The organism is Clostridium sp. 7_2_43FAA, from assembly GCF_000158375.2.
GTDB classification, from domain to species: domain Bacteria; phylum Bacillota; class Clostridia; order Clostridiales; family Clostridiaceae; genus Clostridium; species Clostridium tertium.
The window spans coordinates 1,524,628-1,582,298 of sequence record NZ_JH815222.1 but is presented as its reverse complement, the minus strand read 5'-3'; the positions used below and the strand labels follow the sequence as shown (position 1 = coordinate 1,582,298).

48 protein-coding genes and 1 other annotated feature are annotated in these 57,671 nt (G+C 26.3%); of the genes, 36 read left to right on the top strand and 12 right to left on the bottom strand.

Annotation, left to right across the window (positions count from 1 at the left end; genetic code table 11):
• Positions 1-410 precede the first annotated feature (410 nt).
• Complete coding sequence (locus tag CSBG_RS08965; protein WP_008678858.1) at positions 411-2,750, top strand: glycoside hydrolase family 31 protein; 2,340 nt, start codon at positions 411-413, stop codon at positions 2,748-2,750.
• 86 nt (positions 2,751-2,836) lie between these two features.
• Here CSBG_RS08965 and CSBG_RS08960 read toward each other — a convergent pair whose 3' ends face one another.
• On the bottom strand, positions 2,837-3,493 hold the full coding sequence (locus CSBG_RS08960) for an NAD(P)H-dependent oxidoreductase (protein ID WP_008678856.1): 657 nt from the start codon (positions 3,491-3,493) through the stop codon (positions 2,837-2,839).
• 173 nt (positions 3,494-3,666) lie between these two features.
• On the opposite strand from CSBG_RS08960, the gene CSBG_RS08955 reads away from it, so the two are divergent.
• The 11 genes from CSBG_RS08955 to CSBG_RS08905 all read left to right on the top strand — a co-directional run bounded on the left by CSBG_RS08955 (position 3,667) and on the right by CSBG_RS08905 (position 13,276).
• Entirely contained in the window at positions 3,667-3,984 is a 318-nt protein-coding gene (locus tag CSBG_RS08955) for a helix-turn-helix domain-containing protein (RefSeq protein ID WP_035285246.1), read from the top strand.
• A 166-nt stretch (positions 3,985-4,150) separates the two neighbouring features.
• Positions 4,151-4,696, top strand: a complete 546-nt coding sequence (locus tag CSBG_RS08950; RefSeq protein WP_008678852.1) for a glutathione peroxidase — start codon at positions 4,151-4,153, stop codon at positions 4,694-4,696.
• Positions 4,697-4,714: 18 nt separating this feature from the next.
• Positions 4,715-5,188 carry a glutathione peroxidase gene (locus tag CSBG_RS08945; RefSeq protein WP_008678851.1) on the top strand — a complete coding sequence of 158 codons (474 nt, stop codon included), beginning with the start codon at positions 4,715-4,717 and terminating at the stop codon, positions 5,186-5,188.
• Between the two features lie 105 nt (positions 5,189-5,293).
• The gene (locus CSBG_RS08940; protein ID WP_008678850.1) at positions 5,294-5,725 is read left to right on the top strand and encodes a MarR family transcriptional regulator; all 432 of its coding nucleotides are present in this window, start codon (positions 5,294-5,296) and stop codon (positions 5,723-5,725) included.
• A 127-nt stretch (positions 5,726-5,852) separates the two neighbouring features.
• Positions 5,853-6,581 (top strand): pseudouridine synthase, encoded by a 729-nt coding sequence (locus CSBG_RS08935; RefSeq protein ID WP_008678849.1) that lies wholly within the window; start codon positions 5,853-5,855, stop codon positions 6,579-6,581.
• A gap of 8 nt (positions 6,582-6,589) precedes the next feature.
• On the top strand, positions 6,590-7,132 hold the full coding sequence (locus CSBG_RS08930; protein ID WP_008678848.1) for a class I SAM-dependent methyltransferase: 543 nt from the start codon (positions 6,590-6,592) through the stop codon (positions 7,130-7,132).
• 149 nt (positions 7,133-7,281) lie between these two features.
• Positions 7,282-8,178: a MurR/RpiR family transcriptional regulator gene (locus CSBG_RS08925; RefSeq protein ID WP_008678847.1), complete on the top strand. Its 897-nt coding sequence runs from the start codon at positions 7,282-7,284 to the stop codon at positions 8,176-8,178.
• Between the two features lie 125 nt (positions 8,179-8,303).
• A complete protein-coding gene (locus tag CSBG_RS08920) occupies positions 8,304-9,527 on the top strand; it encodes an NAD(P)/FAD-dependent oxidoreductase (protein ID WP_008678846.1) in 1,224 nt (407 codons plus the stop codon).
• Between the two features lie 78 nt (positions 9,528-9,605).
• A complete protein-coding gene (gene cmk, locus CSBG_RS08915) occupies positions 9,606-10,259 on the top strand; it encodes a (d)CMP kinase (protein ID WP_008678845.1) in 654 nt (217 codons plus the stop codon).
• A 78-nt stretch (positions 10,260-10,337) separates the two neighbouring features.
• Positions 10,338-12,245 carry a bifunctional 4-hydroxy-3-methylbut-2-enyl diphosphate reductase/30S ribosomal protein S1 gene (locus tag CSBG_RS08910; RefSeq protein ID WP_008678844.1) on the top strand — a complete coding sequence of 636 codons (1,908 nt, stop codon included), beginning with the start codon at positions 10,338-10,340 and terminating at the stop codon, positions 12,243-12,245.
• A 119-nt stretch (positions 12,246-12,364) separates the two neighbouring features.
• Entirely contained in the window at positions 12,365-13,276 is a 912-nt protein-coding gene (locus tag CSBG_RS08905) for a GNAT family N-acetyltransferase (protein ID WP_008678843.1), read from the top strand.
• Between the two features lie 92 nt (positions 13,277-13,368).
• Here CSBG_RS08905 and CSBG_RS08900 read toward each other — a convergent pair whose 3' ends face one another.
• On the bottom strand, positions 13,369-14,088 hold the full coding sequence (locus tag CSBG_RS08900) for a ferritin-like domain-containing protein (protein ID WP_008678842.1): 720 nt from the start codon (positions 14,086-14,088) through the stop codon (positions 13,369-13,371).
• A 227-nt stretch (positions 14,089-14,315) separates the two neighbouring features.
• Here CSBG_RS08900 and miaB point away from each other — a divergent pair, with 227 nt between their 5' ends.
• The 10 genes from miaB to pyrE all read left to right on the top strand — a co-directional run bounded on the left by miaB (position 14,316) and on the right by pyrE (position 28,536).
• Entirely contained in the window at positions 14,316-15,650 is a 1,335-nt protein-coding gene (gene miaB, locus CSBG_RS08895) for a tRNA (N6-isopentenyl adenosine(37)-C2)-methylthiotransferase MiaB (protein WP_008678840.1), read from the top strand.
• 122 nt (positions 15,651-15,772) lie between these two features.
• On the top strand, positions 15,773-16,618 hold the full coding sequence (locus CSBG_RS08890; RefSeq protein ID WP_008678839.1) for a TerC/Alx family metal homeostasis membrane protein: 846 nt from the start codon (positions 15,773-15,775) through the stop codon (positions 16,616-16,618).
• A gap of 82 nt (positions 16,619-16,700) precedes the next feature.
• Positions 16,701-16,956, top strand: a binding site (T-box leader).
• Positions 16,957-16,998: 42 nt separating this feature from the next.
• Entirely contained in the window at positions 16,999-17,481 is a 483-nt protein-coding gene (locus CSBG_RS08885; RefSeq protein ID WP_008678837.1) for an Lrp/AsnC family transcriptional regulator, read from the top strand.
• Complete coding sequence (locus tag CSBG_RS08880) at positions 17,478-18,644, top strand: aminotransferase class I/II-fold pyridoxal phosphate-dependent enzyme (protein WP_008678835.1); 1,167 nt, start codon at positions 17,478-17,480, stop codon at positions 18,642-18,644. Before CSBG_RS08885 ends, CSBG_RS08880 begins: the two co-directional genes overlap by 4 nt.
• A gap of 206 nt (positions 18,645-18,850) precedes the next feature.
• Positions 18,851-20,182, top strand: a complete 1,332-nt coding sequence (glnA, locus tag CSBG_RS08875) for a type I glutamate--ammonia ligase (protein WP_008678833.1) — start codon at positions 18,851-18,853, stop codon at positions 20,180-20,182.
• Between the two features lie 25 nt (positions 20,183-20,207).
• A complete protein-coding gene (locus CSBG_RS08870; protein ID WP_008678831.1) occupies positions 20,208-20,759 on the top strand; it encodes an ANTAR domain-containing protein in 552 nt (183 codons plus the stop codon).
• Between the two features lie 118 nt (positions 20,760-20,877).
• Positions 20,878-25,422, top strand: a complete 4,545-nt coding sequence (gene gltB / locus CSBG_RS08865) for a glutamate synthase large subunit (RefSeq protein ID WP_035285243.1) — start codon at positions 20,878-20,880, stop codon at positions 25,420-25,422.
• On the top strand, positions 25,422-26,897 hold the full coding sequence (locus CSBG_RS08860) for a glutamate synthase subunit beta (RefSeq protein WP_035285240.1): 1,476 nt from the start codon (positions 25,422-25,424) through the stop codon (positions 26,895-26,897). The genes gltB and CSBG_RS08860 overlap by 1 nt, the downstream gene beginning before the upstream one ends.
• Before the next feature lie 335 nt (positions 26,898-27,232).
• Positions 27,233-27,667, top strand: coding sequence for a hypothetical protein (locus CSBG_RS08855; protein ID WP_008678830.1), 435 nt, complete (start codon positions 27,233-27,235; stop codon positions 27,665-27,667).
• 185 nt (positions 27,668-27,852) lie between these two features.
• Positions 27,853-28,536 carry an orotate phosphoribosyltransferase gene (pyrE, locus tag CSBG_RS08850; protein ID WP_008678828.1) on the top strand — a complete coding sequence of 228 codons (684 nt, stop codon included), beginning with the start codon at positions 27,853-27,855 and terminating at the stop codon, positions 28,534-28,536.
• A gap of 83 nt (positions 28,537-28,619) precedes the next feature.
• Here the strand turns inward: pyrE and CSBG_RS08845 are convergent, their stop codons facing one another.
• Positions 28,620-29,600, bottom strand: a complete 981-nt coding sequence (locus tag CSBG_RS08845) for an alpha/beta hydrolase (protein WP_008678826.1) — start codon at positions 29,598-29,600, stop codon at positions 28,620-28,622.
• 165 nt (positions 29,601-29,765) lie between these two features.
• On the opposite strand from CSBG_RS08845, the gene CSBG_RS08840 reads away from it, so the two are divergent.
• From CSBG_RS08840 to CSBG_RS08795, 10 genes are all read left to right on the top strand, one after another.
• Positions 29,766-31,841 carry a hypothetical protein gene (locus CSBG_RS08840; protein ID WP_008678825.1) on the top strand — a complete coding sequence of 692 codons (2,076 nt, stop codon included), beginning with the start codon at positions 29,766-29,768 and terminating at the stop codon, positions 31,839-31,841.
• Positions 31,842-32,123: 282 nt separating this feature from the next.
• Entirely contained in the window at positions 32,124-32,624 is a 501-nt protein-coding gene (locus CSBG_RS08835) for a QueT transporter family protein (RefSeq protein WP_008678824.1), read from the top strand.
• A 92-nt stretch (positions 32,625-32,716) separates the two neighbouring features.
• Positions 32,717-34,624 (top strand): ribosomal protection-like ABC-F family protein, encoded by a 1,908-nt coding sequence (abc-f, locus tag CSBG_RS08830; protein WP_008678823.1) that lies wholly within the window; start codon positions 32,717-32,719, stop codon positions 34,622-34,624.
• Positions 34,625-34,720: 96 nt separating this feature from the next.
• A complete protein-coding gene (locus CSBG_RS08825; RefSeq protein ID WP_008678822.1) occupies positions 34,721-35,191 on the top strand; it encodes a DUF4358 domain-containing protein in 471 nt (156 codons plus the stop codon).
• Positions 35,192-35,252: 61 nt separating this feature from the next.
• Positions 35,253-36,623: an MBOAT family O-acyltransferase gene (locus CSBG_RS08820; protein WP_008678821.1), complete on the top strand. Its 1,371-nt coding sequence runs from the start codon at positions 35,253-35,255 to the stop codon at positions 36,621-36,623.
• A gap of 12 nt (positions 36,624-36,635) precedes the next feature.
• Positions 36,636-37,760 (top strand): DHHW family protein, encoded by a 1,125-nt coding sequence (locus CSBG_RS08815; protein ID WP_008678820.1) that lies wholly within the window; start codon positions 36,636-36,638, stop codon positions 37,758-37,760.
• An 87-nt stretch (positions 37,761-37,847) separates the two neighbouring features.
• Positions 37,848-38,456 (top strand): GPR1/FUN34/YaaH family transporter, encoded by a 609-nt coding sequence (locus tag CSBG_RS08810; protein ID WP_008678819.1) that lies wholly within the window; start codon positions 37,848-37,850, stop codon positions 38,454-38,456.
• A gap of 138 nt (positions 38,457-38,594) precedes the next feature.
• Positions 38,595-38,780, top strand: a complete 186-nt coding sequence (locus CSBG_RS08805; protein ID WP_008678818.1) for a hypothetical protein — start codon at positions 38,595-38,597, stop codon at positions 38,778-38,780.
• A 277-nt stretch (positions 38,781-39,057) separates the two neighbouring features.
• Complete coding sequence (locus CSBG_RS08800; RefSeq protein WP_008678817.1) at positions 39,058-40,506, top strand: DUF2828 family protein; 1,449 nt, start codon at positions 39,058-39,060, stop codon at positions 40,504-40,506.
• A gap of 836 nt (positions 40,507-41,342) precedes the next feature.
• Positions 41,343-42,338 carry a tyrosine recombinase XerC gene (locus tag CSBG_RS08795; protein ID WP_051005315.1) on the top strand — a complete coding sequence of 332 codons (996 nt, stop codon included), beginning with the start codon at positions 41,343-41,345 and terminating at the stop codon, positions 42,336-42,338.
• Between the two features lie 97 nt (positions 42,339-42,435).
• Here the strand turns inward: CSBG_RS08795 and CSBG_RS08790 are convergent, their stop codons facing one another.
• Complete coding sequence (locus CSBG_RS08790; protein ID WP_008678814.1) at positions 42,436-42,819, bottom strand: hypothetical protein; 384 nt, start codon at positions 42,817-42,819, stop codon at positions 42,436-42,438.
• Positions 42,820-43,138: 319 nt separating this feature from the next.
• Here CSBG_RS08790 and lexA point away from each other — a divergent pair, with 319 nt between their 5' ends.
• Both lexA and CSBG_RS08780 read left to right on the top strand, forming a co-directional pair.
• On the top strand, positions 43,139-43,744 hold the full coding sequence (gene lexA / locus CSBG_RS08785) for a transcriptional repressor LexA (protein WP_008678813.1): 606 nt from the start codon (positions 43,139-43,141) through the stop codon (positions 43,742-43,744).
• 66 nt (positions 43,745-43,810) lie between these two features.
• A complete protein-coding gene (locus CSBG_RS08780; RefSeq protein WP_008678811.1) occupies positions 43,811-44,575 on the top strand; it encodes a metalloprotease family protein in 765 nt (254 codons plus the stop codon).
• A 59-nt stretch (positions 44,576-44,634) separates the two neighbouring features.
• Here the strand turns inward: CSBG_RS08780 and CSBG_RS08775 are convergent, their stop codons facing one another.
• The 8 genes from CSBG_RS08775 to CSBG_RS08740 all read right to left on the bottom strand — a co-directional run bounded on the left by CSBG_RS08775 (position 44,635) and on the right by CSBG_RS08740 (position 55,538).
• Entirely contained in the window at positions 44,635-45,915 is a 1,281-nt protein-coding gene (locus CSBG_RS08775; RefSeq protein ID WP_035285784.1) for a methionine gamma-lyase family protein, read from the bottom strand.
• Positions 45,916-46,253: 338 nt separating this feature from the next.
• Positions 46,254-46,490, bottom strand: a complete 237-nt coding sequence (hfq, locus tag CSBG_RS08770; RefSeq protein ID WP_008678807.1) for an RNA chaperone Hfq — start codon at positions 46,488-46,490, stop codon at positions 46,254-46,256.
• 39 nt (positions 46,491-46,529) lie between these two features.
• Complete coding sequence (gene miaA, locus CSBG_RS08765) at positions 46,530-47,456, bottom strand: tRNA (adenosine(37)-N6)-dimethylallyltransferase MiaA (protein ID WP_008678805.1); 927 nt, start codon at positions 47,454-47,456, stop codon at positions 46,530-46,532.
• 11 nt (positions 47,457-47,467) lie between these two features.
• Positions 47,468-49,522, bottom strand: a complete 2,055-nt coding sequence (mutL, locus tag CSBG_RS08760; RefSeq protein WP_008678803.1) for a DNA mismatch repair endonuclease MutL — start codon at positions 49,520-49,522, stop codon at positions 47,468-47,470.
• Positions 49,523-49,553: 31 nt separating this feature from the next.
• Positions 49,554-52,355: a DNA mismatch repair protein MutS gene (mutS, locus tag CSBG_RS08755; RefSeq protein WP_008678801.1), complete on the bottom strand. Its 2,802-nt coding sequence runs from the start codon at positions 52,353-52,355 to the stop codon at positions 49,554-49,556.
• A gap of 191 nt (positions 52,356-52,546) precedes the next feature.
• Positions 52,547-53,122 carry a VcbS gene (locus CSBG_RS08750; RefSeq protein WP_008678800.1) on the bottom strand — a complete coding sequence of 192 codons (576 nt, stop codon included), beginning with the start codon at positions 53,120-53,122 and terminating at the stop codon, positions 52,547-52,549.
• A gap of 221 nt (positions 53,123-53,343) precedes the next feature.
• Positions 53,344-54,501, bottom strand: coding sequence for a flagellin lysine-N-methylase (fliB, locus tag CSBG_RS08745; protein ID WP_008678798.1), 1,158 nt, complete (start codon positions 54,499-54,501; stop codon positions 53,344-53,346).
• A 299-nt stretch (positions 54,502-54,800) separates the two neighbouring features.
• Entirely contained in the window at positions 54,801-55,538 is a 738-nt protein-coding gene (locus tag CSBG_RS08740; RefSeq protein WP_008678796.1) for a 3-oxoacyl-ACP reductase family protein, read from the bottom strand.
• A 190-nt stretch (positions 55,539-55,728) separates the two neighbouring features.
• Here CSBG_RS08740 and CSBG_RS08735 point away from each other — a divergent pair, with 190 nt between their 5' ends.
• Both CSBG_RS08735 and tnpA read left to right on the top strand, forming a co-directional pair.
• Positions 55,729-56,988 carry a helix-turn-helix domain-containing protein gene (locus CSBG_RS08735; protein ID WP_008678795.1) on the top strand — a complete coding sequence of 420 codons (1,260 nt, stop codon included), beginning with the start codon at positions 55,729-55,731 and terminating at the stop codon, positions 56,986-56,988.
• Positions 56,989-57,441: 453 nt separating this feature from the next.
• Positions 57,442-57,671 (top strand): IS200/IS605 family transposase (tnpA, locus tag CSBG_RS17950; protein ID WP_008678793.1); only part of this gene is annotated, 230 nt, incomplete at its 3' end.

Below are 57,671 nucleotides of genomic sequence, written 5' to 3'. Positions count from 1 at the left end.
TTTTTAAACTTAAATAGAAATTTTTCTATATTATTTATATATTCGCAAAAATGAAAGTTCTAATTTGGTAATCTCTTTTATCTACTAATATCAAAATTTATTTTGATACAGCCCCTTTTTTATTTAATAAAAAGAAAAATATAAAATTAAATATCTATATAATGTATAAAGGGATAATTATATAAAAAAAGCAATTTTGTTATATTTATTGATGTTATTATACAAGAAATAGTTAGAGATTTATTTTATAATATGCTTGTAGTCAAAATAATAATATGTGAATTCAATTTATCTATTTTATGTTAATTAAAACAATTAACGTTTAAAATAGGACATATTTAATTATGCAGATTATAGTTGAAACATATATACTATGGAAAATATAATTATTAAGAATAGAGGGTGATTTAATGTTAGGTAGACTATTAGGCTATGAAGTAAATAATAAAGAAATTAGATTAAAGTATGAAAGAAATGAAGCTACTATAACAATTATTAATGATGGGGTTGTTAATTTTTTTGTTCCATTTCACAGAAAAGAGAGAAACTCTAAGGCAGTTGAAAATTTGAATATAGAAAGTTCTAGTTTTTCACTAGAAAAAACTGAATATACTTTAAATATATTAACAGAAAAATTAAAAATTGTTGTTAATGATAATTTTAAGATAGATATTTACGATAAAAATGAAAAGGTTTTATGTAGGGATTATAGGGATACAAGAAATCCATTTAAAAGAAGAGGAAATAATCTTGATCTTGCAGCTGAAGAAGGACATAGTTTAAATGGACATCAAGATTTTAAGGTTTATGTAGCAAAGACAATGGAAGATGATATGTATTTTTATGGTCTAGGAGAAAGAACAGGATCTTTAAATAAGAAGGGTTATCATTATAAAAATTGGAATACTGATGATCCAAGTCCTCATGGAGAAACATTTGAGCAATTATATAAATCAATACCATTTTTAATATCATTAAAAGATGAAGAAGCATTTGGAATATTCTTCGACAATCATTTTGAAAGTCATTTTGATATGGGAAAAGAAAATTCAGAATACTATTATTTTGGAGCTGTAGAAGGTAACTTAGATTATTACTTCATATATGGACCAGAAGTAAAAAATGTAGTAAATGAATATACAAAGCTTACAGGAAAAACTCCTCTTCCTCAATTGTGGACATTAGGATATCAACAATGTAGATGGTCATATGCACCTAAAGAAAGAGCTTTAGAGATAGCAAAAGCTTTTAGAGATAAGGGAATTCCTTGTGACACATTATATTTAGATATAGATTATATGGATGGTTTTAGAGTATTTACTTGGGATAATAAAAAATTTGAAAATCCAAATGAGTTTACTGATGAGCTTAAGAATATGGGATTTAAAGTTGTTACAATTATAGATCCTGGTGTAAAAATAGATAAAGAATATAATATATATGATGAAGGAATGAAAAATGACTATTTTGCAAAAGACAAAGACGGAATAGTATATAAAAATAAAGTTTGGCCAGGAGATTCAGTTTATCCTAACTTTATGAGTTCGGAAGTTAGAAAATGGTGGGCAAAAAATCAAAAGATTATGATGGATGCAGGTGTTTCAGGAATATGGAATGATATGAATGAACCAGCTAGTTTTAATGGACCATTACCAGATGATGTAGTTTTTAATGAAGATGGGTTAGAGGTTACTCATAAAGAAATACATAATATATATGGGCATATGATGAGTAAATCTACTTATGAAGGAATAAAGGAAACCACAAATAAGAGGCCATTTGTAGTTACAAGAGCATGCTATGCAGGCACTCAAAAATATTCAACTATTTGGACTGGAGACAATCAAAGTACATGGGAACATTTGAGAATGTCTATTCCTATGTTAATGAATTTAGGTTTAAGCGGAATGAGTTTTTGTGGAACAGATGTTGGGGGATTTGGACATGATTGTACTGGTGAGTTATTAAGTAGATGGGTACAAGTAGGAACATTTACACCATTATTTAGGAATCATTCAGCAATGGGAACTAGAGATCAGGAACCATGGGCATTTGATAAAGAAACAGAGGAAATTAATAAAAAATATATAAATCTTCGTTATAAGTTAATACCTTATCTATATGATTTAATGTGGAAGTGTGAAAATACTGGATCACCAATTATTAGACCTCTTCTATTTGAATATCAAAGTGATAAGAATACTTATGAAGTAAATGACGAATTCCTTTGTGGAGATAGTATTTTAGTATCTCCAGTAGTTGAACAAGGTATGAGACAAAAACTTGTTTACTTACCAAAAGGAAGTACATGGATAGATTTTTGGACTGGCGAAAGCTATAATGGAGGACAATATATAATAAAAGAATCCCCTTTGAATACTTGCCCTATATTTGTAAAAGCAGATTCCATTATTCCAATGAGCATAGAACAAAATTATATTGGTGAAAAAGAGAGTGATGAACTAATTTTAAACCTATATTTAAGCGAAGAAGAAAATGAGTTTAAATATATTCATTATAATGATGATGGTGAAAGTTTCGAGTATAGAAATGGAATATATAATGAATATGAAATAATTGTATCTAATAAAGAAAGCATTGATATAAAATTTATAATAAATAAGAATAATTATATTAAAAAATATTCTAAAGTTAAGTTTATAATAAATAATTTAAAAACAAATAAGAAAATAACATTAAACGGTAAAGAAATTAGCTTAAATAATAATTCTATAGAAATGAATATGTAAAAAATAAAAGCTAGTAGAATTAGAAATATCTACTAGCTTTTATTTAAGTATTTAGTTTTTTATTTATATATAAAATTAAAAGTATATTATTTAACAAATTCAACTACATCTTCAAAAGATCTTCTAGTTTTAGGGGCAGGATTTTCATTTCTATATCCTAATGCTAGCATACATGATATGTTAAAGTGATTAGTATCTAGAAGATTTCTATCACTTAATATTTTTATAACAGCTTTAGCATCATATCCACCTATAGTGCATGAATCAATTCCAATTAAAGCTGAAGTAGTTAGCATTGTACCAAGTGCAATGTATACTTGTTCTCTTGAATAATGGTTTATTTCTTTTTCATTATTTTTAAATCTATTATCATTTACATCTTTTATCATCTTTAACATTATATCTGCAACTTCTTTTGGTAAATGTTTATCTTCATTGAATAATTTATTTAAATATTCAGAATCTGCTTTTAAATCATTTGCTGCTCTATTTAAAAGTATTACTAAATGGCTACAAGAAGGAATTTGTTTTTTGCCACCTAAAGCAACGGCAGCTAATTCATTTTTTAAGTCTTCATTAGATATAACCAAGAATTTCCAAGGTTCAATACCAATTGAGCTTGGAGATAATCTACCACTTTCAAGTATTAAATTTAAGTCTTCATCATTGATTTTTTTATTTTTATCAAATTCTTTACAAGCATATCTATTATTTAAAGCATTTAAAATTTCAGTATTGTTCATATTAAACTCTCCTTTATTAATTAATATTTATAAACTTTACAATTTAAATTATAATATATAAAGTAGTATAATGAATAAGGTATCTCAAAACAAGTAGGCAAGTTTTCTTTAGTTAGTTACAAAAAAGTAAGTAATGGAGGCTAAATTATGAGTAATTATATTGAAAAAAAGAAATAAACGAAGAAGATGTTAAATATGCTTTAGATATATTATCAGGAAAGTGGAAACTAAAAATAATGATAGAAATTTGGAAAAATGAAAGCATACGTTTTAATCAATTAGAAAAAAATGTAGATGGTATATCTAGTTTAATGCTAACAAGATGCCTTCGTGAACTTGTTGAATATAAAATAATAGAAAGAAAACAATTTAATGAAATACCTCCACATGTAGAGTATTCTTTAACAAAGCTTGGAAAATCTATTTGTCCAATAATACATTCATTAGAAGAGTGGGGAAATAAGGTTAAAAGTGAAATTAATAAAAAATAATGTATATCATTGATGAATATACATTATTTTTTATTTTATACAATTTAAAATGTTTTTTTGTGAATTTAAGTTGACTTATAATATAAAAAGAGATAATATAAGTACAAGAATATTAATTGTATAAAATTAAATTTTAAACAATGCAAAATAAATGGAGGAATATTAAATGAATTTTTATGATTTTAATGCTAAAGATATTGATGGAAAAGAAATAAATATGAGTAACTATAAAGAAAAGGTAATTTTAGTAGTTAATACTGCAAGTAAGTGTGGTTTTACTCCTCAATATGCAGATTTAGAGAAATTGCACAAAGAATTTAATGAAAGTGGATTAGAAATATTGGGATTCCCTTGTAATCAATTTTTAGAACAAGAACCTGGAAATAACAAGGAAGTTAAAAGCTTTTGTGAAATAAATTATGGAGTAACATTTAAATTATTTGAAAAGATAGACGTAAGAGGCCTTACTGCACATCCAATATTTAAATTTTTATGTGAAAAAGAAAAGTTTAAAGGATTTGATTTAACTAAACCAAATGGAAAACTATTAAATAGTATATTAAATGAAAAATTCCCAGAATACTTAATTGATGATTCAATAAAGTGGAATTTTACAAAGTTTCTTATTGATAGAGAAGGGAATGTTGCAGGAAGATTCGAACCAACAGTAGATCCTCTTGATATGGTTGAAAATATAAAGAAATTACTATAATTAAAAGGAGATAATTTCATGAGCTTTTATGAATATTCTGCAAAAAATATAGATGGAAAAGAAATAAATATGAGCGATTATAAAGGAAACGTAATTTTAGTTGTTAACACAGCAAGTAAATGCGGCTTTACCCCTCAATTAAAAGATCTTGAAGAACTCTATAAAGAATATAAAGATTCAGGTGTAGAAATATTAGGTTTTCCATGTAATCAATTTTTAAATCAAGAGCCAGGAGAGAATAAAGAAGTTAAGAACTTTTGTCAAATAAATTATGGAGTTACATTTAATATGTTTGAAAAAATAGATGTTAATGGAAGTAATACTCATCCTATATATAAATATTTAAAAGAACAAGAAAAAGGATTATTAACGAAAGATATTAAGTGGAACTTTACTAAATTTTTAATTGACAAAGAAGGGAATGTTATAAAAAGATATTCTCCAACAACCTCTCCTTTAAAAATAAAAACAGACATAGAAAAACTATTATAAATATAAATTACGTTTATAATAGATATTGACATAAGAGCTTTAAAAATGTAAAATCAATTTAATTTAATAAAATTAAATTTGATATTTATATTGTAGGTGAATAATATGAATGAATATAATAATCTAAAGTTAGATAATCAAATATGCTTTTCTCTTTATGCCGTATCACGAGAAATAATAAAACTGTATAAGCCAATATTAGATAAAATCAATCTTACTTATACTCAATATATAGTAATGCTTGTATTGTGGGAAGAAAGAAAAGCAACTGTAAAACATCTTGGAAATAGATTACATTTAGATTCTGGAACTTTAACACCATTACTAAAAAAGTTAGAAGGAATGGAGCTTATAACTAGATATAGAGACAAAAATGATGATAGAGTTGTTATAGCTGAATTGACTAAAAAGGGCTCTGATCTTCAAGAAAAAGCAAAAGATGTTCCAAGTAAGATGATGTGTAATATTAATATCTCAAAGGAAAAAGCTATTGATTTAAAAAGAAATTTAGATGAATTACTTAAGAATTTAGAATAACTTTAAATGGAGTGTATTTAATTTTTAAATTAAATATGCTCTATTTTTATATAAACAAATTTATTGCATAAAACCTTATACTAGAGTACTATATTAGGTGTTTATTAAAAAAACGGAGTGATTAATAATGGAAGAAAGATTACAAAAATATATGGCTAGATGTGGTGTAGCATCTAGAAGAAAATGTGAAGAAATCATATTAAGTAGTAAAGTAAAAATAAATGATAAGGTTGTAAATGAGTTAGGGGTAAAGATAGATCCTTATAAAGATAAAGTATTTTATAATGGGAAAAGAATACTCCCTGAAGAAAATAAGCTATACATAATGTTAAATAAGCCAGAAGGATATATAACTTCTGTAAAAGATGAAAAAGGTAGAAAAACTATATTAGATTTAGTAAAAGTTAATGAACGAATATATCCTATAGGAAGATTAGATTATGATAGTTCAGGATTAATTTTATTAACTAATGATGGTGATATATATAATAAAATAATACATCCAAGAGTTGAAGTTGAAAAGAAATATATAGCATTATGTAAAGGTGTATTTTCTGATGAAGAAATTAAAAAATTTGAAAATGGAATTGATATAGGTGGGTACATAACTGCTAATGCAAAAATAAAGCTTATTGATAAAGAGAAGGATAAAAAGACTAATACAGTTAATTCCTTAGTTGAAATTATAATTCATGAAGGGAAAAATAGACAAATAAGAAAAATGTGTTCTGCACTTGGTCATGAAGTTATAACATTAAAAAGAGTAGCTGTAGGAGATATAAAATTAGGTTATTTGAAAAGAGGAGAATGGAGAAATTTAACTGAAGATGAGTTAAATTATATTAATTCATTATAGGGGGAAATATGTACAGATATGTAGGAAATATAAGTGATCTATCGCATTATATAGTAAAGGATTTTGTGTTAAATAAAAAGATAGCTATAGATGCAACATTGGGCAATGGACACGATACTGATTTTTTATCTAGTATATTTGAAAAAGTTTATTCTTTTGATATACAAAATCAAGCTTGTGATAATTACAAACTAAAAGAAATTAAAAATGTAGAAATAATAAACGATTCTCATCATTTATTAAAGAAATACATTGATGAAAATGTTGATTGTATAATGTATAACTTAGGTTTTTTACCTGGAGGAGATAAGGAAATTACTACATTACATAATACATCTTTAGAAAGTATAAAAGAAGGGCTTAAGATTTTAAATAGTGGTGGATTAATGACAATATGTATTTATAGAGGCCATTATGAAGGTAAAATTGAAGAATCTTGCATTTTGGAGTATTTAAAAAATTTACCTAAAAATAAGTTTGGAGTCATGGTTCAATCATATCTAAACCGTGAAGATATCTCACCTTTACTTGTAGTTATAGAGAAAAAATAAAATTGACAACTTTACAATTTATTACAAGTTTTTATAAGAAATATATAATAAAATGAAATGATTATTGATGAATTATTCAAAAAGTGATAATATATAAATATAGGTTTATAAGTAAAAGTTGTTAAGTTTAACGAAAAGAAGGGATACGGATGGATAATAATCTGAATGAAAACTCAAAAGATTTAATGCGATTAATACAAGCAAGATTTTCAAGATTAAGTAAAGGACAAAAATTAATTGCAGAATATATCTTAAAAAATTATGATAAGGCTGCTTTTATGACTGCAGCAAAATTAGGGGTCTCTGTTGGGGTTTCAGAGTCAACAGTAGTTAGATTTGCTAATGAATTAGGTTTTTCTGGCTATCCTAAGCTTCAAAAAGCATTACAAGAATTAATAAAAAATAAACTGACAACAGTTCAAAGATTGGAACTATCCAATGATTATGTTAGTGAGGGATATGCTCTTAAAGGTGTACTTAAGGCGGATATGGAAAATATAAGAGCAACTCTTGAAAAGATAAATTATAATACATTTGAAGAAGTTGTTAATAAGATATTTGAAGCTAAAAGAATATATATTATAGGACTTAGAAGTTCAACTGCTTTGGCTGAGTTTTTAGGTTTCTACTTAAATATTATTTTGCAAAATGTTAAGACAGTGGGCTATGGAATTTCTGATATATTTGAACAAATGATTAATGTGGAAGAAGGAGACTTGGTAATAGGTATAGGGTTTCCAAGATATGCGTCTAGAACTATAGATGCACTTGCATTTGCACAAGATAGAGGAGCTGATGTTGTAGCAATTACAGATAGTCTTTTATCTCCATTAGCTTCTAAATCAGATTATGCATTAATAGCTCAAAGTAATATGGCATCATTTGTTGATTCACTTGTAGCACCTTTATCTGTAATTAATGCATTAATAATCGCTGTAGGTATGAGAGAAAAACAAAGTATTACAGATACATTTAACAATCTTGAATTAATTTGGAAAGATTATAATGTATATTCTTATAACAATAAAAATGTTGGAGACGATTAATAATAAGAGTGTTAAGTTATGTTTATTAAGCATTTCTTAGCACTTTTTAATTGCTTGTTATATTGAATTAAAGATATTAAAATGATATATTTATTATGACAAAATAATGCATCAGGAGGATTATAATGAAAAAAGTAATAGTTATAGGAGCTGGACCAGCAGGAATGATGGCAGCTATAACAGCATCTAAAAATAATAATGATGTTATATTATTAGAAGCTAATGAAAAGTTAGGTAAAAAGTTATTTATTACAGGTAAGGGAAGATGTAATGTTACAAATATTAAGGATATATCAGAGTTTTTTGATTATATACCAGGTAATCCTCATTTTTTATATAGTGCATTATATACATATACAAATGAAGATACAATTAATTTTTTTGAATCCCAAGGAATAAAGTTAAAGGCTGAACGTGGAGGTCGCGTATTTCCTTTTTCAGATAAATCTTCTGATATAATAAAAGGTTTATCAAATGAACTTTCAAAAAATAATGTTGAAGTAAAATTAAATAGTAAAGTTACTGATATAAATTTAAAAGAAGGTAAAATAGAATCTGTAAAAGTAAATGATGAATATCTTTTAAAGGCTGATTATTTTATTATTGCTACAGGGGGGGTTTCTTACCCATTAACAGGTTCTAAAGGAGATGGTTTAAAGTTTTCTAAAAAGTTAGGACACAATATAACAGAATTAAATCCATCATTAGTTCCTATTGAGATAAAAAACAATTGGGTTAAGGATTTATCGGGATTAACTCTTAAAAATATAGAAATATCAATTTTTGATGAAAAAGTTAAGAAACCTTTATATAAAGATCAAGGAGAAATGCTATTTACAAGTTACGGTGTATCTGGACCTCTTATACTTAAGGGTTCAAGATACATAACTAATAATGGCAATTATAACATAAACTTAGATTTAAAGCCTGCTTTATCAAATGAAGAACTAGATAAGAGGATTCAAAAGGATTTCAAAAAATTTATTAATAAAGATTTTAAAAATTCACTAGATGAATTACTTCCTAAAAAACTTATACCAATTATTATTGAGCTTTCTGAAATATCGGAAAATAAGAAGGTAAATGAAATAACAAAAGAAGAAAGAAAAAATCTTGTGAATTTAATAAAGGGAATCAAATTGAAAGTAATGAAGCTCAGACCTATAGAAGAAGCAATAGTAACATCAGGTGGAGTAGATACTTTAGAAATTGATCCTTCTACTATGAAATCTAAAATAATATCAAATTTATCTTTTGCTGGGGAAGTTATAGATGTCGATGCCTTTACTGGAGGGTATAATGTTCAAATTGCATTATCTACAGGCTTTTTAGCAGGAAGTAATACATAAAATTACTTGTTAAAAATAGATAATAATAATATAATTTATATGAAAATGTTTTTCAAATACGAAAGGTGGAATATTATTTTGAGAATATCAGTTGCTATAGATGGACCAGCAGGGGCAGGGAAAAGCACAATTGCTAAATTAGTTGCCAAGGAATTTAATTTAATGTACATAAATACAGGAGCAATGTACAGAGCTGTAGCTTTAGTTGCAAGAGAAAATAATATAGAAGATACAGATATTGAAGGATTATGTAATTTAATAGATACGCTTGAAATGAGATTTGAAAATGATGATTTAATTTTAAATGACATTAATGTTCAAGAACAAATAACAATGCCAGAAATAAGTGCAATAGTATCTAAATATGCTTCAATTCAAGAAGTAAGATCTAAATTAGTTAAATTACAAAGAGATATGTCAAATAAATTTGATGTTATAATGGATGGAAGAGATATTGGTACAGTAGTACTAAAAGATTCTAAATTTAAATTTTTCTTAACTGCAACTCCAGAAGCCAGAGCAGAAAGAAGATATAAGGAGTTAAAAGATAGAGGATTAACCGTTGATTACTCTAATATACTTGAAGATATAATAAAAAGAGATTATATAGATAGTAATAGGGAAGTTGATCCTTTAAAGAAAGCAGATGATGCCATTGAAATTGATACAACAGGATTATCAATTTCAGAAGTAACAGAAAAAATATGTTTAAATATAAAAAATAATATTTAATAAGAATATTATAGTCTAAACATTTAAAAATATAATATACTTAAAATATAATATGTAATTAAACTTAGGAGAATTAATATGAATAAAGTTGTATTAGCTGAAAGTGCAGGATTCTGCTTCGGTGTACAAAGAGCCGTAGAAGAAGCACTTAAGGTAAAAAAACAATATGATAAGAAGATATATACATTAGGACCTTTAATACATAATAATGATGTAGTTAGATATTTAGAGAAAAATGATATATATTCAATTGATTTTAGCGAAATTGATAAGCTAGAAAAAGGAGATGTAATAGTAATTAGATCTCATGGAGTTACAAAAAAAGTTGTAAATACTTTAGAAGAAAAAGGTCTTGTAGTAGTAAATGCAACATGTCCATATGTAACTAATATCCATAAGAAAGTTAATAAATATTCAGATTTAGGATATAATATTGTTATATTAGGGGATGACAAGCATCCAGAAGTTATTGGAATAAATGGATGGTGTAATGATAGTGCTATAATAACAAAAGATGGTACTTTCGAAGAAGAACTTCCTAAAAAGATTTGTGTTGTATCACAGACTACAGAAAAAGAAGAAACTTGGAAAAAGACATTAAATAATTTATCTTCTAATTCTAAGGAATTATTAGCATTTAACACAATTTGTTCTGCTACAGAAGTAAGACAAAAAAGTGCTAATGAATTATCTCAAAATGTTGATACTATGATTGTAATTGGAGGAAGAAATAGTTCTAATACGACTAAACTTTATCAAATAGCAAAAGCTAATTGTCCAAATACAATTCATGTTGAAAATGCTAAAGAACTTACTAAAGAGTTCATAGAAGAAAATAAAGGGAAAGTTGTTGGAGTTACTGCTGGAGCATCTACTCCTGACTGGATAATAAAAGAAGTAATTGATATTATGGAGGGAAAGATTAATATGGAAGATCAATTGAAGCTAATGGAAGAAATGGATAGAAGATTTAGAATTGGAGACGAAATAAAAGGTGGAATTCTATCAATTGGAAGAGAAGAACTAGTTATTTCTCTTGTTGGATATAAATCAGATGGAGTTATTCCATTTAAAGAACTTACTTCAGAAGAAAACTTAGAATCATATCTTTCTTCATTAAAAATTGGAGATGAAATAACTGCAAAAGTTATAAAGCTTAAAAATGAAGATGGAAATGTAGTACTTTCAAGATTAGAATATGAAAAGAAATCTGTATTGAATGAGCTTGAAAGTATATTTAATAATAAAGAAGTATTTTCAGTTAAAATAAAGGATGCCAAGGAAAAAGGAATAATAGGGTATTATAAGGGTGTTAGAATATTTATACCAGCTTCTCAAGTTGATATAAGATTTTCAAATGATAGAAGCAATTTAATAGGAGAAAATTTAGAAGTAAGACTAATCGACTTCTCATTAGATAACCCTTCAAAGATAGTTGCATCAAGAAGAATTATATTAGAAGAAGAGAAAAAAGTTAAAGAAGATGCTGCTTGGGAAAATATAAACGTTGGTGATGTTGTAAAGGCTGAAGTTAAGAGATTTACAAATTTTGGAGCATTTGCTGATATAAACGGAGTAGATGGATTAATACATTTATCTCAAATATCATGGAGTCACGTAAAATCAGCAGAAAGCGTTCTTAAAAAAGGACAAATTATTGATGTTAAGATAATAGAAGCAGATAGAGAAAATAATAGACTTTCTTTAAGTATAAAGGCTTTAACTCCAGAACCATGGAGCAATATAGAAGAAAAATATCCAGAAGGATCTGCAGTTTTAGGAAAAGTAGTAAGAATTAGTGATTTTGGTGCTTTTGTTGAGTTAGAACCAGGTGTAGATGGATTAGTTCATATTTCTAAAATAACTCATGATAGAATCAATAATCCTGGAGATGTTTTAAAGATTGGTGATGAAGTAAAAGCAATAATCCTTTCAGTAGATGCAGAAAATAAAAAAATAGCATTAAGTATAAAGGATGCTGAGTAAGTAATATATTTATTAAGACACACATATAAATTATATGTGTGTCTTTTATTATTATCTTGACCAGAATATTATGGAAGAAGTATACTAATTTATATAGAGAATAAAAGGGGTTTGCAGTAATGTTAGAGAAATTGACATTAAACAATATGGAATCTTTTAAAGGACTTTATTCTAAGAGCATGAAACATGAAAATTATGATAAAGATTTCTTTAAATGCTATAATAATCAAAATTTCTTAATAAAATTTTTATATAGAAAATTTATGAGAATTATAAAATTAAATAATACTGATATTGGATATATATGGTACGAAGCACCAATGGATAATTATATTAGGGTTTGGGCATTATATATAGATTCAAATTATATAAATCTAATAAATAAATCTACATTATCTTATTTTGACAATAGTACCCTTTCTTATGAAGCAATAGACAATGTAGAAAACTCTATAATTTTAGAAAGGTTAGGGTTCAAAAAAATTAAGTATACTTCATTAATGGAAATGAATATAGAGGATTACAGTAATACTGATAGAATTTATGAAGTCTATAATGAGATGGTTACGAAATTACATTGGAGTAAGAACATTAATTCTAAAACTTTATTTTCTACTAGAAAATTAGTAGTAGGAAAGGATGAAGAACTAAGGTGTAATATTCAAAATGATATATTTGGTGAATGGAATAGAAGACCTTTAACTGTTGAGGATATATATAATGACATGACACAAGATTACTTTCTAAAAGATTTATGTATATTTGGAATGATTAACAACTCATATATTGGATATGGTCAAATAATATTTAATAGAGAAATGTTTACAATAGTAAATTTCGGAATAGTTAATGACTTTAGAGGTATTGGTTTAGGGAAATTATTATTACATGAAATAATTTTATATGCTAAAAAGTCAGGAATAAAAAACTTAGCTATTAGGGTAGACTGTACTAACATAAATGCTATTAATTTATATAAGTGGATTGGATTTAAAGAAAAATATAAGATAGTAATTTGGGAAAGAGAATGATATCACTAAAGAAAAACTGGATCATTATATAAGCTAATAATCAAGTTTTTCTTTTTGTCTTAAAGATTCATAATATAATATTAATAAATTAATTAATAAAATCTTGACATTTTACTCTTAGCTAATAGTTTAGACTCTCCTGTTTTTTCCCACTTTTCAACTTGATTAATAGCTTCTTCAGGCGCTTTTCCCAAACCAACAAGTACACCTGATAAAATAAATTCTTGATATAAATGTTCAGGATTTATACCTTCTTTTGATTCCATTAAAGCACGATCAACTAATGGAGTAATATATTTAACCCAATCGTCTGGAGTAAATTTAGATGTATCCTCTTGAAGAGAATCCCTATTTTTTGATGACTTATTAGTATTATTTAATGTAAATAAATAGTTATACTTTGAAGCATGTTTTAATTCATCCATAATAATATCAAATAACATATCTTTATATGCTCCAATTGGAAGTGCTCTTCTAATTGCTTTATATTTATCTACAGCTTTTAACTCACCAAATAAAGCTGTTCTTATCCCATCCATAAAAGATGATGGTTTTTTTAAGTTTTCTTCATTCATCGTATTAATCTCATTACCAGTAAAGTCTTTATAAATTTTTCTAAAAAGTTGATTATGCTTACGTTCATCATTTCTAATTGACTCAATTATTTCTTTCTCATCTTTTGTAGGGGCTAAACTAATTAAATAGTCATAAAACAACTCATCTTCTCTTTCTCCTTGAACAGCTTTTCTTATCTCATCAAGAGCTAAAGATAATTGCGGATGAGGTTTTTGGTTATTTTGTAATTCATCCATAAATATTAATAATCCTCCTACGATTAAATATGCTTTATATATTATATTAATATGAGATTAAATGGATATACTTAATGCTCATTATTTTTAAAATTATTACTAAATAAAATGAATTAAAATATAGTGAATAAATATTTAATAATAATAAATGTTTAGCTATTTAAAAATAATTAAATATTTATTATAATGTTATTGGGGAAAATATATTTCTAAAAAGGAGAATACTTATGAAGGAAGAAATTAAAGAATTAAAATATTACATAGAAACTTGGGGATGCCAAATGAATGAAGAGGATTCGGAAAAGTTATCAGGTATGCTTAAAAGTGTAGGATATACTAAAACTGAATCAATAGAAGAAGCTGGCATTATAATATATAATACTTGTTGTGTAAGAGAAAATGCAGAAAATAAGGTTTTTGGTAATTTGGGAGAGTTAAAGCACTTAAAAAAGAAAAATCCTGATTTAATAATTGCAGTATGTGGCTGTATGATGCAACAAGAAGGAATGGCAGATAAAATACTTAAAAAGTTCCCTCATGTTAATATAATATTTGGAACACATAATGCATATAAGTTCCCAGAATATTTAAATAGAGTTAAAACAGAAGGGGTTCAAGTTAAAGAAATATTCAATAAAGAATCTGAAATAGTAGAAGGTCTTCCAATAGATAGAGAAAGTGATGTTAAAGCTTTTGTTACTATAATGTATGGATGTAATAACTTCTGTACTTACTGTGTAGTTCCATATGTTAGAGGAAGAGAAAGAAGTAGAAAATCAGAAGATATTATAAATGAAATAAAAGATTTAGTATCAAAGGGATACAAGGAAATAACTCTTTTAGGTCAAAATGTTAACTCTTATGGAAAAGGCTTAGAGGAAGATATTGATTTTGCTAAGCTATTAAGAAAAATAAATGAAGTTGATGGGTTAGAAAGAGTTAGATTTATGACATCTCATCCAAAGGATTTAAACAAAGATGTTATTTTAGCTATAAAAGAATGTGATAAGTTATGTGAACAAATTCACTTACCAGTACAAAGTGGATCTGATAGGATTCTTAAAAAGATGAATAGACATTATACTAAGGAATATTATTTAGAGTTAGTTGATATGATAAAAAGAGAAATTCCTGATGTATCATTAACAACTGATATTATAGTTGGTTTCCCAGGAGAAACAGAAGAGGACTTCTTAGATACATTAGATTTAGTTGAAAGAGTTGGATATGATTCAGCATTTACATTTATATATTCAAGAAGAAATAATACTCCTGCTGATATGATGTTAAATCAAGTTCCAGATGCTGATAAGCATCATAGATTTGATAGGCTTATTAAAGTTGTTAATGAAGGCGTTATAAAGAGCAATAAGGTTTATGAAGGAAAAACTGTAGAGGTATTAGTTGAAGGTCCTAGCAAAAATGATGCAACTAAGTTAACTGGAAGAACAAGAAATGGAAAATTAGTTAACTTCTCAGGTGAAAATGTTAAAGCTGGGGATTTAGTAAATGTTAAGATAGTGAGAGCACAACCATTTTCTCTTGTTGGGGAAGTAAAATAATTAGAGCAAGATCATTAAAGAAGTTATATATTTATGTATAACTTCTTTTTTACTTTATTGAAATAAATTTAAATTTATTTTCATATAATACCAAGAATAATGATTTAGAAAGTGGAGATTATATGAGGGTAAAAAAATCTTTTTTCAATTTAATATTTTGGATAGGTCTGGCTATCTTATTTAATATATACATATATTTTTCAATGGGAAGTAAACCAGCTATGGAATTTTTAGGTGGCTATATAATAGAAATGTCTCTTAGCTTAGATAATTTATTTCTATTTTTAATGGTATTTTCAAGCTTTAATATATCATTAGAATACCAAGAAAGAGTATTAAAGTATGGAATAATTGGCGCTATGATATTAAGGCTTATTTTCATATTACTGGGTATAGGAATTATAAATAAGTTTCATTTTATAGTATATATATTTGGAATAATTCTAATGTTTAGCGGTCTTAAAATGATGTTTCATGACGACAATAATATAGATTTTAATAAAAATCCATTTATAAGAATATTCAAGAAAATAATGCCTGTACATGATAAATTAGTAGGTCATAATTTTTTCACAAGAATAAATAGAAAACTTTATGCAACTCCTTTATTTATAATTTTGATAATTATAGAAAGTTCAGATGTATTATTTGCACTAGATTCGATACCAGCTATCTTTTCAATAACTCAAGATCCACTTATAGTGTATACATCCAATATTTTTGCTATAATATGCTTGAGAAGTATGTATTACATACTTAATAGATTAAATAGTATGTTTAAATTTATGAGATATGGAGTAGCACTTATATTAATGTTTACGGGTATAAAATTGCTAGTATTATACTTTAATATAGAGATATCAGTGTCAATATCAATTTTAATAATACTAATAATCTTATTATGTAGTGTCCTATTTTCACTTATATTTTCTAATGATAATGAAAATGAAAATTTAAGAATTAGATAATTAATAAAAATAATTGCTTTTTAATGCTAAAATCTATTGAATTTTTTTAATTTTATTATTATAATAATAAAAAACGCATATAAGAAAGATAGTGATAAGGAAGAGTAATTTGACTAAGCATTAAAGAGAGCTAAAGAATGGTGAAATTTAGTATGATATGTTAAGTGAAGCAGCCTTTGAATCTCGTATTGAAAAATAAGAATATAAATTCTTAATTAGGTATTGACGTTGTTCTCACGTTATAGAGAATTGAATATTTTATGTATTCAAGTTGAGTGAGTAAATTAAATTTTACTTATTAGGGTGGTACCGCGGAAGCTATATCCTTCGTCCCTTGTTTTGGGATGAAGGATTTATTTTTTTATATGGAGGTAGTTAAAATGGATGAAATTTTAGAGGTATTAGAAAAAAATAGTAGGTATAGTGATGAAGAAATTGCTTTAATGACTGGGAAAACGGTTGAAGAAGTTAGAGAAGCTATAATGGATTATGAAGAAAAAAACATAATTGCAGGGTACACAACTCTTATTAATTGGGAAAATACAGGTAAAGAAACAGTAACAGCTTTAATAGAAGTAAAAATTACTCCACAAAGAGGTGCTGGATTTGATAAAGTTGCAGAAAGAATATATAAATTTAAACAAGTTAAAGCTTGTTACTTAATGTCTTCAGGTGGCTTTGATTTGACTGTAATTGTAGAAGGTAAAACAATGAAGGAAGTTGCTTTATTTGTTTCAGAAAAACTTGCTGTTCAAGAATATGTAACAGGTACTGCAACTCACTTTGTATTAAAGAAATATAAAGATCACGGAACAATATTTAAAGAAAGAAAAACAGAAGATAGGGAGGCTATTTTTATATGATTTTAGAAGATATGATATTAGATAATGTTAGGAATATGCCACCATCAGGTATAAGAAAATATTTCGATTTAATTAATGAAATGGATGATGTTATATCCCTAGGTGTTGGAGAACCTGATTTTGTTACTCCTTGGAATGTTATAGAAGCAGGTATTTATTCATTAGAAAAAGGACAAACTCATTACTCATCTAATGCTGGATTTGTTGAATTAAGAGAAGAAATATCAAAATATTTGAATAGAAGATTTAATTTAAGTTATAATCCAAGTGATGAAATATTAGTAACTGTTGGTGGAAGTGAAGGAATAGATTTAGCCTTAAGAGCTCTTGTAGGGCCAGGAGATGAAGTTATAATACCAGAACCTAGCTTTGTTGCCTATAAAGGATGTGCAACATTTTGTGGAGCTACTCCTAAAATAATAAACTTAAGAGCAGAAGATGAATTCAAGCTTACTGCTAAGCTTTTAAAAGAAGCCATAACTCCTAAAACAAAAGTTGTAATAATTCCATTTCCCAACAATCCAACTGGCGCAATTATGACAAAAGAAGAGTTAAAAGAAATCGTTGATGTTTTAAAGGATAAAGATATAATAATTCTATCTGATGAAATTTATGCTGAATTATCTTATGATAAAGAGCATTATTCAATTGCTAGTTTTAGTGAAGTAAAAGATAAAACTTTAGTTATAAATGGATTTTCAAAAGCATATGCAATGACAGGATGGAGATTAGGATATGTTTGTGGACATAAAGTATTAATTGAGGCTTTAAAAAAGATACATCAATATGCAATAATGTGTTCTCCAACAACTGCACAATATGCAGCAATTGAAGCTTTAAAAAATGGTGATGATAGTGTAAGAGAAATGGCTAGAGAGTATAATAGAAGAAGAAGAATTCTTGTAGAAGGATTTAGAGAAATGGGACTAGAATGTTTTGAACCACTTGGTGCTTTATATGTATTCCCTTGTATTAAGTCAACGGGAATGAGTTCAGATGAATTTTGTGAAAAGTTATTGATGGAAGAAAAGGTTCTTGCTGTACCAGGTAATGCCTTTGGAGAATGTGGGGAAGGTTTTATAAGAGCATGTTATGCCTCTTCAACTGAAGATTTAATAGAGGCAGTTAAAAGAATAAAAAGATTTATTACAAAAATTTCTTAATATATTTTACCATAACGTTAAAGAAGTTATATATATATTGAGGTATTATTATAAAAAATGAAAAAATTCAGATAATTTTTTAAAAAATAGTTGCAAAAATAAAAAAATCATAATATAATGGTAAAAAATAACTTTGAGCAATGGCGTTCAATAGAAGTCTTTCTATTGTGCGCTTTTTTTATAAAGATTTTGAGGGGGAATACTTTATGCCAAAATATTCAAAAGCAGATATTAAAAAATTAGTAGAAGAAAATGGGGTTAAATTTATAAGATTGCAATTTACTGATATATTTGGATTTTTAAAAAATGTTGCAATTACCGATAGGCAATTAGATAAAGCTTTAAATAATGAAATTATGTTTGATGGCTCTTCTATATTAGGATTTGTTAGAATAGAAGAATCAGATATGTATTTAAGACCAAACTTAGATAGTTTTGTAATTTTCCCATGGAGACCACAACAAGGTAAGGTTGCAAGATTAATATGCGATGTTTATAGACCTGATGGAACACCATTTGAAGGAGATCCAAGAAATATATTAAAGAAAGTTCTAAAAGAAGCAGCTAATTTAGGATATTCAATGAATGTTGGACCAGAATGCGAGTTTTTCTTACTAGACATTGATGAATATGGTAATCCTAAATTAAAAACTCAAGATAATGCTGGATACTTTGATTTGAGTCCTTTAGATGCTGGTGAAAATGTCAGAAGAGATATTAGTTTAGTTTTAGAAAATATGGGATTTGAAATAGAAGCATCCCATCATGAAGTTGCAGCTGGTCAAAATGAAATAGATTTTAAATATGAGAATGCTTTAACAACTGCCGATAATATTATGACATTTAAATTGGTAGTTAAAACAATTGCTCAAAGACATGGTGTACATGCTACATTTATGCCAAAACCGTTCTTTGGAATAAATGGATCAGGAATGCATGTTAATATGTCATTAAATAAAGATGGGAAAAATGCTTTTGTTGATGAAAATGATGAATTAGGATTAAGTAAAATAGCATATAATTTTATCGCAGGATTAATAAAAAATATTAAAGGAATATCCGCAATAACTAATCCATTAGTAAATTCATATAAAAGATTAGTTCCAGGGTATGAGGCTCCAGTATATATAGCATGGTCAGCTAAAAATAGAAGTCCTTTAATAAGGGTTCCTGCTGCAAGAGGAAATGGTACTAGAATAGAACTTAGATGTCCTGATCCAAGTGCAAATCCTTACTTAGTGTTAGCATGTCTTTTATCAGCTGGACTTGATGGGATAAAAAATAATTTAGTTCCACCTGAAAGAGTAGAGAAAAATATATTTAAAATGACTTTAGAAGAAAGGGATTTAGATGGGATTGATAGTTTACCAGGTAGTTTAGAAGAAGCAATTAAATATATGGAAGAAAGTGAATTAGTAAAAGAAACTTTAGGAAATCATACATTTAATAATTATATAAAAGCTAAAAAAAATGAATGGGACGATTATAGAAGTAAAGTTCATAAATGGGAGCTAGATAACTATTTAAAACAATATTAAATTTACTTGTAAGGGAGCAATGTAAATGGCAATAGATGTAATAGTTGCATTAAATAATGAAGAAATAGGACAAAAGATAAAAACTATTTTAATTGAAAGGGGTTATAATGTTTTAGCATTATGTACTTACGGAAATGAGCTAATACGTGCTATAAGGCAACTTTCACCATCTATAGTTATTAGCGGTTATAAATTTAAAGATATGACATTAATAGATATATATAATAATGTCGGTGAAGTATGTAGTTTTCTTGCAGTAGTAAATGAACCGTATAAATCTTTTGTTCAGGAAGAAACTGATATATTTTGTATATCTAGCCCTATAAATAATTCAATATTATTAACTTCATTAGATATGATTTATCAAAGTGAACGAAAAGTTAAGAAGCTAAAAGAAAAAGTAACTGTGTTAGAAACAAAAATAAATGAAAGAAAAGTTATAGAAAAAGCAAAAGGTATACTTATGCAACAAAAAGGTATGAATGAAAATGAAGCCTTTAGATATATTCAAAAAAATAGCATGAATCTCGGACTAAAAATGATTGATTTTTCAAATAAAATTTTATTAGGAGAATAAACAAAGACTTAGGATTTTGTTAAGCAAACTTTAACCACCTCTTTATTAAGATAGGAGCTGCCATAAGTCAGCTCCATAAAATTATATTTTATTATGAAAATGTGAAAGGAGGACATAAATGCATAGTGAAATAGGATTATATAGAAGCTCTTTTGAGCATGATGCATGTGGAATAGGTGCAGTTGTAAATATTGATGGTAAAAAGACTCATAAGGCAGTAGAGGATGCTTTAAATATTTTAATTAACTTAGAACATAGGGGCGGAACCGGAGCTGATGGTAAAACTGGAGATGGATCAGGAATATTATTTCAAATTCCCCACAGATTTTTCAAAGAGGAAGTCCAGAAACTTGGAGTTATACTACCAGATGAAGAGGAATATGCAATTGGAATGTTCTTTTTACCAGTTAATGAATTTGATAAGATAAATTGTATAAATATATTTGAAAAACTTTGTAATGAAGAAGATCTTAAAATATTAACATGGAGAGAAGTTCCCGTAAATCCAGCTGAACTTGGTGATTTTGCAATTTTATCAATGCCATCTTTTAAACAAGTTATAATTGAGAGACCTTCACATATAAATGATGTTAAAGAATTTGAAAGAAGATTATATATATTAAGAAGAAGATTTGAAAAAGAATTAGTAACTGAAAATGCTTATATTTCATCTCTTTCATGTAAAACAATTGTTTATAAGGGATTACTTTTAGCTGGACAACTTAAAAACTTTTATAAAGATTTATCTAATGCAAAAGTTGAATCTTCAATTGTAATGGTACATTCAAGATATAGTACAAATACTGTTCCTAGTTGGAAAAGAGCTCATCCTAATAGATATATAATTCATAACGGTGAAATTAATACCCTTAGAGGAAATATCAATAACTTAATTGCTAGGGAAGGAAATTTAAAATCAAAAATATTTGGAGAAAATTTAAGTAAAGTACTGCCTATTATAAATACAGAAGGATCAGATTCAGCTATTTTAGATAACACTTTAGAATTTCTAATTATGAATGGAAGAAGTATTGAAGAAGCAATAATGATGTTAATTCCAGAGCCATGGGATAAAAATCAAGTTATTTCAAAAGAGGAAAGAGCATTTTTTGAATATAATGCAACTTTAATGGAACCATGGGATGGACCAGCAACCATAGTATTTACTGATGGATATGTAATGGGCGCAACTTTAGATAGAAATGGATTAAGACCTGCAAGATATTACATAACTAAAAATAATAGTTTAGTACTATCTTCAGAGGTTGGAGCCCTTGATATAAAAAATGAAGAAATAGTTTCCAAAGGAAGATTAACACCAGGAAAGATACTTTTAGTAGATACAAAGAATAAAAAACTATTAAATGATTCTGAAGTTAAAGAAATGTACTATTCAAGATTACCTTATTCAAAGTGGATAGAAAATAATATAATTACCCTAGATAAAATCAAGTTCAATGAAGAAAATACTTCTATAGAAATTTCAAAATCAGAAAGACATACTTTAATGAAAGCTTTTGATTATAGCTATGACGACTTAAAAAACACTATTTTACCTATGAGTGAAAATGGAGAAGAGCCAATAAGCTCAATGGGAGTAGATACACCACTTGCAGTTTTATCAAACTCACCGCAATTATTATTTAACTATTTTAAACAGTTATTTGCTCAAGTTACAAACCCACCACTAGATGCTATAAGAGAAGAAGTTATTACTTCTACTACAGTTTATATAGGATCACAAGGAAATATACTTGAAGATTCAAAAGATAACTGTAAACAAATCAAATTACCATCTCCAATTTTATCAAATGAAGATTTATTAAAAATAAAGTATTTAAGAATTGAAGATTTTAAAGCTAAGACAATCAGCATTTTATACGGTAAAGAAAATGGAAAGTATGATTTAGAAAAAGCTTTATATAATTTATCTCTATCAGTAGAAAAAGCTTGTTATGAAGATTATAATATGTTAGTTTTAAGTGATACAGGATTAAATAATAAGCTAATACCAATCCCTTCATTACTAGCTCTTTCCTCAGTTCATAATTATCTTATTAAGAAAGGCTTAAGAAGCAAAATAGACATTATAATTGAAAGTGCTGAACCTAGAGAAGTACATCATTTCGCAACTCTTATATCATTTGGAGCTTCTGCAATAAACCCTTATTTAGCTTATGAATCTATAAGACAATTAAGATATGATAATTTATTAAAAGAAGATCATGAGATATCAGTAAAAAAATATAATAAAGCTGTATTGAAGGGATTAGTTAAGATTATATCTAAAATGGGCATTTCAACTATTCAATCATATAGAGGAGCACAAATCTTTGAGGCTGTGGGAATAAACAATGAAGTTGTAAACAAGTACTTTACTAATACAGTTAGTAGAATTGGAGGAATATCACTAAAAGAAATTCAAGAGGAAGTTCTAATTAGGCATCAAAATGCATTTAGGAAAAGTAATGTAAACTTTGAATATATTTTAGATTCAAAAGGAAGAGATAAATTACGTTCTGGAAAAGAAGAGCACTTGTATAATCCACTTACTATTCATAAATTACAACAATCTACAAGGACAGGTAACTATGAAATATTTAAAGAATATTCAAGTCTTGTAAATAATAATGAAAGTTTTTTTACATTAAGAAATTTAATGGATTTTAAATTTTTAAGTAATCCTATATCAATAGACGAAGTAGAGACTGTAGAATCAATTGTTAAAAGATTTAAAACGGGAGCTATGTCATATGGATCTATTTCAAAGGAAGCTCATGAAGCTTTAGCTATAGCAATGAATAGGATAGGTGGAAAGTCTAACACTGGTGAAGGCGGAGAAGATAGTGATAGATTTACACAAGATGCAAATGGTGATTCAAGAAAATCTTCAATAAAGCAAATTGCATCAGGTAGATTTGGGGTTACTTCAGAGTATTTAGTTAATGCAAATGAATTACAAATAAAGATGGCTCAAGGAGCAAAACCAGGTGAAGGTGGACAACTACCAGGTAATAAAGTATATCCTTGGATAGCTAAAACTAGAGGAGCTACTACAGGTGTTGGTCTTATATCACCTCCGCCACATCATGATATATATTCAATTGAAGATTTAGCTCAACTTATATATGATTTAAAGCAAGCTAATGACAAAGCAGATATATCAGTAAAACTTGTTGCTGAGGCTGGCGTTGGTACAGTAGCAACAGGAGTTGCAAAAGCTGGCGCAAATGTAATATTAATTTCTGGTCATGATGGAGGAACTGGTGCTTCACCTAAGACTTCAATTCAAAATGCAGGATTACCATGGGAGTTAGGACTTGCAGAAACTCATCAAACATTAATTTTAAATGGATTAAGAGATAGAGTTAGGTTAGAAACTGATGGCAAGCTTATGACTGGAAGAGATGTAGCTATAGCTGCATTATTAGGTGCTGAAGAATTTGGTTTTGCTACTGCTCCATTAATTTCATTAGGCTGTGTTATGATGAGAGTTTGTAATTTAGATAGTTGTCCTGTAGGAATTGCTACTCAAAATAAAGAACTTAGAAATAGATTTAAAGGTAAACCTGAATATGTAATTAATTTTATGTATTTTATTGCAGAAGAATTAAGAGAATACATGGCTAAATTAGGTTTTAGAACAGTTGAAGAAATGATCGGAAGATTTGATAGATTAAAGCAAAAAGAAAATGTTAAAGGATATAAAAGAAGTAAAGTAAATTTATCTTCAATATTTGTTCAAGATAAAAGATTTCTAACTTTAAAAAATAAATTCAACAAAAATAATAAAGTTGAGTTATCTAAGACTTTAGATAGAAGTTTATTAATTCCTATGGTAGAAAAGTATTTTAATGGAGAAAATACTTTAAAACTTTATATAGATATAATGAATACAGATAGAACGCTTGGAACATTACTTGGATCAGAAATTACAAGAAAATATGGATATAATACTTTAAATGATGATTCTATTACACTAAACTGTACTGGATCAGGGGGACAAAGCATAGGTGCATTTTTACCTAAAGGAATAACAATTGAAGTTAATGGAGATTGTAATGATTATTTAGGTAAAGGATTATCTGGTGGAAAGATAATTGTAAGGAATCCTAAGGATTGTCATATAAAGCCTGAAGAAAATGTAATTATAGGGAATGTTGCTTTATATGGAGCTACATCTGGAAAGGCATTTATAAATGGAGTTGCAGGAGAACGGTTTTGTGTTAGAAATTCAGGGGCTATAGCAGTTGTAGAAGGTGTTGGAGCTCATTGTTGCGAATATATGACTGGTGGAACTGTTGTTTTACTTGGTGAATGTGGAATTAACTTTGCAGCTGGAATGAGTGGTGGAATTGCTTATATATATAATAAAAACGACAACTTTAATATCAATTTTAACAGAGAAATGGTTGAAATAGAAAAATTAGATGATTCAGATATAGATAAAGTAAAATCTTTAATAGAAGAACATGTTGAAGCTACTGATTCTAATCTGGGCAAGCAATTATTATTAAATTGGAGTATTGAAAGTAAAAAGTTCTTAAAAGTAGTTCCAAATGAGTACAAAAAGATTATTACCTTAATAGATAAAAAGAAAGCAGAAGGATTAAATCATGAAGATGCTTTATTAGCAGCTTTTTACGAAAGGAGTGCAATATAATGGGAAAGCCAACTGGATTTTTAGAGTTTGAAAGAAAAGTGGGTATTAATGATTCTATAAATGAAAGAATAACTCATTATAAAGAATTCCATAACTTACTTCCAGAAAGTGAGCAAATAAAGCAAGGTGCTAGATGTATGGATTGTGGAATACCTTTTTGTCAATCAGGACTTCTTATAAATGGAATGGCATCAGGATGTCCTTTAAATAATTTAATACCAGAATTTAATGATTTAATATATAAAGAAAACTGGGATTTAGCATTACAAAGGTTATTAAAAACAAATCCATTTCCTGAGTTTACAGGAAGAGTATGCCCAGCTCCATGTGAATCAGCTTGTACAGTTTCTATAAATTCACCTGCTGTAAGTATAAAGGAAAATGAAAGATATATAATTGATAAAGCATTTAAAGATGGAAAGATAAAAGCAGATCCTCCTAAATATAAAAATAATAAAAAAGTTGCTGTAATTGGATCAGGGCCTTCAGGACTTGCATGTAGTTACCTTTTAAATAAATTAGGATACTTTGTAGATGTATATGAAAGAGAAGATAGAAGTGGTGGATTATTAATGTATGGTATACCTAATATGAAGCTAGACAAAGAAGTTGTAAATAGAAGAGTTGATATCTTGAAAAATGAAGGGATTAATTTTTTAACTAATACAGATATATGTAAAGATAATCAATTAAAAGAAAATGTATTGAAAGATTACGATGCTATTGTTTTAGCAACAGGCGCTACAAAGCCTAGAGACTTAAATGTACCAGGAAGAAAATTGAAAGGTATAGAATTTGCTGTTGATTATTTAAAAGAAAATACTAGAAGTTTATTAAATAAAAAAAATAGTGATAATTTTATTTCTTGTAAAAATAAAAATGTTTTAATAATTGGTGGTGGTGATACAGGAACAGATTGTGTAGCTACTGCTATAAGACAAGGATGTAAATCTGTAATACAATTAGAAATAACAAACCCTCTTCCAAAGGAAAGGCTTATTGATAATCCATGGCCAGAATGGAGTAAAACACTTAAAGTTGATTATGGTCAAAAAGAATGTATAGAGCTTTTTGGATATGATCCTAGAAGATATTGCACTAGCATTAAAGAGTTCATAGGAGACGAAAAAGATAGTGTAAAATCCGCTATCACCATAAAAGTTGAATGGATAGAAGATAGAGATGGAAGAACTACTTTCAAAGAAATACCTAATAGTGAAGAATTAATTGATGTAGATATTGTATTACTTGCAATGGGTTTTTTAGGAACAGAAGAGTATATAAGCAATAGCTTTAATCTAGATTTAGATAATAGAGGAAATATTAAAGCAGATTATAAAGAATTTAAAACTAATAAGGATAAGGTGTTTACTTGTGGTGATGCTAGAAGAGGTCAATCTTTAGTTGTTTGGGCAATAAAAGAAGGTCTAGAAGCTGCCATTGCTGTTAATAGATATTTAGATTTACAAGAATAAATATTATAAGTAGAAGACGTTTATATGATAAATTCATTAATTAAAACAGAAATTCAAATAAAAGCTATTAAATATTTTTTAAAAAATTTAGAGAATCTTCATTCAATTTATGTATACCAGTGGGATTGAGAAAAAATAATTTTCAAATTAGACAGGAATAAAGAATAATTAAAGAAAATTATAAAATATATATAATGTAAAAAAAACAGAAAAATATGTAAATAAAAATTTTTGCCAAAAAGGAAATAGACTTATTATAGAAAAAATTTCTTCATTTAAAATTTAAAATTATTCACATACTAATACTGTGGATATATTTAAAGGAGGTACAAAAGATGATTAAAAAATTTGCTGCATTTTTTATCTTAACAGCTTCTATAATGAATTTTTCAAATTCATTATACGTACAAGCTGATGATGTAAAGAATAAATCAAATGCATATAGGGTATTTAGTAACGCTATAGTTGATTTAGGTAAAGAAAAGTTTGATAGCTTTTGGACTCCAGAAAACGAAGGATATCTTAATGCATCACAAAAGGAAAAGTTGAACCAATTAAGAGAAAAAGTAAATAATGGAGATATGTTAACTGCTTCAGAAAGAAATGAATTAAAAAATATGAAAGCAGAAGTAATAAAAATAAAATTAGGTGATGCAAAATTTCAAGAGTTACAAAAACTTATTGAAAAAAGAGAAGGATCTACTGATCTTACGCTACCAGAAAGACAAAGATTATATGAATTAAATAAAGAAGCCAAAGGCGTAAAATAATTGATATTCACAAAGAGGAAAAGCATTAAATTTATATTTAGTGCTTTTCTTATTTTTAATAACTGCCCATATATCCATTTTCATAAAAAAATATTAGAATTTTGTATAAAAAAATGATAAAATTATACAAACGTATAATTTTAAAAATTAAATGTTTAATATCTGTATTGGAAGGAATGTTTAGTATGGAAAAATATAAAGAAGAGTTTATTGAATTTATGGTTGAAAGCAATGTATTAAAATTTGGAGATTTTGTAACTAAAAGTGGAAGAAAGACACCTTTCTTTATTAACACAGGAAATTATACTACTGGAGAACAATTAAAAAAATTAGGTGAATTTTATGCTAAAGCTATACATAAACATTTTGGAGACGATTTTGATGTTTTATTTGGACCAGCATATAAGGGAATCCCACTTACAGTAACTACATCAATTTCATTAAGTGAATTATATAATATAAATGTTGAATATTGCTCAAATAGAAAAGAAGTTAAAGATCACGGCGAGGGTGGAATACTACTAGGAGGTTCTTTAAATGATGGAAAAAGAGTCGTTATAGTTGAAGATGTTATGACTGCAGGTACATCTATATATGAGACTACCCCTATTTTAAAAGCTCAAGGAAAAGTAGATATAAAGGGACTTATTATATCTGTAGATAGAATGGAAAAAGGAAAATCAGATAAATCTGCGCAAGAAGAAATTAAAGAAGTTTTTGGAATAACTACATATCCTATAGTTACAATGAAAGAAGTTGTAAATTATTTATATAATAGAGAATTGGATGGTAAGATATATATAGACGATAATATGAAAAATGCAATCGAAGATTATTATAATAAATATGGAGTTACTTATAATAGTTAATAAGATATTAAAAGATTTATAAATTATGTAAGTTTTTTAATAAATAATATAAGTAAGAAAGGCTAGCGTATTATGCTAGCCTTTTATAATGAGGTATTTTTTATAAGGAATTTAAAAACTTCAAAAATTAAAGCTGCTATTTCTTTATTATCAAAGCCATAAAAATTATGCCCCCCAGAATTTAGGCTAAGTAATTTTGAATTAACATCTTCTTCTTTTAGCTTATTATATAAATCAACAGAATTTTTATATGGAACTAACTCATCGTTTTTACTATGTATTATTAAAGTGCTTGGAGAAGAGTCATCAACATAATTAATGGGGCTATATATATCACCTAAAAATGATTTTCCCTTTAACTTTTCTATTTCATCTTTAAATTCGTCATCAGCTACAGAAAAATCTAATGTAGATAATTCAGTAGGACCAAATATATCAATTACATAATTAACTTTTGATGGATAATTAGCTAATTTTTTATCTCCAATGAATTCATCTTCACTTGAATAAGCAGATAATAAAGATAAATGAGCTCCAGATGATATTCCGAGAAGTCCAATATTATTTGTATCAAAATTATATTCATCTTTATTTTTATATACCCATCTTATAGCATCTTTCACATCACTTACTGGGTTTGAAATAGGAGTATCTTCTTTTAACAATTCATAAGATACACTTATTATATTAAAACCTCTTTTGTTGAATGCATTTACTATAGGATCTAATCCTATTGGAATACCATTATCACCGTATATCCAACTCCCCCCATGAACATATATTACAACTGGTGAAGGTTTATCAGTTATATTTGATTTATATATATCTAAAAATACATCATCAGATAAACTTTCTTTATATCTTAATCTACTTACATCCATTGAGGTAGAGCAATAATAATTTGTTAATTCACTTAATGTTGCTACACTTTTATTAGAATCTTTTAAATCTTTAACAATATCAAATGTTATTAAAATTGCGCCTTTGAAGTAAAATGCAATAAGTAAAGATGTTATAATAAATGATACTACAAATAATACTATGAATTTAGATATTTTCTTCAAAAGATCAACTCCTTATTTTTAAGCTATTAGTATTATAGACAATAAATGAAAATAATAATTTAAATTTGATTATAAATTATTATTTTTATGAATATATTGTATTAGTATTATTAACTTAAATTTAAACAGGAGGGAGTTGCTTAATACTAGCAGCGAATTTTATAAATGGTAAGTAAATTAGTTAAAGAAGAAGAGGTTTTAAGTACATTAAGCTTTGATTATATAATTGAAAGTATTATAAGATATTTGAAGGATAATAAAGATTTAATAATTAATAATTGTAGCGAAGAATATTTAATAAATATATTTGAATGTATCTTATACAAGCTCTTATTTAATGAAAATCAAGTATTAATATTATGTGATGATTATATTAATAAGGTTATAGATACATCGGTTATAAAGAACTTAGATAAAAGAGCTATTTACTTAAAAGGTTCAATAGATTTTGAAAGTAATTTAAAAGAACGATTATTAAGTTTGCCAGAAGCTACTGGGAAAACTATTATAAGCAAAGTCGAAGTGTTATCTAGGAGTATTGATAAAAAGACTACTCAATTAATAGATTTAATTAAGTTCTTCACATTAAGTAATAATAAATCATTATCTTTAATAGAAAAATATAAAGTAACTCAAAGAAAATTAAATAAGTACGATTCTTTATATGAATATTATAGTATATATAGAATAAGAAAGCCTTTTGAGAAATACAGTTACTTTGAAGTTGATAATTGTGTCAATGAAATTATTAAATCTGATTTAATAAAGAAATATATAAAATATAGAAGATTTATTGATAATAATAAATTTAAAATTCTTAAAGAACCTGTTAATTATGAAATGTTAAATTTAGCAATTTATAAAATTGATGAGTTAAATAAAGATACAAATTTTAAGGTACCATTAAACTATTCTCAATATACAGAGGATTTTATAGAAACTTTATCTATAAATCAAAAAATGCCAAATGAAGATTTGAAGAGCTTAGTTAATTTAGTTAACTTAAAATATAATTATAATTTATTAACTCATCAAAAGAAAAATAGATTATTAAGTATATTTACAAAGAGAAAAGATAATGCAAAGTATGAAAATAATTTAAATAAGTACTCTAGTATAGAAGATGATATCACAAAAGAATATGAAGATAATTTAAGAAATATAAATTCATATATTGATAAATTAAACTTTCTAAAGAATGTATTAAATGATGAAGAATACAAAAGCTTCTTGGCTGCTCTTATTAGAGGCAAAGATTTAAAAGATGATTTATTAAAATATAGAAAGATATTTTATATATCTTATGAAATGAGAGATGTATTAAATTTATTAAAGCATCTAAGTGAAATTGAAATTGAAATATTAAACTATGCCTATAATAATATCGAGGATAAAAAGTATATGGAGGATATTATTATAAGTATTCCTAAATTAAAACTATATTTAGAAATTGAAGAAGATGAAATTAGATTTTCTGATACTATAGATAAGTATAAGGACTTTGGTAAACTATTGAATGAGTTAAATGAAGATATAAGGATAAGAAATAGTTTAATATCTGAATCGATAAATTATATATGGGATAATAAGTTAAGGGAAAAACTTAAAATAGGGAAAAATAATATTGATAAAGTTGATTTTTCTGATAAAGAAATAACTAAAGCTTTATTTCCATGTATAATTTCCAAGCTAGATAATTTACAATTAAAGAATATAAATGATAATAATATAAAATTTGATAAAGTTATCTATTTAGGGAAGATTACTAATCTGGATGATAAAACGCTAGAAACTCTAAAAGACTTAAGTAAGAGTATTATAATATTGTGTAAGGATAAAGTAGATACTCCTCTGAATCTTAAAAGATATGAGAATATAGATATACTGAATATAGATAAATCAATAACTTATGATAATTCAAGTGAAAATATAATTATAAATGAAATACAGAAATATTTAGAAGGATTAGGTTATATAAGTGAAAAAAATGTATGCATAGATAATTTTAATATCGAATTATTAATAAAGGATAATAATCTAAATACAATTGCAGCATTAGAAATAGACTCTGAAACTATAAATATTAATTCATCATATAAATTAAAAGACATCTATTTAAATAAAGTACTAAAGGATAAAAATATTAAATTATATAGAGTCTGGAGTCGAGATTGGTGGATAAACAAATCAAAAGAATTATGCAAATTAGAGGAATTTTTGCAAACTTTGAAAACAAAATAAGATATTGACTTTATAAAATTTATACAATATAATATTATAGAAAATTAAATAAGACAGTTCGGAAGCCTCCTGTCTATAAACAAAACTACGGTTATTAATTGCAATTTATATTAAGTGTGATTTTATTCGTAGAGGGTTCATTTATGTGAGCTCTCTATTTTATTTTTTCATCTACTATAATTTGTAGTTTTATTTCGTATTTTTATATTTTGAGGTGTCTGTTTTAGTAGGCACTTTTTTTTATTTTTTTAAGTTATAAATAATATTTTGGAGGAGATTGCATTGAAAGAAAATTTAACAAGAAAATTAGTCAAAGCAGCATTAGTTGCAGCAATTTACGCAGCACTAACAATGGTATTAGCACCTATAAGCTATGGTCCAGTACAATTTAGGTTATCAGAAGTATTAGTGTTATTAGCATTTGTAGATCCTTTTTACATAGTTGGGTTAACTGTAGGATGTCTATTAGCTAATATACTTGGTGGATTAGGTCCAATGGATATAGTATTTGGAACTTTAGCAACATTCTTAAGTGTGTCTGCAATATCACTTACAGCTAAATATATAAAGTCAAAAACCGTAAGTTTAATAATAAGTTCAATATGGCCAACTATTTTTAATGGTGTGATAATTGGATGGATGCTAAATTATGTTATTGGAGCACCACTAATATTAACTATGTTGCAAGTTGGAATTGGTGAGTTTGTAGTTGTTACAGTGATAGGTGTTCCGGTATTCAAATTTATAGAAAATAAATATAAGGGCAGAATAGCTCTACAATAAAAAGTAAGCTTAGATACTTTATAGTTGTCTAAGCTTATTTTTTTATTTACAATAGTTATATAAAAATAGATAAATAGTTTAAGGAGATATATATGAATTTAATTACATTAGAAAATATAACTAAGACTTATAGCGAAAAAGTCTTATTAAACAACGTAACATTAAACATAAATGACGGAGATAAAATTGGTTTAATAGGTTTAAATGGAGCAGGGAAGTCAACTTTACTTAAGATTTTAACTGGAAGAGATGAATTCTTTGATGGTAAAGTAGTAAAAGGAAAGAATATAAGAATAGAATACTTAGCACAAGATACAAAATATGATGATAATTCTACTATATTAGAACAAATATTTAAAGGGGATACTCCTGAAATGAAGCTTTTAATGGAGTATGAAGAATTACTAGAAAAAGTTAATAATGATATATCCCTTAATGATAAGTTAATAGCACTTCAAAGTAAAATAGATACTATGAATTTATGGGATTTAGAAAGTGATGCTAAAACTATTTTGACTAAGCTTGGAATAAGTGATTTTAACAAAAAAATGTCAGAGCTATCAGGAGGTCAAAAGAAAAGAGTTTTCTTAGCTTCTTCATTAATAACTCCATGTGAATTATTAGTTCTAGATGAGCCTACAAACCATCTTGATTCAGAGTCAATAGAATGGTTAGAAGAGTACTTAAACTCAAGAAAAGGCGCCTTAATTATGATTACTCATGATAGATACTTCTTAGATAGGGTAACAAATAAGATAATAGAACTAGATAGAGGAAATCTTTATTTATACGAAGGAAATTACAGTGATTTCCTTGAGAAAAAAGCTGAAAGACTACAAGTAGAAGCATCTAAAGAAGAAAAGAGACAAAAGCTTATATTAAAAGAGTTAAAATGGGTAAGAAGAGGTGCTAAGGCTAGAACTACTAAGCAAAAAGCAAGGCTTCAAAGATTTGATGAGTTAGTAAGTACTGATTATATAACAGTAAATACTGATATAGAAATGCCTTTTGTGGGTAGAAGACTAGGTAAAAAGATTATAGAGATAAATAACATTTCAAAATCCTTTGATAATAAAGTGCTAGTTAAAGATTTTGATTACATTTTTTCTAAAAATGATAGAATAGGTGTAATAGGAAAGAATGGAGCAGGAAAAACAACTTTAGTAAATATGATTACAGGGGCTATAAGTCCTGATAATGGAGATATAGAAATTGGAGATACAGTAAGCATAGGAACCTTTTCTCAAGATAATACTCATATGGATTTAAATCAAAGAGCTATAGATTATATAAAAGAAGGTGGAGAAAACATACCAACAGAAGATGGATATAATATAACAGCATCACAATTAGCTGAAAGATTCCTTTTTGATGGTACAATGCAATATACTCCAATTGAAAAGCTGTCAGGTGGAGAAAGAAGAAGGTTACATTTACTAAGAGTACTAATGGAATCTCCAAATGTACTTATACTAGATGAGCCTACAAATGATTTGGATATTGAAACCCTTAAGATACTAGAAGACTTCTTAGATGAGTTCATAGGAGTAGTAATTATAGTATCCCATGATAGGTATTTCTTAGATAGATTATGTAATAAAATTTTTTCATATGAAGGTGATGGCTTAGTAAAACAATATGTAGGTAATTATAGCGATTACTTAATACATAAGGAATATGAAATAAAACCTGAGAAATCTAAAAATGAAGTAAAAGAAAAGAAAACTAATCAAAAAGAGAATAGAAATACTTCTTCTAAACCTAAATTTACTTTTAAGGAACAAAAGGAATTTGAAGAAATTTATTCTGTTATAGAATCTTTAGAGCATGAACTTACTGTTATAGAAAATAAAATGGCAAAAAACGCTTCAAATTATGGAGCTTTAAATGAGCTTATGAAAGAAAAAGAAACTTTAGAAGAGGAACTATTATTTAAATATGAGCGATTAGAATACCTAGAAGATATTGCTAATAAGATTGAAGAATACAAAAGCAGATAAAATTTTGAAATAATGACTTTCTCATTTTGAATAATTATAGTATAATCTTTGTGTAACGCAACTCACAAATATAATGTGAAAAGGAGATAAATTATTATGAAGAAACTTATTAAAAGTTTTAGTGTTCTATTAGTATCTTTTGCTTTAGTTGGATGCGGTAGTAAAAGTGCTAATGTAGAATTAAAGGAAGGATTAACTGCTAAAGATGTAGTGGCAAAGGTTGAAGAAAAGGCGCCTATGCAAATGCCTCAAGAATTCGATGAACAAATGGCTACTGATATAGCTAAACTAAACTTAGATGATGTTGAAGACTATGCTATTACTAAAGCAATGATAATGAACTCTGCTGATGTAGCGGCTGTTGTGGAGGCTAAGGAAGGTAAAGTTGAATCTGTTAAAGCAACTTTACAAGGTATGTTAGATACTGAGAAAAATAATGCATATTTACCAGATCAAAAGGAAAAAATAGAAAAAGCTATACTTACTGAAAAAGGTAATTATGTTATATTATTAATAAATGCAGATATTAAAGCAGCAGAAGAAGCTGTAAATGAATGTTTTGAATAAGATTTTAATTAAAGCTAGATAGGAAAATATCCTTATCTAGCTTTTTTAGAAAGGATTTATTATGGTTTTTAGCAGCCTTATTTTTATATTTAGATTTTTACCTGTATTTATAGCAGTATATTATATAACTCCATATAAATATAAAAATCTTTGCATACTTATTTTCAGTTTGTTTTTTTATTCATTTGGCGAACCGAAGTATTTTCCAATAATGATTTCATCAATTATTATTGATTATATAGTATCTATACTGATTCAAAGAAATTTCAAAAATAAAGCTAAATGTAAAGTTTTATTATTAGTTTCTATAATATTTAATATGGGAATTTTAATTTATTTTAAATATGCTAATTTTTTTATAGAAAATATAAACTTATTATTTAAGTCTTCAATAGATAAGATTAGTTTAACCTTGCCACTTGGAATAAGTTTTTATACATTCCAAACTTTATCTTACACTATTGATGTATACAAAGGAAAAGTTGAAGCAGAAAAAAATATAATTGATTTTGGGGCTTTTGTATCTTTATTTCCACAACTGATAGCTGGACCTATAGTAAAATATAGTGATATAAATAAAGAAATAAAAAATCGCTCTATAAATATGAGTAATTTTGAGTTAGGATTAGAGGAATTTATAATAGGTTTATCTAAAAAAGTGCTAATAGCTAATAATATAGGAATGCTTTGGTCTGAAATATCTAGTAAAGATTTAATCAATATATCAACTCCTTTAGCTTGGCTTGGTATAATAGCTTTTTCATTTCAAATATATTTTGATTTTAGTGGATATTCATCAATGTCTATAGGACTTGGGAAAATGATAGGATTTAACTTTCCAATAAATTTTAATTTTCCATACATATCTAGGAGCATAACTGAGTTTTGGAGAAGGTGGCATATAACTTTAGGTTCCTGGTTTAAAGAATACGTATATATTCCTTTAGGAGGAAATAAAGTAAACAAAATAAGAGTATTTTTAAATTTATTGATAGTTTGGTTTCTAACTGGATTTTGGCATGGTGCTGAATATACATTTATTTTATGGGGATTATATTTCTTTACATTAATTTATATAGAAAAAATATTCTTGGGAGAAACTCTAAAAAGACATGTTATTTTCTCGCATTTATATACTATATTCTTTTTAATAATAGGATGGTGTATATTTGCAATAACTGATATTTCGACTTTGGGTATTTATATAAATAAGATGTTCACTTGGGACTTTAAAAGTGATTGGATTTATTATATTAGAAACTACTTTATAGTTATTATATTATGTATTATTTCTTCAACTCCATTAGTGTTAAAAATATATAATAAGATGATTAAGGTAATTAAATCGATTATTATAGTCTTGCTCTTTATGCTATCTATAGCATATTTAGTAGATAGTAGTTACAACCCTTTCTTATATTTTAGATTTTAATAGGAGGAGAGTATGATTAAAAAAATAATAAAATATCCAATTAGTATATTGGTCTTAACGATAATTTTATTCATTACTATAATAGATATATCCAATAAAGATAAAAATTTTTCTAACTTTGAAAATAGATCTTTAGCTCAAAGACCTGTATTTTATTTCGATGATTTCCTTAAAGGACGATTTTCTAAGGATTATGAAAGATACATTAATGATCAATTTGTATTTAGAGATACATGGATAGATTTAAAGTCTAGAAGTGAGTATTTATTGGGGAAGATAGAAAATAATAATATTATTTATGGAAAAGATAATTTTTTATTTGAAAAGTATGAAAAAGTAGATGAAGAAAATTTAGCTAAAAATATTGATTCTGTTTTAGGCTTTATAAAAAAAATACCTAATAATAAAGTAAATTTTATGATTATTCCAAGTTCATATACTATATATAAAGATTATTTGCCTTACGGAATTAATTTAGTTGATCAAGAATTTTATATAAATGATATATATAATTATTTAAATAATTATAATAATATAAAAACAATATCATTAATAGATATGTTTAAGGAAAATAAGGATAAGTATATCTATTATAAAACAGATCATCACTGGACATCATTTGGATCATATTTAGCATATAGTGAATTTGTTAAAAATAATAATTTAAGTTTAGTAGATATTAATAACCTTAATAAGCATGAAGTTAATAATTTCTATGGAACTTATTTTTCAAAAAGTAAAAATTTTAATGCAGAAAGTGATTTAATAACTTATTATGATGTACCCAATTTAAGTGTATCTATAGATGGAATACCTGTTGATAATATAAATGATAACTCAAAGTGGAGTAGTAGCGATAAATATTCAGCTTTTTTAAGAGGAAATAATGGATTAACTATAATACAAAATAACGATATTTCTAATAATAATAAAATCTTGGTTTTAAAAGATTCATTTGGAAATTCATTTATTCAATATCTAGTTAATAATTATAAAGAAGTATATGTAGTTGATTTGAGGGGGTTTATTGGTAGCTTCAATGAGTTCTTTAAAAGTAATAACTTCGATGATGTATTAATAATGTATAATTTTATAAACCTTGCTGATGATGTAAATATATCTAAAATCAAATATTAGTTATTAAGCAAAATAACTTTATTGACAATACTATAAATATTTGATACTCTTTTAAAGGTTGATTTATATAGTACATAGGAGGAAATTATGGAAGGAACAAAAGAAGTAAAAATTTTAGTTGCTGATCCTTCAGCAATAGGATTATTTGGACTAGCTGTAATAACATTAGTTGCATCATCACAAAAATTAGGACTTACAGACGGGGTATCTTTAGTATTACCTTGGGCTATATTCTTAGGAGCTACAGCTCAATTATTAGCGTGTATAAATGATTTTAAACACAATAATACTTTTGGAGCTACAGCTTTTGGAGCATATGCATTCTTCTGGTATGCAATGGGAATGACATGGCTTATACAAAATGGAGTATTGGGAGAAAAGCTTGCTTCTGCAGCTGATACAAAACAATTAGGATTTGCCTTTTTAGCATACTTAATATTTACATTATTTATGACTATTGGAGCAATGGAAACTAATAAAGTATTATTTATAATTTTTGTTTTAATAGACTTCTTATTTATAGGACTTATGTTAAATTCCTTTGGAATAGTACCACATTTTGCTCATAGCTTAGCTGCATATTCAGAACTTGGAATTGCAATCTTTTCATTTTATGGAAGTGGTGCAGCTGTTTTAAATAAACATTTTGGTAAAGTATTTTTACCGATAGGCAAACCATTTAACATTTTTAAATAAATAATAAATGTGATATTATAAATATAGTGTTATTGTATTAAACAAATTAACACTATATTTTTTTATTTTAATGAAATTTAGTTACGATTATACTTTGTATAAAATAGTTAATATATATTTGACATAAGGAGAAAATTTATGAAAGTATCTATATTTTTAAAAGGAAAAAAGGATCCAGTTGTATACGAAGGAGAGAAAATAGATATAGTAGATCTAAATTTAAATGGGACTAATTATAAGCAAGTAAGATGCTTCAATAAAAAGGGAAGTTCTAAATCAGAGTTGATTGTAAATAATTTAATAAATAAAATTATCGAGTCATAAAAGGTGCTGTAGTAGCACTTTTTTTATTTGTCTGAAAGTATAAATTTTATCTTTCATTAAGTAAAATAAAAAAGCAAACTTATATATGTCTATAATTTATTGTAAACTTGTTCTAAATTTAAAATGTTTACAATATTATAGTAATGAAAAAGATACTAACAGCATAATAATTTATGTATCTTGAAAAGACACTAACAGCAAATTAATATTATGCATTCACAATGTATGATATAATTATTATATAAACGTGTCTTGTATTAATTTTTAGGAGGGAAAAATGTCTAGTGTTTTAAGTAGGATAAGAGAAGAATTGTATAAAGTCTCGGAAATAGATATAGATGAAGAAGAAGTTAGCATAAATGTAATAGAAGAATTTATAGATAATATAGAATATTTTAGAAATGCTTCTGAAGAAGAAATTATAGAAAGTTTTAGAAGGATTTTTTACTCTGGAACTAAGTATAGCATTAAATTATTATTCTTTGTTAGAGATAAGATAAATGGATTAGGAGAAAGGAGAGTATTTAGAGTTATTTTAAAATACTTAGGAAATGAGCATCCAAATTATATAGAAAATAACTTAGCTTTAATTCCTAAGTATGGTAGATGGGATGATTTATATTCTCTATTTGATACAAAGCTTGAAGATAATGTTATAGACTTATTTAAAAATCAATTACAAATAGATGTTAATTCTAATAATCCATCTACATTGGCTAAATGGCTAAAATCAGAAAATGCTTCTTCTAAAGAATCAAAAAGGCTTGCTAATAAAACAAGAAGGTTACTTGGATATTCCCCTAAGGAATATAGACGATTATTATCTAGTTTAAGAAAAAAGATAAATATAGTTGAAACAAATATAAGTAGGAGAGATTATTCTAAAATAAATTATAATAATCTTACAAAATTAAATATAAAAAAATATCAAAAGGCATTTTTAAGAAATGATAAAGTTAGTTACGAAAAATTTAAATTACAAAATAATAAAAATGCTTTTATATTCGAATCCCTTGAGAAGATGATTTCAACTATTAGAAATAATTTGAATAATTATAATAGAAACAGTATAGAAGATATGTATAGCAAAAATTTAGAATATTTAATAGATATAACTATAAAGGATATAAACTCATTTGAAGATACTTTAATAATTAATGGAATTGAAGGGGAGTTTACAAAAGATCAAAATAGATACTTTGATGTATTAATTGCAACAATCCTTTTATACAACAAATTGAATTCGAACAGCTTTAAAAACTATTATATGTCTTTTAAAAAGAATTCTAAATTTAATAAATTAACAGGAGGCAATTATATAGAAGATATCGAAATAATATCTAAAAATAATATAAATTATAATATTGATTTAAACTCAGCCTTAGATTTATTATTATTTACTAGTATTAAAAAGAATTTAAAGCCTGAAGCAATTCCTAAATCTATAATGTTTATATATAATAAAGATGAAAATATTAATTTTATTGATTTTAAGGATATAAATGAAAAATGGATAAATTCAGGATTTGAAGTTCCTAAAATTAAGTTTTGGGATCTAAATGATTTATCTCCAAAGTTTTCAATAAAATATAAAGATGGTGTAACAATTATTAAAGGGTATAATAATTCGATGTGGAAGTATTTGCTTGAATGTAAAGAAATGAGTCATTCGAATATTATTATAGACAAATTTAATAATATTGAATATAAAGATTTAATTATCTAAATTAAACAATGCATATGCATTGTTTATATAATATAAGTTTACATAATGTTTAATATGTTTAATATTGTTATCCGTAAATTAAAATAATAAAGATTTATCAAAATCATATTTAATAACATGCAGTGAATAAAATTGTGAATATAATTATACAAATTTTATGTATAGCAAAATTAAATTTAAAAATCTATTAAATCTATAAATAACTTATATAAAGACAAAATTAATTATGAAATTTGTCACATTTAAAATTAAAGAAATATTTTAAAATAAACATACTTAATATAAATAAAAATAGAATGATTGAGGTTAAAAACATTCGAAAATACAATAAAATAATATAAAAAAACCTAAAAATTATTTCGCTAAATATACATTTATTATATTTCGTATTATTGTAAGTTTAAAATCTCTGTGATATAATAAAATCAAGGCTTTAGAGAGATTTTGGAGGTGAAAAAATGTCTACAGGACGAACGAAAACATATAAATACAAAGATTTTTGTTATACTAACGACGTAAAAAGACTTTTAAGTATAGAATTATCGAATAAAGATAAGAAAAAACTTCACTCAGTGTATTCTAATTATTATAATTTAGATGCTGAACGTGGATATGAATTTATAATTGAAGATTTATTTAAACTTGCTGAAGTGCATAAATTATCAACTTCTCAAATAGCACAAATTTATGATACTGGAATTAGAAACGTTCAAATTTGGCTTAAAGAACTTGGAATAAATCGTAGCATTAAAAAGGCTCAAAAGATTAACAAAAAGAATTCTAAAGTGAATTTAGAATTGAATTCTGTTGAAAATTCAAATTCAAACACAAACTCAATACAAAGTAAGTACGGTATTGAACAAGTTCAAATTAAAAATTTACCAGAATCAGTTGTTGATTTTCTTAATTATCTAGAAACAATTAAGGGGAAATCCCCTAATACTATTAAAGGATATGAAATAGATCTAACTTTATTCTTTAGATTTTTAAAAATATATAAAGGACTTATTACTGATGATTCTTTAGAGTTTTCTGAAATAGATATTAGGGATATTGATAATTCATTTGTTAGGAAAATTAAATTAACTGATTTATATGCATTTTTATCTTTTGCAGAAAAACAAAGGGAAAATGGAAGTTATGCAAGGGCTAGAAAAGTTGCAGCACTTAAATCATATTTTAAATTTCTTAATGGAAAAGCAAAAATTATAGATGATAACCCTACTTTGGAATTAGAATCACCAAAGATAAATAAAAGACATCCAGTTTATTTATCTTTAGATGAAAGTGTAAATTTATTGAGTTCATTAGATAAAGATAATAAGAATTATTATAGAGATTATTGTATTTTAACTTTATTTTTAAATTGTGGAATGCGTTTATCAGAACTTTGTAGCATTAAATTAGATAAAATCAAAGGTGATACTTTAACTATAATCGGTAAGGGAGATAAGGAAAGAACTGTTTATTTAAATGAAGCTTGCTTAAAAGCAATTGATAATTATTTAGCTGTTAGAGATACTTCTAAATGCACACCTGAAGATAAAGAATATTTACTACTCTCCTCCCGCTATAAACCTATTAATAAAAGAACAGTTGAATTACTTGTTAAAAAACATATATTTAATTCGGGATTAAGTAATGAAAAATATACTCCTCACAAATTAAGACATACAGCTGCTACACTAATGTATAAACATGGTAATGTTGATATAAGAAGTTTACAAAGTATCTTAGGTCACGAAAATATATCTACAACCCAAATATATACTCATGTTGATGAAGAAATCTTAAGAGATGCTGTAAATTCGAACCCATTATCAAAATTATAAAACATAAAAATAAAAAAGACTCTATATAGATATATTTTCTTTTATAGGTATCCACTATATAGGGTCTTTTTATAACATATTAACCTTTTATTTTTTATTAGTACTTCCCTTTTAACTTTCTAACTCCAGGGAAAATTTCTTCTGTAGCATCTTCTAGTGAATCATCACCTAATATATCTAAATCATCTATGTATTCAATATGATCAAAAGCATCAACATAATCACTTGATTCATTTTCTAAAGCGTACTCTCCTACTTCATCAAGTTCTTCAGTTGAAAGCTTTTCTTCTTTTAAAGCTTCTATCATTTTTTTATATTCATTTTCTAAGAATTCATTTTCTTCAACTGTTTTAGCTATATCTTCAATTTTGATTGCTCTTACATCTATACCTTCTTCTTCTAGACAGTCTCCACAGTTGTCACAAATTCTATTAGGATATATATCACAATAATCATCTTCCGCGAATTTCTTAAAATCCATAAATACACCACCTTTGTTTAAAGTAAACCGAAACTTATTATAACAAATAAATATTAAATAAGCAAATTATATAATAAAATTAAATTCTATATGCTTTTAATTTTACTATCCTACTTAATATAAGTAAAATAAATTTTACCGCTAAATTAACTTAATAATTACACATAATTTGCATTATAAATTAATTTAAGAATTACATATAAAAAATATAAGTAATTGCTGTAAGAACATAAGTTTCAAGAACGTTCGTTTTGAGAACATAAGTTTGATATTATCATATTTTTATGCTATAATAATAGAAATAGAGTGAGGTGTTATAATGAACGAAATAAAAGATAAACAATTAGAAATTTATGAGTTCTTAAAAATATATACAGAAAATAAAGGTTATCCACCTTCAGTAAGAGAAATCTGTGATGCTGTTAATTTAAGATCTACATCGACTGTTCATGGTCATCTAAAAAGATTAGAGAAAAAAGGATTAATAAGAAGAGATCCAACAAAACCTAGAGCCTTAGAAATTATGGAAACTTCTAATATGAAAAAAGAAATGTTAAATATACCTTTGGTTGGAAGAGTTACAGCAGGAACACCTATTTTAGCAACGGAAAATATAGAAGATACATTCCCTATTCCTATAGATTACATAAAACATAATGAAGAATTATTTATGTTAAAAGTAACTGGTAATAGTATGATTAATGCAGGAATACATGATGGAGATTATGCTATTATAGAAAAGGCTCCAACTGCTAAAAATGGAGATATAGTTGTAGCACTAATTGAAAATGATGCCACTATAAAAAGATTCTTTAAAGAAAAAGATCATATAAGACTTCAACCTGAAAATGATGCACTATCTCCTATTATTGTTGAAGACTGCATTATTTTAGGTAAATTAGTTGGTTTATTCAGAGCATATTAAAAAATAAGATTCATACAATATTGTATGAATCTTATTTTTTTACTACAATTTAAGGAGGTGCAGATTTTGAAAATTTCTATTTTAAAAAGCAGTAATAATAAAAATAATGACTTTATAGATGAACATAATAATGGCCATATTGTAAAAGAAGACTTTTCTTCTTTAATATTACTTATTAAAGTCATTATAGCATCCATTTATGCTTTTGGACTTGGATATAGCTTATTTTATAGTGGTGATGATTTTCTTAAAGTAGGAATTAAATTTTTACTAATACTAATAGTACTATATTTCTTAATGGAATTTCCTTATGCTCTTTTAAAAGCATCATTATTACCAAATGCTTTTAATAAAGATATAATTAAATTGAATTTAAATCCCTATAATATGAGTATATCTATATCTTCTAGGAAACCTATATCTAAAAATAGAGTGTTAATAGCATCAATAGTACCTTTTATAATATTAGCTTTAGCTCCAACTGTAATTAGTTATATATTAGAATTTAATATTTATTTATATGCTATTGCTTCTGCCTCAGCAATAATTTCTATGTCTGATTTAATATTTTCAATAATTCTAATTAGTAATGAGTCTGTTGGTGAAAGTTTAATAATTACACCTTATGAGTATATTGATTCAAATATATCACTAAAGGAAACTTCACTTGATTTAGATAAAGATGATAAGCTAGAATGTAAAGATGAATTTTGCTATCAGTTATTAGAAAATATAGATAAAAGTAAAATAAAAAGCAGCTTAATTGAACGAAATAAAGATCCAGAATATATTAAAGAGATGATTTTTAATGTTGATGATAGTAATGAATAACAAAAACACTAGCTATGTAATTAGCTAGTGTTTTTTGTTAAATATAAAGCTATTTTAAATTATCCAATTATATTATTTAAGGAAATTAATATACCTATCTTAGCATGGTCAAATGTAAGACCACCTTGTAAATAAGCTATATATGGCTCCCTAATAGGTGCATCTGCTGATAATTCAATTGAAGAACCTTGAATAAATGCTCCAGCAGCCATTATAACTTCATCATTATATCCAGGCATAGCCCAAGGTTCACATTCAACAAAAGAATCTATTGGAGAACCTTTTTGAATACCCTTACAGAATTGTATAAGTTTTTCTTTATCTCCAAACTTAATAGCTTGAATAATATCACTTCTTTTTTCATTATATTTAGGAAGAACTTCAAAACCTGCAAGTTCCATTATTCTTGAACAAAATACAGCACCCTTTACAGCTTCCATAGCTATATGCGGAGCTAAGAATAAGCCTTGATAGAATTGTCTCATAACTCCAAATGTTGAGCCGCACTCTCCTCCTATTCCAGGAGTAGTTAATCTATAACTTGCTTGTTCTACATATTCTTTTTTACCAGCTATATATCCACCAGTTGGTGCAATTCCTCCACCTATATTCTTTATAAGAGAACCTGCAATTAAATCAGCTCCAACGTCTGTAGGCTCTATAATATCGATAAATTCACCATAGCAGTTATCAACGAAAACTACTACATCTTCTCTTATGCTTTTTACAAATTCAATAACTTCGCCAAGTTCTTTAACTAAGAATGAATTTCTCCATCCATAACCAGTACTTCTTTGAATATGTACAAGCTTTATAGTTTCATCAGATGTTAGTGTTTCTTTTATTTTATCTAAATCAAATTTACCATTTTTCAAATCAACTTGCTTATAGTTAACTCCATATTCTCTAAGTGATCCTATATTTTCTTTACCACTTATCCCAATTATGTTATGTAATGTATCATAAGGAGCTCCTGAAATGCATACCATTGTGTCCCCTGTTCTTAAATTCCCCATTAAAGCACAGCCTATAGCATGTGTACCATTAACAAAATGAGGTCTAACTAATGCACTTTCAGTATTAAAGACTCTTGCATAAACTTTATCTAATGAATCTCTTCCTATATCATCATATCCATATCCAGATGAGTTTGTAAAGTGAGATTCACTTATTCTTTCATCTTGGAAAGCCTTCAATACTTTTAATTGATTATACTCTCTTATTTCATCATATGATTCAAAAACCTCTTCTACATCTTTTAAAGCTTTCTTATATAGGTCAAATGTTTGAGGCTTAAAATTAAAGTTTTTCATCATTAATTCTTCTGTTTCTCTTAGCATAACGTTATTATTACATATCATTTAATAATATGTAATTTCTCCCTTCTAAGTAATTAAATAAGCTATTATATCACATAAATAAAATATTATCATATTTTAGCATAATTTCATAGTACATAAATTATATAAAAATATTATTGTAAATCTTTATTTACTAACACTAAAATCTTTAAAAACCTTATTTAAATCATCTCTTGAAGTAAAGTTTCCAATTGTCACATGAAGTAAGAATTTTTTATCATTTAGCTATTTAGGTTTATATGGTTCTAAAATTCTTGTATCCAACTTTGAACTATAAATTTTTTAGCCTTATTTAAATAAAAAAGTAGGCAAAATGCCTACTCTTCATCATTATTAAATAAAATTGGTTTTGCTGGTGTTATAGTTGTTATTGCATGCTTGTAAACTAACATTTGCTTACCATCGCTATCAAGTACAACTGTAAAACTGTCAAATCCTTTTACATATCCTTTTAGTTGAAATCCATTAGTTAAGTATATAATAACGGAAATCTTATTTTTTCTTGCTCCATTTAAAAATATATCTTGTAAATTGTTTGGTTGTTTATTCACCATATTCACCTCCGCATAATCCTTACAATACTATTATACAATTTATGGTAGAAATTCACCAACTATTCTTTTAAATATTTCATCTTCACTAAATATATCTTTATCTAAAATAATAGCTCTTGGATCTCTTCTAAACCAAGTTAATTGTCTTTTTGCATAATTTCTTGAACCCTGCTTAATCATTTCTACAGCTTCATTTAGAGATATCTTATTTTCTAAGTAATAAAATATTTCTTTATACCCGATCCCTTGCATTGACTGTACAGATGAATTATACCCCATTTCCTTTAACTTTATACACTCTTCAAGTAACCCCTTATCCATCATCATATCAACTCTTAGGTTTATTCTATTATAAAGCTTTTCTCTATCCATATTTAGAACATAATAAGTTACATCATAAGGACCATTATAAAACTCTTCTCCTGCATTAAACGAACTAAAAGGCTTCTTAGTCAACTTATATACTTCCAAAGCTCTAATAACCCTTTTTCTGTTATTATAATGAATTTCTTTGTAACTTATAGGATCTATGTCCTTAAGCATATTATGGATATATTCATTACCATGTTTTTCTGCAAGTTCTTCTAATTCACTTCTATACTTTAAATCATTTTCTGCTTCTGTAAAGTTCATATTGCATGTTAATGCATTTATATATAATCCTGTACCACCAGTTAGTATTGGAAGCTTTCCTCTAGATATAATATCGTCTATACATTTTTGTGCCATTTCTTTATAGTCAGCAACAGAAAATGGAGTACTAGGATCTACTACATCTATCATATGATGTGGAACACCGCACATTTCTTCTTTAGTAATTTTAGCAGATCCTATATCCATATATTTATAAATTTGCATTGAATCTGTTGATATTATTTCTCCATTTAATTCTTTTGCTAATTTTATAGATAAATCCGTTTTCCCAACTGCTGTTGGACCTGCTATAACTAAAACTTTTTCTTTCATTGTTACTCCTTTTATACTATTCTTCTAAACTTTTTATCTAATTCATAGTTTGTAAACTTAATGATTACTGGTCTACCATGAGGACAATGGAATGGATCATCTATATATCTTAAATCATTTATTAGTTTTTCCATTTCCATTTGATTTAAATAATCATTAGCTTTAACAGCAGCTTTACATGCAAGTGTTGCAATTCTATTGTACTTTACTTCTGTTGTTTTACCACTACCTAATGATTTTATATTATCTAAGATATTAATAAATAAATTCCTCGGATCAAGCTTCCCTAAGAAATAAGGCACTTCTTTAATTGCTATAGTATTTCCACCAAAGTTTTCAATAGAAAAACCTGCCATAGTAAACACCTTTGAATTTTCTTCATAATAACAAAAATCATCTGTAGTTAAATCTATTAAAGTAGGTACTAATAGTTGTTGTACTACTATATCCCCCTCTTCTATGCTCTTTAAATACTTTTCAAAAAGAATCTTTTCATGAGCAGCATGCTGATCAATCATATATAGCACTTCATCATATTCAGCTAATATATAAGTCTTATTAAACTGACCTATTATTCTTAAATTAGGGAACTTTGCATTTCTATTTTCTATATTATTTAAGTTTTCTTTATTACTTACTACATTTTCATTATTTACTTCGTTACTTTTAATTGCTATATCTGTATTTACTTCATTATTAGAAATTTCTTTTTTATCTTCATAAACTACAGTATTTGAATCATAGTTTATAGGTCTATAATCAAAATTGTTGTTATCATCTATATTATTGTTATTATTATGTGTTTTAATATCTAATTTACCAAGTTCTTTTAGGTTCTTAAGATTATTATAAAGCTCTTCTTCTCTCTTTAAATCCTCATAAGAAACTCCTGGCATTGTATTTATTTCATTTTCCTTATTTTTATTACTATTATCTTCATAGTAAGATAAAGGTAAGTTATTTGAATTTGAATAAGTATCATTTAAATTTATGTTAAAAGATATTTCCTCAACAACTTCTGTAGGTACTTCATCCTTATGTTCTTTTTCTTCCTCTGGTATATAGAAATCATTAAAAACTTCACTTTTAAAGGCTTTATGAACTGCATCAAATACCTTTTTAAATATCCCTCTATCTTCTTTAAATTTAATTTCAGCTTTTGTTGGATGTATATTAACATCTACAAACTCTGGATAAACTTCAAGGAATAAAACAAAGAATGGAAACTTATTAACTGTCGCAAAGGACTTAAAGGCATTTTCTATTGCTGCAACTATAGTTTTATTCTTTATATATCTGCCATTAACAAAGATGCTTTGATTATTTCTAGATCCCCTAGCTATTTCTTCTTTACCTATATATCCATATAAATGAATTGCATCTTCTGCACTTTCAAAGTATATTAAGTTTTCACTTATGGTTTTTCCATATACAGTTCTAATAACATCTTTAAGATTACCTGTACCATAAGTATGTAATACCTTCTTACCATTGTTATAGAACTTTATAGATACATCAGGATTAGATAAGGCTATCCTTGAAACTATATCACTTATTAATGCACCTTCTCTTGAAGTAGACTTTAAAAACTTTCTTCTAGCTGGTACATTATAAAATAAATCTCTAACTTCAATTATTGTTCCTTTATTAGTTCCAGTTTCAGATTCAGAAAGTATTTCTCCACCTTCTATTGAAATTTCAGAGCCAAAATCTACTTCATTTATTTTACTTCTTAATAATACTTTTGATATAGATGCTATAGAGGCCAATGCTTCCCCTCTAAAGCCTAATGTCATAATAGAATATATATCCTCTACATTTTGGATTTTAGATGTTGCATGAGGCATAAAAGCCTTTTTAATGTCATCTTTATGTATTCCATTACCATCATCTATAATTCTTATTAAAGAAATACCACCTTCTTCTATTTCGATGGTGATATTTTTTGCTTCTGCATCTATTGAATTTTCTACTAATTCTTTTACAACTGAAGAAGGGCGTTCAACCACTTCTCCAGCTGCTATTTTATTAGAGGTATGTTCATCTAATAGATTTATTCTTTTCATATAATCACCTCAATTATGTACCCTTTTTTAATTATTTCACCCTTTTAGCCTCAAGAATTAACTTGTATAATGTATTCATTGCATCCATAGGAGTCAATGCCATAAAATCTATATCAGCAAGTGAATTAATTAAATTTTCTTTTTCTATCATTGTAAAATCTATTTGATAATCGTTAATTTCATCTTTAGAATTCTTTTTCTTTTTAGAGCCTTTCTTTATATTAGTATCTTCTAATAATGTATTATTTATAGGTTCACTTTCTTTTTCTATATAACTTTCATTAGACTCCTCTTTAGCATTATCTAATGGGTTACTATATGAAGTTGGTACTTCTACAGTTTCTTTAATATTAACAGATTTATTTACGTCATCTTTTTCAAACTTATCAGTTGCAACTTCTTTAATTGAAGTAACATCTAATGAATTACTTCCTGAAGTATTCTCTAATGAAGATAATATTTCCTTAGCTCTATCAATAACTTGAGTTGGTAATCCAGCAAGCTTTGCAACTTCTATACCATAAGATTGATCTGCTCCACCTTCTACTATCTTTCTTAAGAAGATTATATTATCATCTATTTCACTTACAGCAACAGAATAGTTCTTAACACCTTCTATTACACCTTCTAGTTTAGTTAATTCATGATAATGGGTAGCAAAAAGTGTTTTACATTTAAGGTTATTATTTTTTGATATATATTCTATTACAGACCAAGCTATACTAAGTCCATCATATGTTGATGTTCCTCTTCCAACCTCATCTAATAAAACTAAGCTTTTAGATGTAGCATTCTTTAAGATGTTAGATACTTCCCACATCTCAACCATGAAGGTAGATTTTCCACCTGCTAAATCATCAGAAGCACCTATTCTTGTAAATATCTTATCACATATAGAAATATTAGCAGATTTAGCTGGTACAAATGATCCTATTTGAGCCATAAGAGTAATAAGTGCCACTTGTCTCATATATGTAGACTTACCTGCCATATTAGGACCAGTAATAAGTAAAAGTCTATTATCATTTGAATTTAATGTAGTATCATTAGAAACAAATTCCCCTTTCCCAATTACTTTTTCTACAACTGGGTGTCTTCCTTCATTTATTTCTATAATTCCATCTTCATTTATACTAGGTTTAACATAATCATTTTCTACAGCTATTAAAGATAAAGTAGATAAAGCATCTAAGTTACCAATAATTCTAGCACTTTGTTTAAGTCTTGCAATTTCTTTTTCTATAGCTTCTCTTATTTCTATAAATAAGTCGTATTCTAAAGATACTAGCTTTTCCTCTGCTCCTAAGATTTTATCTTCCATTTCCTTTAATTCTTGAGTTATAAATCTTTCAGCATTTGCGAGTGTTTGCTTTCTTATATATCTACCTTCAGGAATTGAACTATAATTAGCCTTTGATATTTCTATATAATAACCAAATACCTTATTGTAGCCAACCTTTAATGATCTAATTCCTGTAAAGTCTCTTTCTCTATTTTCTAGAGCAGCAATCCATTCCTTACCGTGAAGTTTTGCTGTTCTTAAACTATCTACCTCTTCATTGTAACCATCCTTAATTATGTTACCTTCCTTTAAGGCAATAGATGGATCATCTAAAATAGAATTAGATAAAAGTTCTTTAATATCAGTAAGCTCATCTAAATCCTTATACCATTCTTTTAGTATATTTGATGATGCTTCTGATAAATGAGACTTTATACCTGGTAGCTTTTCTAATGAGCATTTAAGTGAAATTAAGTCCTTAGCATTCGCATTTTTATTAGAAATCTTACCTACAATTCTTTCTATATCATAAATTTCTTTAAGTAAACTTCTTAAATCTTCATTAAAATAAGCATTATTATATAGTTCTTCTACACCTTCTAATCTCTTTTCAATTTCAGATTTTATTATAAGAGGTTCTTCAATCCATTTTCTAATTGCTCTTCCTCCCATAGAAGTAGCAGTCTTATCTAAAACCCAAATTAAACTACCTTTTTTAGATTTTTCTTTTAGATTTTCAGTAAGCTCTAAATTTCTTCTTGAGTTACCATCTATAGTCATATAATTAATTATGTCATAATACTCTAAAAGATTTATATTAGTTAAAGTCATCTTTTGAGTATCATAAATATACTTTAATAAGGCTTTAGATACAGTCTTAGATAAATCATTTAAATTAGTAATGCATACTTCTGAAAATTGTTCTAGAAGTTCTTCTTCAGTACAAATACTCTTACTTAAATCTCTCTTAGTAATTAGTGCTGAAGAAATAGAAGTAATTTCTGATAATAATTCATCACTTATATTAATATCTACAATTATTTCCTTTGGAGCAATTTTAGTTATTTCATCTAATAAACTGGCTTTTATTGCTGTAAAACTCGTCACTTTAAATTCTCCAGTAGATATATCAGAAGAGGCTAACCCGTAATAGCCATTATCTTCAACTATACACATTAAATATGTATTTTTATATTCGCTATCTTCAGTATTTTCTATATATGTACCAGGAGTTATAACTTTAATAACATCTCTCTTAACTATACCTTTAGCAACAGAAACATCTTCAACTTGTTCCCCAATTGCTACTTTATAACCTTTATTAACAAGTCTTGCTATATAAGATGAAGCTGCATGAAATGGGATTCCACACATAGGAGCTCTTTCTTCAAGACCACAATCTCTTCCTGTTAAAACAAGTTCTAATTCTCTAGAAGCTATTTTAGCATCTTCAAAGAACATTTCATAAAAGTCACCTAATCTAAAAAATAAAATACAATCCTTATAATTTTCTTTTATTTCAAAATATTGTCTCATCATTGGAGTTAACATATTTTTATTACCTCACATCCCTAAATTTAAGTACAAACCTTGTAAACATAAGGTTTTATGACTATTATACTATAAAGTTGCAACAATAAAAAGTAATAAGTATTAAAGTAGAGTTAATAAGAAAAATGACCTTATCAATTTCAAACTTGATAAGGTCATTTTTAAAATAATATATAGATTTATTTTATAATCTAATTTGCAATATCAGTATTATCTGGGTCAAAAGTAGTTGGATCTATATTCATTATTAACTTAGTAATTTCATTATCACTAGTAATTTCCCAACCATTTTCTGATTTTTCTAAAGTTATATCTCCAGTTCTATCTGTAAATATAACTCCATCTAAAGCTTTTACCATAATATCATCATATAGTTTATTTTGTTCTGCTTCTGTCATTTCTGTACCAGAAAAAGCTTGTGATAATACACTTGTAAACATTTCTTGAATTGACGTAGCAATTACAGCAGCCATATCTGGTCCATTAACTTTAACATTAACTGTTGCCTTTTCTCCATCAATACTTTCTGAATTAATAGTATAAGTAAGCTTTTGTATTTCAGTAATCATCTTTTTAGAAGAATTAGTGTCAGTTTCTTCTACATTACTTAGTAATGTAGAAATTGTTGCTTCATCAGCACCTTTAATTTCATCAAAATAAGTTTTTACTGTGTCAGATGGAGATGGCTCTTTGCTTTTACACCCATAAAAAGCAGTAATTGATAGTACTAAAGTCATTATTATTGATATTTTTTTTAATAGTTTCATATATTTACCCCCTATTTAACTACATATTTATTTTACTACATTTCCATATTAAAGCAATTAAATTAGTTAGTTTATTATCTATAAAAAATTATAACAAATGTAATATTCAGTATAATATTTCATATAAGAGATAAATATAAAAAGAAAAATAATCTTATCAATTAAAAATAGATAGGATTATTTTTCTTTTTAATAATATAGAATATTATTGCATATTTCTCTTAGTTTAATAGAGTAATTAGTAATTCCTCAATACTAAATACATCATTAGTTTCAAATAATTCTTCTAAGGTTTCAATGTTTTCTTCTAAGTGTTCTACATCCTTAGAATATGTATGAGCTATGTCAACCATATCTGTATTTGTAAACTCTTTATTTTCTAGATATCTTACTACACATAATTCTTTTATCATTATATAGCTTATTAATGCTATTTTCACCTTAGCTAAAGCATCATAGTCAAAAACAGCCTTCATAAAGTATCTAAATACAAAGTAAACTAGTATTTGTTCAAATTCATAGCTTTTTGCTTTATAATATTCATCAAACTTTTTATGAATATCTAAGTAAATATCTTTATCATCTTCATTTTGCCAAAAGTATCTTAAGGCATCTTCTAACCCTAAAATGTCATTTGGCTTAATATGCTTTAAATCTCTAAAGACTTCTAGAACTTCTTTTATGTTAATATATTTTTCAGTAGTTTTCCCATTATATACTTCAATATCATTAATAGTTGATTTAATAAAATCCTTATTTAAGTACTTATCTTTAACTAACTTAATTGATTGAATATCATTTGAATCTATCTTTTCTTGTACTTCATTTATAAAAGTAAGAACTAAAGCACATCTTATTTTTAAATCTATTTCTCTATTTTGCATAATATCAAAAATTATTTTTCTACATTGCATAAGATTAATATATAGCATTGGATTAATATCATTATAGCTAGTTATTTCTTCATCATTTTCACTTAATTCAAATTCTACTTTATCAGATTTTCTTAGTATTATTCTTGCAGCTTCAGGACATGATAAGGATATACCAGTTTCACGAGTATTTCCAAACTCCTCTAAGTAACGAGGGTACTGTCTACATGTATAACAAAGACTTTCTGCACCTAAATTATTATATATATCACATAAATTATTTTCGTTTAAAAAAGAGCATCTATCTCCATTTAAGACAAAAACCTTTTCTTCATCTTCATTAATTATCTTGCTTCTTAATTCATCTCCAAATGTACCATCTACAGACAAATACTTTTTATGACTTTCTTCATCTATAACTATTCCCCATCCAGCACAACAAGTATCTTCACATTCAGAAGCTATACATTTAAATTCATCAAAGTAATCTGGCTTTCGTATTTTCATTTTTAACCTCACATCATATGTATTTATTATTTTTGTACATACTAATTGTAATACTCACTATAAATCTATTCAAGAATATGTTTATTTTAAATTAGTTTATATAAGATTTTGTATATAATATAGTAATAATTAACCATATAAAAATAGCCTTTAACATGCTCCTTTTTAAGCATATTAAAGACCATTTTAAAATTAAAATCTAAATAGTATAATTCATAATTTATAATTTATAATTTATAATCTGATATTCATTATTTAATTATCCAACAACTCAGCTTACTTTGTTAAATAAAATACAATTATGTGCGAAAAATACCATCAACTGTTATATTTTGTCCAGTTAAATACTTGGCCTTATCTGATGCTAAAAACACAGCTGTTGCACCAATTTCTTCTGGCTTTCCAAGTCTTGCTGCATATACACTACTTTTTATCCAAGTCTTTAATTCTTCTGGAAGAACTGATACCATATCTGTTTCTATAGCTCCTGGAGAAATAGCATTTACATTAATTCCTATTGGTGCTAAGTCTCTAGCAAGTGTTTTTGTTAATCCAAGAAGCGCTGATTTTGAAGAAGCATATGCAGAGCTTCCTAATGCACCTGTTGAAGCACTTGTAGAAGATATAAAAATAATGCTACCCGATTTTTCATTTAACATATATGGAACTATTAGTTTTGACATATAAAAAGGTCCATATGCATTTGTTTTCATAACTTGATCAAATTTTTCTATTTCTGTATCCATTATTGAACCATTAAATTCAATACCTGCATTGTTAACAAGTACATCAATAAAACCAAATTTACTTATTGATTCTTGAACCAACTTTTCACATTCATCATATTTTGAAACATCTGCTTGACATACTAGAACTTCAGCTCCTAGTGATATGCAAGCATTCGCTACATCTTTAGCTCGTTCTACATTGCTATTACAATGAATAATAACATTATATCCTGCTTGAGCAAATTCTGTAGCACATGCCGCACCTATTCCTCTTGATGAGCCTGTTATAAGAGCAACTTTTTTACCCATAAATTAATCATTCCTTTCATTTAGTCATACCTTTATATTAAATATTTTTATAAATTTATTATTGTATTATTATTGGAATATTGTATCAATTTTACTTATTACTTCAAATTATTTTACTTTATTACTGTTATGTATGTTATAATATCTATATTGTTAATTATTAGACATAGCTTTTCTAGGAGTGATGTAAATGTTTTCTGATGAAAGTAGTTTTTTATCTTTAGATGATATAGAATATATCTGTAATAAAACCTTTGGAATGTTAAAAATACCAATATTCTTTTTTAACTCTAGTGGTATAATTCTCTTTAAGTTTTCTTATAAAGATAGTAATAACCCCTTATATAGTAATACTGAACAACTTTTAAATGACTTTTTATCTATTAATGACGAAAACACTCCTATAAATATTAAATCAACAATGTATCATGAAAATTATTTTATTATTAAAGTAATTACTAGTGACAATATTAGTGGAACTCTTTTAGTAGGACCTACTATTTCTTCTGAAATTGATGAAAAGTCTATTAATTCAATTATAAAAAAGTTTGATATCTTAATAAAATATAAAGGCAGCTTAATTAATTATTATAACAATATCGTTATAATGGATTTTAATAGTTTTATAGATGCAGGACTACTTCTTTATCATTCCATTTATCATGATAAATTAGATTTTACTAATGTAGTAAATATTGATGAAATGCTTATTGATGTTGGGCTTAAAGATAGCAAAGCCTTTTATATTTCCAATTCAAAGAAAAGAAGAAATAGTAGATTGCATCATTCTCAAGAATTTGAAAGAAAACTATTGAAACATATAACAGATGGAAATTTAGAAGAGGTAATAAAATTTTTAAAATATACTACTTTTGACGGTGAATTAGGAATTAACTCTAAAAATCCTTTAAGGAATTTAAAGAATATTTTTATTAGCTATACATCAATAGTGTCCCGTGCTGCTATAGAAAAGGGACTTGCTTGGGAGGTATCCCTAACACTTACTGATTTTTATTTTGAAGCAGTAGAAGAACTTAATACCATAAAAGATATAAATGAATTATTTTTAAAAATGATTTTAGATTATACAGAGCATGTAAACAAAGTTAAAATGTATAACTACTCTTCTGCTATACTTAAATGTCAAAAATATATATTTGAACATTTATATGAGAAAATATCCCTTTCAATCCTAGCAGATTACTCATCTATGAATCCTTGTTATCTCTCACATTTATTTAAAAAAGAAGTTGGAGTATCTATTAGTGATTACATACAAAAAGAAAGAATTGAAGAATCTAAAAAATTAATTTTATCTGGTAAGAAATCTCTTGTAGATATTTATGTACCTTTAGGTTTTATTGATCAAAGCCATTTTTCAAAGACATTTAAAAAATTTGTTGGAATAACTCCAAAAGAATATAAAACATTATATTTTCATGAAATATGATTATATAATTTAAAGTGTATATAATTTAAAGTGTATATAAGTTATATAAATATTTCATTATTTTTAAATTTATAAACTTTTAAATTTTATTGAAGAAAAAAATTAATTGTTTTATAATTAATTTAATAACTTTTGGAGGAATAATTATGAAAGCACTAAATAACTTATATAAATTTATACATCATCATTGCTAGAGAGACTTGCTCTTATAAAAAGAGTGCAAGTCTATTTTAAGTGGGCTTGTATCTCTTGGCTATGATATGTAAGTGCAATCATATTTTTGTAAGCCATGTGGGATATTAGCCTACATGGCTTTTTGATTGTATTTAGAATACCACAGGTTCGACCTGTGGTTCCGGAAAGCTTCTAGCGGTGAGTAGAAATAAAAAAACCTCCGTTGTAAAATTATAGTAGGTTTGCCGACCACAACTATAATACAAGGAGGTATCCAATATGGATAATAGTAGTTTAGCACATAGTAAATGGAATTGTAAATATCATATAGTTTTTGCACCAAAGTATAGAAGACAAATAATTTATGGAAAAATAAAGATTGATATAGGAGTAATATTGAGAAAGTTATGTGAGCAAAAAGGAGTAGAAATAATAGAAGCAAATGCATGCAAAGATCATATACATATGCTTGTTAGTATACCACCCAAATTGAGTGTTTCACAATTTAG

What these genes read in the sequence shown, in the direction of transcription:
- CSBG_RS08870 (WP_008678831.1), top strand. Translation starts at nt 20,208, where the DNA reads ATGGCAATAGATGTAATAGTTGCATTAAATAATGAAGAAATAGGACAA.
- miaB (WP_008678840.1), top strand. Translation starts at nt 14,316, where the DNA reads ATGAAGGAAGAAATTAAAGAATTAAAATATTACATAGAAACTTGGGGA.
- CSBG_RS08910 (WP_008678844.1), top strand. Translation starts at nt 10,338, where the DNA reads ATGAATAAAGTTGTATTAGCTGAAAGTGCAGGATTCTGCTTCGGTGTA.
- fliB (WP_008678798.1), bottom strand. Translation starts at nt 54,501, where the DNA reads ATGAAAATACGAAAGCCAGATTACTTTGATGAATTTAAATGTATAGCT.
- CSBG_RS08960 (WP_008678856.1), bottom strand. Translation starts at nt 3,493, where the DNA reads ATGAACAATACTGAAATTTTAAATGCTTTAAATAATAGATATGCTTGT.
- CSBG_RS08810 (WP_008678819.1), top strand. Translation starts at nt 37,848, where the DNA reads ATGGAAGGAACAAAAGAAGTAAAAATTTTAGTTGCTGATCCTTCAGCA.
- CSBG_RS08840 (WP_008678825.1), top strand. Translation starts at nt 29,766, where the DNA reads ATGGTAAGTAAATTAGTTAAAGAAGAAGAGGTTTTAAGTACATTAAGC.
- CSBG_RS08790 (WP_008678814.1), bottom strand. Translation starts at nt 42,819, where the DNA reads ATGGATTTTAAGAAATTCGCGGAAGATGATTATTGTGATATATATCCT.
- CSBG_RS08945 (WP_008678851.1), top strand. Translation starts at nt 4,715, where the DNA reads ATGAGCTTTTATGAATATTCTGCAAAAAATATAGATGGAAAAGAAATA.
- mutL (WP_008678803.1), bottom strand. Translation starts at nt 49,522, where the DNA reads ATGAAAAGAATAAATCTATTAGATGAACATACCTCTAATAAAATAGCA.
- CSBG_RS08885 (WP_008678837.1), top strand. Translation starts at nt 16,999, where the DNA reads ATGGATGAAATTTTAGAGGTATTAGAAAAAAATAGTAGGTATAGTGAT.
- lexA (WP_008678813.1), top strand. Translation starts at nt 43,139, where the DNA reads ATGAACGAAATAAAAGATAAACAATTAGAAATTTATGAGTTCTTAAAA.
- CSBG_RS08735 (WP_008678795.1), top strand. Translation starts at nt 55,729, where the DNA reads ATGTTTTCTGATGAAAGTAGTTTTTTATCTTTAGATGATATAGAATAT.
- CSBG_RS08825 (WP_008678822.1), top strand. Translation starts at nt 34,721, where the DNA reads ATGAAGAAACTTATTAAAAGTTTTAGTGTTCTATTAGTATCTTTTGCT.
- pyrE (WP_008678828.1), top strand. Translation starts at nt 27,853, where the DNA reads ATGGAAAAATATAAAGAAGAGTTTATTGAATTTATGGTTGAAAGCAAT.
- CSBG_RS08800 (WP_008678817.1), top strand. Translation starts at nt 39,058, where the DNA reads ATGTCTAGTGTTTTAAGTAGGATAAGAGAAGAATTGTATAAAGTCTCG.
- CSBG_RS08925 (WP_008678847.1), top strand. Translation starts at nt 7,282, where the DNA reads ATGGATAATAATCTGAATGAAAACTCAAAAGATTTAATGCGATTAATA.
- CSBG_RS08740 (WP_008678796.1), bottom strand. Translation starts at nt 55,538, where the DNA reads ATGGGTAAAAAAGTTGCTCTTATAACAGGCTCATCAAGAGGAATAGGT.
- miaA (WP_008678805.1), bottom strand. Translation starts at nt 47,456, where the DNA reads ATGAAAGAAAAAGTTTTAGTTATAGCAGGTCCAACAGCAGTTGGGAAA.
- CSBG_RS08965 (WP_008678858.1), top strand. Translation starts at nt 411, where the DNA reads ATGTTAGGTAGACTATTAGGCTATGAAGTAAATAATAAAGAAATTAGA.
- CSBG_RS08805 (WP_008678818.1), top strand. Translation starts at nt 38,595, where the DNA reads ATGAAAGTATCTATATTTTTAAAAGGAAAAAAGGATCCAGTTGTATAC.
- CSBG_RS08775 (WP_035285784.1), bottom strand. Translation starts at nt 45,915, where the DNA reads ATGCTAAGAGAAACAGAAGAATTAATGATGAAAAACTTTAATTTTAAG.
- gltB (WP_035285243.1), top strand. Translation starts at nt 20,878, where the DNA reads ATGCATAGTGAAATAGGATTATATAGAAGCTCTTTTGAGCATGATGCA.
- CSBG_RS08880 (WP_008678835.1), top strand. Translation starts at nt 17,478, where the DNA reads ATGATTTTAGAAGATATGATATTAGATAATGTTAGGAATATGCCACCA.
- CSBG_RS08855 (WP_008678830.1), top strand. Translation starts at nt 27,233, where the DNA reads ATGATTAAAAAATTTGCTGCATTTTTTATCTTAACAGCTTCTATAATG.
- CSBG_RS08950 (WP_008678852.1), top strand. Translation starts at nt 4,151, where the DNA reads ATGAATTTTTATGATTTTAATGCTAAAGATATTGATGGAAAAGAAATA.
- glnA (WP_008678833.1), top strand. Translation starts at nt 18,851, where the DNA reads ATGCCAAAATATTCAAAAGCAGATATTAAAAAATTAGTAGAAGAAAAT.
- CSBG_RS08905 (WP_008678843.1), top strand. Translation starts at nt 12,365, where the DNA reads ATGTTAGAGAAATTGACATTAAACAATATGGAATCTTTTAAAGGACTT.
- hfq (WP_008678807.1), bottom strand. Translation starts at nt 46,490, where the DNA reads ATGGTGAATAAACAACCAAACAATTTACAAGATATATTTTTAAATGGA.
- CSBG_RS08900 (WP_008678842.1), bottom strand. Translation starts at nt 14,088, where the DNA reads ATGGATGAATTACAAAATAACCAAAAACCTCATCCGCAATTATCTTTA.
- CSBG_RS08920 (WP_008678846.1), top strand. Translation starts at nt 8,304, where the DNA reads ATGAAAAAAGTAATAGTTATAGGAGCTGGACCAGCAGGAATGATGGCA.
- CSBG_RS08860 (WP_035285240.1), top strand. Translation starts at nt 25,422, where the DNA reads ATGGGAAAGCCAACTGGATTTTTAGAGTTTGAAAGAAAAGTGGGTATT.
- mutS (WP_008678801.1), bottom strand. Translation starts at nt 52,355, where the DNA reads ATGTTAACTCCAATGATGAGACAATATTTTGAAATAAAAGAAAATTAT.
- CSBG_RS08940 (WP_008678850.1), top strand. Translation starts at nt 5,294, where the DNA reads ATGAATGAATATAATAATCTAAAGTTAGATAATCAAATATGCTTTTCT.
- CSBG_RS08930 (WP_008678848.1), top strand. Translation starts at nt 6,590, where the DNA reads ATGTACAGATATGTAGGAAATATAAGTGATCTATCGCATTATATAGTA.
- CSBG_RS08815 (WP_008678820.1), top strand. Translation starts at nt 36,636, where the DNA reads ATGATTAAAAAAATAATAAAATATCCAATTAGTATATTGGTCTTAACG.
- CSBG_RS08890 (WP_008678839.1), top strand. Translation starts at nt 15,773, where the DNA reads ATGAGGGTAAAAAAATCTTTTTTCAATTTAATATTTTGGATAGGTCTG.
- CSBG_RS08820 (WP_008678821.1), top strand. Translation starts at nt 35,253, where the DNA reads ATGGTTTTTAGCAGCCTTATTTTTATATTTAGATTTTTACCTGTATTT.
- CSBG_RS08750 (WP_008678800.1), bottom strand. Translation starts at nt 53,122, where the DNA reads ATGAAACTATTAAAAAAAATATCAATAATAATGACTTTAGTACTATCA.
- abc-f (WP_008678823.1), top strand. Translation starts at nt 32,717, where the DNA reads ATGAATTTAATTACATTAGAAAATATAACTAAGACTTATAGCGAAAAA.
- CSBG_RS08935 (WP_008678849.1), top strand. Translation starts at nt 5,853, where the DNA reads ATGGAAGAAAGATTACAAAAATATATGGCTAGATGTGGTGTAGCATCT.